The sequence below is a fragment of the Nostoc sp. DSM 114160 genome, from assembly GCF_053470305.1.
In genome coordinates, this window is record NZ_JBPFGO010000004.1 from 980,515 (window position 1) to 1,038,185 (window position 57,671).

Here is a 57,671-nt window from a genome sequence, read left to right on the forward strand (position 1 = left end):
ATTGCTGGTTTGAACCCCTTCAGGCTATTCGACGACAATTATCAACGATTCATTGATTTAGTTGCGGCTCAAATTGCAGCCAGCATCGCTAACGCCCAAGCTTACGAGGAAGAACGCAAACGCGCTGAAGCCTTGGCAGAAATCGATCGCGCCAAAACCGTCTTTTTCAGCAACGTCAGCCACGAGTTCCGTACCCCACTGACTCTGATGTTGGGGCCATTAGAGGACACCTTAACTACTTGTGCTACTCTGCTTCCAGCCAAAGAACGAGAGCAGTTAGAAATGGTGCAACGCAACGGACTTCGGCTGCTGAAACTGGTCAACAGCTTGCTAGATTTTTCACGCATTGAAGCCGGAAGAGTTGAAGCATCTTATGAACCCACCAACCTTGCCACCTTCACCGCAGAATTAGCTAGTGTATTTCGTTCCGCAGTAGAACGGGCAGGGATGCAGTTATCAGTTAATTGTCCTGCCCTGCCAGCACCAGTGTATGTAGATCGAGAGATGTGGGAAAAAATTGTTCTTAACCTGCTCTCGAATGCTTTCAAGTTCACGATGGCTGGAGAAATTGCGGTCAGTTTGCAGTGGTTAAACGACCATGTTGAGTTTGCAGTCAAAGACACAGGAATCGGTATTCCAGCCGCAGAAATCCCCCACCTTTTTGAACGATTCCACCGCGTCAAAGGAGCGCAAGGACGAACTTTTGAAGGGTCAGGAATTGGATTATCACTGGTGCAAGAATTGGTGCAAATGCATGGTGGAACAGTTGATGTTACCAGTCTTCTCGGAGCAGGCAGTTGCTTTACCGTGTCAATTCCAACCGGATATGCTCATTTGCCGCCAGACCGGATTAGTGCCCCGCGAACTTTAGCTTCAACTGCATTAGGTGCAACACCTTATTTAGAAGAAGCCCTGCGATGGCTACCTGGGCAAGGGAATAGGGAACAGGCAATAGGCAATAGGGAACAGGCAATAGGCAATAGGGAACAGGGAACAGGGAATAGGGAAGAATCTTACCTATCACCTCTCACCTATCACCTGTCACCCTCTCCTGCTCGGATTCTCTTGGCCGATGACAACGCAGATATGCGCGATTATGTTAAGCGGCTATTAAGTCAGCAATATGAAGTGGAATCAGTGCCGGATGGTTTAGCTGCTTTGGATTCGGCTCGTGGACGTGTCCCAGATTTAGTACTGACAGATGTGATGATGCCTGGATTAGATGGCTTTGGACTGCTGCAAGCATTACGAGCCGATCCGCTGACGCAAAAAGTTCCCATCATTCTGTTGTCAGCACGGGCGGGGGAAGAGGCACGGGTCGAAGGCTTAGAAGCGGGAGCTGATGATTATCTGATTAAACCTTTCTCTGCCCGTGAATTGTTGGCGCGAGTAGAGGCAGCTTTAAAAATGGCTCGTCTCCGCCAAGAGGCAATGGAACGCGAGCAAGGGTTGCGAATTGAAGCTGAGGTTGCCAAAGCACACCTAGAAACTGTCATCGCTGGCATTCAAGACCAGTTCTTTGTATTGGATCGAGAGTGGCGTTATAGCTTTGTCAATCAACAGGTAGCAGAAGTTGTTGGCATCCCCAAGGAAGAGTTGCTAGGTAAGATCGTTTGGGAAGTATTTCCCGATGTGGTTAAAAGCAAGTTTGATACTGAGGTTCATCGGGCGATCGCCCAAAACACTGTTGTTCAGTTTGAATACTTTTATCCAGCTTGGCAGCGCTGGTTTGAGAACCGCGTCTACCCATTTGCAGAAGGGGTAAGCATTTTTGTTACAGACATTAGCGATCGCAAACAAGCAGAGAAAGCCCTTCAAGAAAGCGAAGAAAAGTTCCGCAACATGGCTGATAATGCCCCCTTCATGGTTTGGGTGACAGACACCAATAGCTACTGCACCTATCTCAGTCAAAGCTGGTACGATTTTACAGGTCAGAGCGAGGAAATGGGTTTGGGATTTGGCTGGTTAAATGCTGTGCATCCAGAGGACTATAATGATGTCAGGAATATTTTTCTAGAAGCTAGTAGCAGTTACTCGGCTTTTCGTTTGGAGTACCGCTTGCGGCGCAAAGATGGCAAATATCGCTCTTGCATCGATGCCGCGAATCCGTGGTTTGGAGTGGACGGTGAGTTTAAAGGTTACATCGGCTCAGTCATTGACATTACCGAACGCAAAGTTGCAGAAGCCGAACGCGATCGCCTCTTAGAACTTGAGCAAGCTGCTAGAACTGAAGCCGAAAGAGCCAACCGGATTAAAGATGAGTTTCTGGCGGTACTTTCCCATGAATTGCGATCGCCTCTGAATCCGATTCTTGGTTGGGCGAGACTCTTGCAGACTCGTGAGTTTGACACAGCAGCCATCAAGAAAGCGATCGCAACTATCGAGCGGAATGCTCAATTACAAGCTCAACTAATTGAAGATTTGCTCGATGTCTCTCGGATCTTACAAGGCAAGCTCAACCTGAAGATGTTACCTGTCAACCTAGTACCGGTGATTGAGGCGGGATTGGAAACAGTCCGTTTGGCAGCAGAAGCTAAAAATATTCAAATTCAGACGATGCTGGATGCTTCTTTTGGGCAAGTTTTAGGTGATTCTGGTCGTTTACAACAAGTTATTTGGAATCTCTTATCGAATGCCGTTAAATTCACTCCGGAAGGAGGAAAAATTGATATTCAACTAGAGTACGTTGACGCTGAAGCTCAGATTACCGTCAGCGACACAGGTAAGGGAATCAGCCCTGAGTTTCTGCCTTATGTGTTTGAATATTTTCGTCAGGCTGATGGCACGACAACCCGAAAATTTGGTGGATTGGGGTTAGGGTTAGCAATTGTGCGTCATTTGACCGAATTACATGGCGGCACGATTCAAGCAGAAAGTTTAGGTGAGGGGCAAGGAGCTATTTTCCGAGTCCGGCTACCACTAATTAAAAAAGATTTAACTCCAAAACCAAATATAGATGTTGCTGCATTAAATCCTTCTCTTCCCACTGAAATCCTGGCAGGCATCCAAATCTTAGTTGTAGATGATGACGATGATACCCGTGACTTCCACACATTTGTACTAGAACAGGCTGGAGCAATGGTGACAGCAGTGACATCAGCAAAAGAAGCATTACAAGTTTTGGCAGAGTCAGAATCAGATATGCTGCTCAGTGATATTGGAATGCCAGAGATGGATGGCTATATGCTAATGCGCCAAGTCAGAGCATTGCAGGCAAACCAAGCCAAACAAATTCCGGCGATCGCTTTAACTGCTTATGCTGGAGAAATCAATCAGCAACAAGCACTTGAATCAGGGTTTCAAAAGCATCTGTCTAAACCCGTCGAACCAGAGGAATTAATCAAGGAAATTGCAACTCTAATTGGTATAAGTGGACATATCTAAGTATAGTGGAGCCAATTTCAAAGTCACTCTCCCACTCCCAATATTGGGAGAGGGATTTAAGATGAGAGCTTTTGATTCATGGCTTAATTTAACGTGAGTTCGATGAACCTCTCCCGGACAACCTCCCTCTCCCACAGAGAAAGGGAGGAGCAACGAGAAATTAGGGTTTTGGCTCTGCTCTCCGTGTCCAAGAGGGGTTGAGGGAGAGGTCAAAAAAGGGCTTGTCGAACTCACGTTAATTTATTAACTTGTTTCAAATGCTTTGTTGTTTATTGAGGTCTATTCATTCTTCAAAAAGATATATTTACTCTGAATTAATCTAGATAAACGCTGTTACTAATCTGGCTAATTTTACCTTTACTTTGTAACTTAAATTGTTAATATAACTCCTGGTTCTGTTGCTTGATTGTACAAAACACATCGGCAATTACTTGGATTTATAGTATAAATTTTGGCATATATTGCAAAGTCATACCAAGCGGGAAAAATGATTGCGACAGATGGAAAACTGAAACATTTATTCAATGGATGTTTCACAATCCAAAATCGTTCGACTGAGCGACTTGCCTTGAGTTTCGACACTTCGACTGCGCTCAGTGCATCGCTGCGCGGTAATCGAGCGACTTGTACTGAGTTTCGACTGCGCTCAACTACCGCGTAGTCGAAGTAAGTCGAGATTCAACTACCGCGAAGTTGAAAGCAGCCGAAGTCTAAAATCTAAAATCCAAAATAGTATCACTTACTCAGCTAAATTATGCAGTTTACTTAACTCATCAAATCTTCATATTTTTGAAGTGTAGTTTATCTTTTGCAGTAAAAATAATGGGAATAATAGAATAAATCGGATTGAGTAAATTATTTTGCTATGAGCCAAATATGTCCTATCTCCAAAACCTGTGCTTGTCGCAATGTTGCACGCTGCCGGAATAAGGAGGCAGGTAGGCTATTTCTCTGGTTTCCCGTTTCACATACCCTGATAAAAGTCACCTCCTACCTACAGCAGTTTGCGCTTAAGTATGAACTGATGCACGAGCGGCCAGGTTTGAGTTTAGAGTGTAGACCCGGACAGTCCCTAGAAATTGCCCATAACTTGGCCAAACTACTTGCACCAAGAGAATTAAAAGAGACGCAAGTCCTTTTCATGCAAGGCACTTTCCAACCTCAACTCCATGATTTTAGTGACATAGCCTCATTACAACGCTTCATTAAGTTAAACCAATCCGATTGGTTGATTGATATGCTGGCAACAGAACGATTCACCAGTTACTTTCAACCAATTGTTTCAATTAACGATACATCGCAAATTTTTGGATATGAATCGCTCTTGCGCGGTCTAGATGAAGAAGGCAATTTAGTACTACCGACATCCATTCTGGAGTTAGCAACTGAAGCCGGACTTCTACCACAACTCGACCAAGTTGCTCGCCTCAGCACAATCACTCAATTCAGCCGCCATCAAGTGAATGGGCACATCTTCATCAATTTTGCACCAACTTCACTTTATGACCCAGCTTTTTGCCTACGTAGTACGGTAAAGGCCATTGATACTGCCGGAATTTCCCACGATCGCGTTGTTTTTGAAGTCGTGGAGTCAGACAATCCTCAAGATTTAGCTCACCTCAAAGCAGTGCTTCAATACTACCGGAATGCTGGGTTTTTAATTGCTCTTGACGATCTTGGTTCTGGTTATTCCAGCCTAAACTTGCTGCATCAGTTACGTCCAGATTTTATCAAGCTGGACATGGAGTTAATTCGAGATGTGCATCAAGACCTTTACAAAGCTTCGATTACCGAGAAGCTTCTAGAGATTACTCAAAAGTTAAATATTCAAACCGTTGCTGAAGGAATTGAGTGCATTGAAGAACTGAACTGGCTGCGAGAACGAGGTGCAAATTTTGCTCAAGGCTATTTGATTGCTAAACCTAGTGCAGCGCCTGTGACTACAACTCCTTACTTTGAGCAAATTGCATCATTAACTGTAGCATCGGCACATTCTCAGCAGGTTGAGCAGCGTGTCCAACACCAAAGCGAGTCTGAGCGAATTGTTGCGGCTGTAACGCAGCGCATTCGCCAATCGTTGGAGTTAGACGAGATTTTGCAAATCACGGTAGCCGAAGTGCGACAACTGTTTGAGGCAGATCGAGTGGTGATTTATCAGTTTAAGCCAGACTGGAGTGGATTAGTCGCTGTAGAATCCTTAGCAGAAGGGTGTATGTCGATTTTGAGATTTCACGTCATGGATACCTGCTTTCAATCCACGCGTGCAGCTTACTATCAACAAGGTAACACCAGAGCGATCGAAGACATTGAAACTGCGGAATTATCACCGTGCCATGTTGACCTCCTGAGAAGTCTGCAAATCCGGGCAAACCTTGTCGTACCAATTTTGCAGCAAGGGCGTTTGTGGGGACTATTGATTGCTCACCAATGCCGTCATTCCAGACAATGGCAGCAATCGGAGATTAACTTGTTTAACCAGTTAGCAGGTCAAACTGCGATCGCTATTCAGCAATCAGAACTTTACCACCAATTACAACAAGCAAACCAAGAATTACAGCGCCTTGCCTGTTCCGATGGTCTAACCCAAGTGGCAAATCGCCGCTGCTTTGATGACACATTAAACACCCAGTGGCAATGGTTGGCACGAGAGCAAAGTTCGCTATCTTTGATTTTGTGTGATGTTGATTACTTTAAGCTTTACAACGATACGCATGGACATCTGGCAGGAGATGATGCACTTAGACAGGTTGCTAAGGCAATCTCTCAGACAGTTAAACATCCCGCTGATTTAGTGGCTCGTTATGGCGGAGAAGAGTTTGCAGTTATTTTGCCGAATACTGATATTGAAGGGGCCATTGCAGTTGCAAAAGATATTCAGATCAATCTTAGTGCATTACAAATGCCTCATCCCCATTCTCAGGTCAGTAAATTCATTACCCTAAGTCTTGGTGTGGCAACCATCACTCCTCATAGCCAATTATCTCCTGCAACCTTAATTGCTGCTGCTGACCAAGGACTTTACCAGGCAAAAGCACAAGGGAGAAATTGTGTGGTGCAGATGGATTGTGAGAACGCTGATATTAAATAAGCTGATACCCTTGTGAGTTGTTCAGACAAAAATAATCATTTTAGCCATACTGTTAGAAAATAAAGCTCCAAACTTACTTTTGGTCTATTGTTTAAAAGTTGCCTGAGATTTTTCTTTGACCAAAGTGATGGCAGAATGTTAAGTAGAGCGGCATAAATAATTACAAGTTTACAGTGAAAACTTTAGCAATCAAGTGAGGGCTAAAGTTTTTACTACAAACTAATCTCAAGATTTTTTACATTATTTAATTTACTTCGTTTTATTCTCACTTACTTAAAATAGGTGAATATAAAACGAAAAGTGAACGTGTGAATAAAACATTAATGGCTTGACAAGTTGTGATTATATGAAATAATAATCATCTATGTATATAAAAGATTGATGTTCTCAATAGATTTGGATATACAAATGTTAAATTCATTTAGTTTTATATTCATATATGAATGTATTAATTATTTTGGCTGAAGTCAGCCTGATAATCTTTGTTTTTTTATTACTAAACTGGATTTTCAGCAAATTATTCAAGCTATTTACTAAAACCTTTATACCTAATAGCGACAATAGAAGTATCAAAACCCTCCGCCGAAATATCACAGGGTTATTGTTACTTGCTTGCGTGGTGTCGTGCATTTTGATTGTGGGTGCTAATAGTTATCTAGTTTATCGGGGCGAAAACCTTCAGCAATACACACTCTTGTTGATTGAGCTTATTCCATCAGGATTTTGGGTGACACTAGGAATTGGTATAGCTCAGAGTATTGGCACTTTGATTTTAGCGGCGATCGCTCTGAAATTTATTAAATATTGGCTGAAGGTAGCCAGCACTCGCGCCAAGAACTTAGAAAAAAATACTGCTGACGATGAAAGTATTGATGCTTTCTTTAAGGCCTTCTATGACAGAATCAGCGGTGGAATCTGGCTTTGGGCTACCATCTTGTGTGCCCAGTTTCTCAAATTACCAACTACGGTTTCGGAATATTTGTATATCGCCCTGCGAATCTATCTAATCATTGCCGTCGGGTTGCTTATACTCAAAGCAGTCGCTGCGATCGTTGATAGCTTAGATGCTCTCAGCATCAGATACTCAAATCCTGATAACCTGCTAAGATTCTACGATCGCCTCCGACACCTAATACCCTTTTTAAAGCGCTGCTTGGAATTTGTGATTTATGTCTGCATGGCAACATTGGTGATTCAGCAGGTGCAGTTAATTGCCAATGTCGCAACTTTTGGCCCGCGAATTATCAAGATAATCGGTATCATCTTCATTAGTCGCGTGTTGTTTGAGGTAGTTTACTTACTTATTGAAGAGGTGCTGTTCAAAGAGCAGAATCTAACTGATATTCAAAGAAGTAGACGCCTAACGCTCGTTCCTCTGTTTCGTAGTTTCTTACAATACTTAATTTACTTTGGTGCTACAGTTTTCATTCTCTATGCCCTGAGTATCGATCCAACTCCCATACTTGCGGGTGCTGGTATTGTCGGCATCGCTGTAGGTTTAGGGGCACAAACACTAATTAACGATATTGTCTGCGGCTTCTTTATTCTATTTGAAAACTACTACTTAGTAGGTGACTATATTGAAGCTGGAAAAGTCGAAGAGAAAGTTGTCGAAGGTATTGTCGAGGCGATTGAACTCAGAACCACTCGTGTCAGACATCCTAATGGTCAATTGCAGATTATTCGCAATGGCGATATTGGCTCAATTACTAATTACTCCAAACAGTATATCTTTGCAGTAGTAGAAGTTGGCGTGCCTTATGATTCTAACTTAGCGCACGTGTACAAAGTCATTGAGGAAGTGGGACAGCAGTTAAAAGCAGACTATCCAGATGTACTCGAAGGCACACAGATAGATGGAGTCGAAAGTCTGGGAGAGTCTAACTTGTTGCTGCGGACTTTAACGAAAGTAAAGCCAGGAAAACATCTTCAGATTCAGCGCGTTCTTCGGAAGATTTTTACGAATGCACTGCTGCGGGAAGGAATTACAATTCCCGTGCGCGCTGAAAGTGCTGAAGGTTAATTTGGCTCTTTTTTTCTACATTAGATTAGGCGGATTTCTAGTCATTAATATGATATAGAAAATAAATTTTAAGCTTAGTTAAAACGTGTTGATTTATACAAAAAATCAGTAGTGACTGTTATAGGCTTGAAAAGCCCTTTACTTTTATACTTTGGCGAAACTTCACCGCCAAAAAAGCACCAGAACGATAGGAAATTACCTATTACCAAATGCGATTGATAGTTATCAAATGCAAATCCGGTTAAGTTGAACAGATTCTTGTCAGCAGAATAGGTGATTTTCTACGCTCTGGTTATTTCTTTTAATTATTTTAGCTCAATGCCTTTAAGCGATATCAATGCTATCTTAAATGCTTTGGCAGTTTGTGTACTTGCCAAAGATGTTATGAACAAAATTTGGTTGTAATTTGCTCAAATTAGCCCCAATACTTGTCGGGTTTTAGGGAAAAGGGGAAGGTGGGGCCCCAAGAAGGGGATAAGGGGCGGGGGAAAAGGGAAAGAAAAAACCTTTAACCCAACCCCAGTAACCTTTTCCCCAAACCAAATTCTGAGTTCAAAATGCACAAAGCGAGTAGTATTGAAATTAGCCCCTTCATTTATTGATTAGGCAAAAAAGTTCTGTTAGCAGTGACGCGGCGTTTAACCCATTCCCAGTTCTGAGTAAAGATGTTAGATTCCCAACTTCTTTACTCAGCACTACTACCCCAGTCTCTAGTCTCTAGTCTCCATCAGTCTAACCAATTAATTTCTGCCAACTAGCAGGGCCGATAATTCCATCGGCATCTAAACCATTTTGCTTTTGAAAGTTTTTAACTACAATCTCTGTTTGCGGCCCGTAGACACCATCATTATCCACACCTAAACGGTATTGCAAGTATTTGACAACTGCATTACCAGCATGGTTTGGTCTAAGTATTCGTTTTGCCAAAATTTGATTTATGGCACTCCATGTAGCTTCGTCAGCAACTCCAGTCGACTGAACCCCAACAATAGTCTGAAATTTTTCTACAGCAGATTTGGTGTTAGCCCCTGTGAAGCCATCTTCCACTAATGTCTTACCATTTTTATCAGTTATTTTTAGTCGATTTAAGGCTTTTTGCAGTCTGAGAATCGTAGTATCTACATTGTCTTCTTCATCTGGTACAGGGTTAACAGGAACACTTGCCACTTTACCAGTTAAGCCTTTGACAATTGCATTAGCCATTGCTTCAGGATTAAAAAGATTCATATCTTTTTGCGAATCGATGAAGCAACCTTCTACCAAGATAGCAGGCATATCTGTATTTTTGAGAACAAACAAGTGGGAACCACTCTTAACGCCACGATTAAAAAATCCTAACTTGACGATTTCATCTAATACAGGTTTAGCGATTTTTCTACCTGTATCGCTAGTTGCAAATACTTCTGTGCCATTAGCTTGTCCGTTAAAAGAGTTAAAATGAATCGAGACGTAAATATCTACTTTACTCGCATTAGCTGTAGAACATCTTTTTGAGAGTGATTCGCGGACTGTACTAGCACTACTTGGTTTACATACTACGACTTCATTTCCTAAAGCTCTTAATTTGGCTATAACTCTATTACCGACATCTAAAGTTAAATTATCCTCGAATTTAATTCCTCTAGCTCCTGTATCTGGTGGACAATTGTGCCCGCTATCGATTCCGAATTTCATTATTTCATCCTCAATTTAATTGTTTTTACACTAATTCAAAACTTTTCTAATTATATAGACAAAGTTTTGTTAATAACTTTGTGAAAATACTTGTTAGCAATGGCTGCATTATTTTCAGCATTCCTACGCTATTAAACCAAATAAGTTTTTGTGCGAACCTGAGCAGTAACTTTGATTTGGTAAAATCCATTAATTACAAGCTATATTGTAACCAAAAACACAACTATTATAAGTTATCAATATCGAGAATAACCAGTAAAATTTTGCAATAAATTGAAATCTAGTAATTGCCTCCATTTTTTAGATAATAACGCTTTGTAAAACTGGAAAGCCATGACAAATGTACTTAGTTAGATGCCCAAATCCCAAAACCGAACGCACCCCTTGATGTGCATCTGGGTTTATAAGGCCGTAAACCTTTGACAGACTCTACCCTTGGCTTCTTGTTAACCCTGAGCAGCTTAACACATAATGCTTTACAGTATTAATGAATACGCCATCGCTTCTAGTAGTTCACCAAGGAAACTTGGCGGGGTAAAGGGTAAGGGGTAAAGGGAAAAGGTTTTAATTCCTTCCCCTTTCCCCTTTACCCTTTTCCCAGTCCAAACATAGCAATTTTGGGTTGGCAGACTACTAGACACACCTGTGCGAGATTAACAAACTAAACTGCTCAAGAAACGAGGCTCAACATGGGATCTTTAAATTTTGTGAAGCTACTGGAGAATTCCATCAATGAACCCGGCTTAGGGTGGACTCTTTGTTTTATAGGGGAAGATCAATCTAGCAAACTTGCAGAACTCACGCAAGAATTGAGAGGGGAATTTTCTGCAACAGGCGATGGAAAAGAGATTTTATCTGGTTTTTCCTATTGGGGAATCGGCCCAACCATCGCCTGGGATCGTGCTTGCAACGATCGCTTCTATCTCGTAATGAAAGAGAGTATAGAATCTTTTAGATATCGATGGAATGAAATTAATACAAATAATATCAAAGATCAAAAATATCATTATGTAAGTTTAGGCGTAGGCACCGGTGAAAAAGACCAACACATTTTAAGTTTATTGATTAACGCAAATCCCGATTTACTCTACTTTCCAGTTGATATGAGTTCGGAAATGTTAAGGCTAGGTGTGCAACAAGCAACGAGAGGATCGCAATTGCAAGGTAGCCATGTATTGCCAATTCAAGTTGACTTCTCAATTGAGAGAAATGTTGACGAGTTACGAAAACTACTAGATAGAGTTATCAATAACAGTCCGGTGCTATTTTCGCTTTTGGGGAACACATTAGCTAACTTTCAGCAAGACACAGAACTTTTGCAAACTATTTCTAAACTAATGCGACCTGAAGATAGACTACTCCTAGAAGTAGCTACCACCGAAGAATTAAGCGAAGAAGCGGCACAAAATGCAGCCAAAGAATACGCAAAAACTAAATCGTTTAAAGAGTTTGTCACCAGTGCGTTGCTGCAAAATACTGATTTACATATCGACTTAAATAGTGTGTTTTTTGAAGGTACTGTAGAAGCCGATCGAGGAATTTTAATAAAAATATTGTATCGCAATCTAACTAAAAACAAAATTGAAGTAATGTTACCCGATCGGTCAGTAATGAATTTTGAAGACCAGGATACGATTCGTTTATATCTGAGTCGGAAATATGCTTCTAATGGCATCCAGAAAACTATATCAGATTGCAACCTGGTGCTTGTCGCTCGGCTACACACAGTATTGGAACCGCGTTTAAAAAATGGATTTGGCATGGATTTAATCTTAATTGCCCCTGACTCTTCAGGAATTAACAATAATCCTTCTGTAGCAAATGATATATGGTCTAAAAGGTAAGATGTGATATGAGTATGAAAAACCTAGTGAGTTTTATCACGTTTTTCCCTCTACTTCTGGGATTTATTTTAGCCGCCGTCTGGTGGACTAGAGATGAAAAAAATTTGGAACCAATACTAACAGGGTCTGGGATTATTAGCCACAATTACCGGGATTTTTGGCGAACGATGGGCATCAGCTAACGAAAAGAGGATAGAATTTCTGCGTGCCTTACTGAATGAGTGCAGATCGAATGACGTAATTTTATCTGATGAACGATTTAATCCAAACTCACACAAGCCAGGACGACCGATAGTTTTTCCGCGATTAATTATATCAGTTACCGAAACAGCGATCGCATCTAATGTCTTTGCAGAACGTCAAGATAGAGAGTTATTTTCGCTTATACATCAATGGCGACATACTGCCAATGAGTTTAACCGGAGATTAGATATTACCGAGTTGCGTACATTCACAAACTTGTCAGCACAAGAAATTCGTTTGCTATACGAAGCGCTACAACAGTCAAAAGAGTTCAATGATGCACTGAATTTAACTCAACATATTACAACTTTTTTGCAATCAAAATATCCTAAAGGTAGTAGTGATAGTGAAGTCCTCATCCCTTCAAGGAACTACTGACCGGAATCTGTGGGTAGATATTTAACAATCAGCCTGAAAGCACGTTTAAAATTTAAGTAAAGAAATATTTCGTAGCTTACAGGCATGAAACGCATCGTCTTGATTGCTGGGTTTGAATCATTCAACGCTGACTTGTACAGAAAAGCAGCCTTTTTGGCTAACTCTCGCTGTCCTGAGTTGGATATTCGGGTATTTAGCGATCGCGATCTTACAACCAAACGCGCCGAGGTAGAAACAGCACTTGATGGCGCTGATGTGTTTTTCGGTAGCCTACTATTTGATTATGACCAAGTTGTGTGGTTGCGCGATCGCATTTCCCAAATTCCCATTCGCCTAGTTTTCGAGTCAGCCTTGGAATTGATAAGTTTAACCAAGTTGGGCGACTTTGCCATTGGCGACAAACCCAAAGGAATGCCCAAACCAGTTAAATTTATCCTCGACAAATTTAGCAATGGACGAGAAGAAGACAAACTTGCTGGTTACATCAGCTTCTTAAAAATTGGCCCCAAACTACTGAAATATGTTCCAGTACAAAAAGTCCAAGACTTACGCAACTGGTTAATTATCTACGGTTACTGGAATGCTGGCGGCCCAGAAAACGTCGCTTCATTATTCTGGACACTGGCAGAAAAATATTTAAATTTAAAAGTCGGCGACATTCCCCCGCTAGTCGAAACCCCCAACATCGGATTACTCCACCCCGACTATCCAGGGTTTTTTGAATCCCCCCGCGAATATTTGGAATGGTATGAAACCCATTGTAGAGACGCGATTCATCGCGTCTATTCTACAGACGCGATAAATCGCGTCTCTACAAAACCCATTATCGGAATTCTCCTCTACCGCAAACACGTCATCACCAAACAACCCTACATTCCCCAACTAATTCGCAGTTTTGAATCAGCTGGGTTAACTCCTTTACCCATCTTCATCAACGGCGTAGAAGGACACGTGGCGGTACGAGATTTGATGACAACCGACTATGAAATTCAGCAACGACAACTAGGTAACATAGAGACTCCCTCACTTTCTAATGAAGCAGTAAAAGTAGATGCGATCGTTTCCACAATTGGCTTTCCTTTGGTAGGTGGCCCGGCTGGTTCAATGGAAGCTGGCCGTCAGGTGGAAGTAGCAAAACGCATCCTCACTGCTAAGAATGTACCTTATATTGTTGCTGCACCACTATTAATTCAAGATATTTACTCGTGGACGCGCCAAGGTATCGGCGGATTGCAAAGTGTCGTGTTGTATGCTTTACCAGAATTAGATGGCGCTATTGATACCGTTCCCCTTGGTGGTTTAGTAGGTGAAAATATTTATCTGGTTCCCGAACGGATGCAGCGATTAATCGATAGGGTTAAAAGTTGGGTAGCTTTGCGGCAAAAACCTGCATCTGAACGCAAGATTGCCATTATATTATATGGCTTTCCTCCTGGTTATGGTGCTGTAGGCACAGCTGCATTATTAAATGTGCCGCGTAGTTTGCTGAAGTTTCTCCACGCACTCAAAAAACAAGGTTACACCGTGGGAGATTTACCTGATGATGGCGAAGAATTGATTCGCCGGGTGAAAGAGGCGGATGAATCTTTAGATGATACAAAAAATATTCCTGCGTCCGTTAGCACCCGTACCCTAGAAAAATGGTTGGGATATCTGCAAACTTCCCGCATCGAAAAACAATGGAAATCTCTGACGGGGACTGGTATAAAAACCTATGGCGATGAATTTCAAATTGGCGGTGTGCAATTAGGAAATGTATGGATAGGTGTACAGCCACCATTAGGGATACAAGGCGATCCCATGCGCTTAATGTTTGAACGAGATTTAACGCCCCATCCCCAATATGCAGCTTATTATAAATGGCTGCAAAATGAGTTTCAAGCTGATGCTATAGTTCACTTTGGGATGCATGGGACGGTGGAATGGTTGCCTGGTTCTCCTTTGGGTAATACGGGTTATTCTTGGTCGGATATTCTGTTAGGAAATTTGCCTAATCTATATATATATGCGGCGAACAATCCGTCTGAGTCAATGTTGGCAAAACGTCGCGGTTATGGTGTGTTAATTTCTCATAATGTACCGCCTTATGGGCGTGCAGGTTTGTATAAGGAATTGGTGGCGTTGCGAGATTTGATTTCGGAGTATCGCGAAGATCCACAAAAGAATTATGTTTTGAAGGAAGGGATTTGTAAAAAAATTGTGGACTCTGGTTTAGATGCAGATTGTCCCTTTGAGGATGCTAAACGGTTGGGAATTGCGTTTACTCCTGAAAATGTGCGGATGTTTAGCAATCATGCTTTTGATGATTATTTGGTGGAGTTGTACGAATATTTACAAGTTTTAGAAAATCGGTTGTTTTCTTCTGGGTTGCATACGTTGGGAGAAGCACCGAATGAGGAAGAATTAGGATCGTATTTGGAAGCTTATTTTGGAGAGGATGAAGGAGAAAAAGAAGAAGAAAAACTAATCAAAGACTTGTTGATGCAATCTACGGATGAGTTAACAAACTTGTTAAGGGGGTTGAATGGAGAGTATATTCCGCCTGCGCCTGGTGGTGATTTGTTGCGAGATGGCGCTGGTGTGTTACCGACTGGGAGAAATATTCATGCTTTAGATCCTTATCGGATGCCTTCACCTGCTGCTTATGAACGGGGACGGGAAATTGCTCAAAAAATTATCGCCCAGCATTTGGATGAACATGGGAAATATCCGGAAACGGTGGCGGTGATGTTATGGGGATTGGATGCAATTAAAACTAAAGGTGAATCTTTGGGAATTCTGTTGGAATTGGTAGGGGCTGAACCTGTTAAGGAAGGAACTGGCAGAATTGTTCGTTATGAATTGAAGCCGTTGGCGGAAGTTGGACATCCCCGCATTGATGTGTTGGGTAATTTGTCTGGGATTTTTCGGGATAGTTTTGTAAATATTATCGAATTGTTGGATGATTTATTTCAACGGGCGGCTGATGTTGATGAACCGGACGATCAAAATTTTATTAGGAAACACGCTTTAGCTTTAAAAGCCCAAGGTGTGGAAAATGCATCGGCGAGATTGTTTTCTAATCCAACGGGTGATTTTGGTTCTTTAGTGAACGATCGCGTGGTTGATGGTAACTGGGAATCTGGCGAGGAGTTGGGGAATACTTGGCAAAGTCGCAATGTATTTAGCTACGGGAGAGAAGATAAAGGTCAAGCTAGACCGGAAGTTTTGAATACTTTGTTAAAAACTAGCGATCGCATTGTTCAAGAAATCGATTCGGTAGAATATGGTTTAACTGATATTCAAGAATATTACGCCAATACCGGCGGTTTGAAAAAGGCAGCAGAAAAACAAGGCGGTAAGAAGGTTACAACCAGTTTTGTAGAAAGTTTCTCGAAGGATACTACACCCCGCAAGTTAGATGATTTGCTCAGAATGGAGTATCGCACTAAGTTGGTAAATCCCAAATGGGCGCAAGCGATGGCGAATCAAGGTTCTGGTGGTGCGTTTGAAATTTCCCAACGGATGACGGCGTTGATTGGTTGGGGTGGTACTGCCGATTTTAGCGATGATTGGGTTTACGACCAAGCGGCAGATACTTATGCCTTAGACGCAGAGATGGCGGAGAAATTACGCAAGGCAAATCCTGAAGCTTTTCGCAATATTTTAGGCAGAATGTTGGAGGCGCATGGGCGGGGTTTCTGGGAAGCTGATGATGATAAGTTAGATAAGTTGCGGCAATTGTATGAGTTGACAGATGAGGAATTGGAAGGGGTTGTGGTTTAATTCAGTATTTATACTGGATTAATATCTAAATTATCTAAATAGAATAATTAAACCAATTTATATGCAGAATACCTTCTTAAAAATAGGCTGTTTCTGTATATATTTTTGGATGACAACAAATATTATTCATAATGATGGTTATCCAAAATTCTCTAAATACATCTACACGTCTTGAAGATGTCTCGCGCGAACTATGGCAATTTATTGGTTCCTATGAATCTTGCATAAATGATCCAGCCAAGTGCAAACATATACACCAGAAGCTCTCACACTTCAACCAGACTCATTCAGACAACTCAGACCATATTTATGATGTTATTCAAGGCTTATCAAAAGGATTTTATTTGATTAAATCTGGTTTAGAATGGCAGGAGCCTGCTGTTGGACATAGCTCAGTTGACAAACCCAATGATACACATAAAGCACGTGGTATTCAGTGGCGACTTGTGATGACCTGGGGTGGATTTGAAACAATTACAAAAACATTGCTATTGAAAAAAAGTAATGGAGGTCTAAAGACAGAAAATATTAAATCTTTCACGGTTAAATGTGATTTACTAAACAATTATAATCCATTAAATCCACCCGATTCAAGAAGAGTCAATCTTGAGAAATGGCTTAATATAAATACATCAATTCCAGGAAAGAGCGCACTTGCAGATTTTCTCAGTCTTGGAAATGGAGATCAAGAAATCATCGAAAATTGGATAGTGAAATCTCAACCTATTTCTAACTGGGTTGAAGCTGTAAGACTCGCAAAAGCACTGCGGAATGCAACGGCTCATGGCGCTCTTTCTGCAACTAAAGTTAAGGAATGGGGACTTCAAAAGCCACTTCTAACTTTATCAGAGAACCTCGCAGAAATTGTTGTGGCTGCAATGCAAAAGCTAGTATAGTTATAGACTCGAAGTGAGGTATTTGGGGTTGAGTATGGAAAACTCTTTTACTGCTGTATATGAAAAGTTAGATGACTGGTATATTGGCTACGTTCAAGAGCTACCTGGTGCAAATGTCCAAGAGAGAACTCTGGAAGAAGCTAGAGAAAGCCTACGGGAAGCGATAGAGTTGATTCTAATCTCAAATCGGGAACTCGCAGAGCAACAACTCTCCGGTAAAGATGTCCTCCGCGAACAGATTACTGTCAAATTATAGTGAAAAGACGTGAATTGATTCGCCATTTGGAAAAGAACGGCTGTTTGTTTCTTCGAGAAGGTGGAAGGCATACGATTTATTACAATCCATCAAACAACAGAACTTCGGCAGTTCCAAGACATACTGAGATTATTGATATTCTAGTTATCAAAATTTGCAAAGATTTAGAGATTTTCCCACCCTAGTGTTGTAAGTATGTTATGGCTTCCGCAGGGTGGGTTAGTTTTGTATTCGTGCAAGATATCTAATCAATTACGAAAAATATAGACTAATACCCTTGGGTTAAGGATAATCATAGGTTGGGTTGTAGCTTGCTTCCCCGTAGGGGTAGGAAGTGAAACCCAACAAACCACCAAAAATGTAGGGTTTCGTTCCTCAATCCAACCTACGCAGTTCGAGAGGCAACTCTTTGGTAGTGACCATGCATTTAGTGATGTTGCTTGAGTACGACCAGATAAATAATAGGCTCTTTGGTGTTCTTATTTTTGATTCGCTTTTACGCTTAAAACTGTAAAAATTTAAACCTTTGCAGCTAAGATTACTTCATGTATAAGAAAGGCTTAAGTTTTTCTAGCAAATGTATAATCCCTTGCTGGAAAGGCTTAATACTTTGCAACAGATGTTCTTCCATGTATAAGAAAGGCTTAAGTTTTTCTGGCAAAGTATAAGCCCTTGCTGGAAAGGCTTAATACTTTGCAACAAATGTTCTTTCATGTATAAGAAAGGCTTAAATCATTGCAGCAATTGTTGTAACCAACTTATGAATCAATTTAATACCTGAAATCAAGTATAGTCTAAGTGAAATTAAGTAAGCTTTTCGAGATGCGAGCGCAACTGATTTGCGATATTTTCCCATGACAATCAGGAATAGCTTGGTATAAAACAGTACTATAAACCTAGTAGCAGAGATGCATTATGGCACGTCGTAAAAGAAATTCCAGCGTTTTAGAACGAGCCGATCGCCGGATTGAAAGTTTACAATCTATCAGTGTAGAACTTGACTTTGGGGAAGGATTGACTATACAAGCTTACACCATGACAATTAACGATCTCCGGTCTAAGCTTGCTGCCTACAACACTGCATTATCTACCATTGACAAACTCACAGATGACGTGAATAACGCCGAACAGGTTGTAATAACCATGTCAGAAAAAATGTTACTAGGAGTTGGCAGCCGTTACGGTAAAAACAGCCCAGAATACGAGATGGCGGGTGGTGCTAGACGAGGTAATACCAAGAAGAAGCGAAGCGTATTAGGCAATTCTAAACCCACCAATTCTTTAGCAGCCGATTCTGTTAAGGTTTCTTCTGCAAATGGATCTATGAATCGGGTGTAGGGTGCGATCGTGAGTTGAGTAAAATCCAATAGGGTTTAGTGTCAACTTAAGCTCAAATACTTAATTTACTGTAGTTTGAGATCCTTCAACTCCATTAAAAAGGGGGCACTAGTTCCCCCTTTTTTAAGGCTACCGTGTATACACAAGTCAAATTACCCCCCTTAATCCCCCCTTGCAAAGGGGGGAAACAAGAATCTAGTTCCCTCCCCTTTGCAAGCTGCGGTGTACACACAAGTCTAATTACCCCCCTTAATCCCCCTTTCTGGGGCAGGTTTTTTTGATTAGACAAATTTTTGGGATTTTAAAACCAAAACCATTGTCTGAGAACTTAAAACTACGTTCAATAATTGAGAACATTCTCAACTATTTATCGAAAGCCTAAAAGCCTGCCCTTGAAAGGAGGGTTAGGGTGGGGTAAAACTAAGGCGAAAACTCAGTGAGTAAACTATTTCAGACTTGTGTATTTCTGCAACTGCTGCACAAACGCATCATGTTCCGGTGATTTCAACCCCGCTTGCACCACCTCCAACACTCGCACCATCTGATTGTTTAACAGCGCCTCCACCGCTAACCACAAACCCGGAAACACCCCAGAGCGAATAATTCCATCTGCACCGGGAGATAGCAATCGATAATCGCCATCAATGAGGCAAAACCATTCAATTTTATTCTCGTAAGATTGCCAGATTACGTACTCTAACACCCCATTACGGCGATAAACCTGCTTTTTGCTACCTGTATCAATGGCTACACTACTTGCGGCAATTTCAACAATCAATTCCGGAGATCCTTCAATGTAACCGTCGCTGCTCAAACGGGTTTGTCCGCCTGCGTCTGGTTCAATAAACAATGCTGCATCTGGCTGGGGTTCATTGTCTAAATCTAGTCTTACCGTTGGTTCAACGCTCAAATCAACGCCAGGAGTCAGTGATTGGTAGACTCCTAACCAAGTTATGACGCGACTGTGAGGTTTGCCATGCTGTTCGTGTCTTACAGGAGATGCGATGTAAACGATTCCTTCAATCAGTTCTGCTTTCTTGATATGGGGTGCAGCCGCATAACGCCGTTCAAATTCAGGGCGAGTTAAACGAGCGCCACTTTCAAGCGGAGGCAGATGTCTCTGGGGTGAGTACTCTCTAACCATTTGCCAATCCTTGGAGTTGCCGGATATTTTTGACTTTAGCAAACCTCAGTTATCAGTTAGAATTTATTGATTTGCTGTTTTCCTCAAATTCCAAAAATCATAAAACGTACTGTTAATTATCATCGTATGTTCTACGTGCGATCGCTTACTGCCCAAGTTAGACATCGCCGATAATTAATGCTGCATAACAGATTCCAACTAGCTATCATTAGCTAAGTGGTATGCCAGATATATTGACGGCAATACCATTTAGTTAGCAGTCTTTCTTGACTGCTTACACTCGCACCCATAAAAATATTAGTTCGATCCACTTTTTATTCCCTGCTCTCTATTGTGATACGCATTGGCTAAAAGTACTCTAAATAAGTACGGGGTGCAAAAAATATAAAAAATTTCTCAAGATTCAAGATTAAGGATAAGGCTATGGCAACCGAACAGTTAACTAGAGACAGCGACAATCTAGATTTAAATCAGCTACTAAGAACGCTGAATGCTGTTAAACAAGGTGACTTCTCTGCTCGGATGCCCATAGACCCATACTGGTGTGGCGGGGAAAATAGCTGATACGCTCAATGATATTATTGACCAGAATGAGCGGATGGCGGCCGAACTACAACGGATTGGTAACGTTGTTGGCAAAGAAGGCAAAATTGCCGAACGTGCCTCTCTCGGAGATGTTCGTGGTTCTTGGTCAGATTGCGTGACTTCTGTCAATAGTCTAATTACAGATTTAGTTCAACCAACAGCTGAAACTACTCGTGTAATTCGCTCAGTTGCTAATGGTGACTTATCGCAAACGATCGCCACAGAAATTGAAGGCAGACCTCTGCAAGGTGAGTTTCTCCAAACTGCAAATATCGTCAACACGATGGTAGAACGGCTCGGTTCTTTTGCATCGGAAGTAACGCGGGTGGCGCGGGAAGTAGGAACCGAAGGTAAATTGGGCGTTCAAGCCGAAGTGCAAGGTGTGGCTGGCACTTGGAAAGATTTGACTGATAACGTTAACTTGATGGCGGGTAATCTCACCGGACAAGTTCGCAACATTGCCGAAGTTGCCACTGCGATCGCCAATGGGGATTTATCGAAAAAAATCACTGTAAATGTCAAAGGCGAAATTCTGGAACTCAAAAACACCGTCAACACGATGGTGGATCAGCTTAATTCTTTTGCATCGGAAGTAACGCGGGTGGCGCGTGAGGTGGGAACTGAAGGGAAGTTGGGCGTACAAGCCGAGGTTAAAGGAGTAGCAGGGACTTGGAAGGATTTAACCGATAACGTTAACTTGATGGCTGGAAATTTAACCGCCCAAGTCCGTAACATTGCCGAAGTTACCACGGCGGTAGCGAATGGCGACTTATCCAAGAAAATCACTGTTGATGTCAAAGGCGAAATTTTAGAGTTGAAAAACACCGTCAATATCATGGTGGATCAACTTAATTCCTTTGCATCAGAAGTAACAAGAGTTGCGCGTGAGGTGGGTGCTGAAGGAAAATTAGGCGGTCAAGCAGAAGTGCGCGGCGTAGCGGGTACGTGGAAAGACTTGACCGATAGTGTGAATTTCATGGCGGGAAGCTTGACGGCACAGGTGCGGAACATTGCGGAAGTGACCACGGCGGTAGCCAATGGCGACTTATCCAAGAAAATCACCGTCGATGTGAAAGGTGAAATTCTGGAGTTGAAAAACACTATCAACACAATGGTGGATCAACTTAATTCTTTTGCATCAGAAGTAACAAGAGTTGCGCGTGAGGTGGGAACTGAAGGGAAGTTGGGCGTACAAGCAGAAGTGCGGGGAGTTGCGGGAACTTGGAAAGATTTAACCGATAACGTTAACTTAATGGCGGGTAATCTCACCGGACAGGTGCGAAATATTGCCGAAGTTGCGACTGCGATCGCCAATGGCGATTTATCCAAAAAAATCACCGTCGATGTTAAAGGTGAAATTCTGGAACTGAAGAACACCATCAATATCATGGTAGATCAACTCAGTTCTTTTGCATCGGAAGTAACACGGGTTGCTCGTGAGGTGGGAAGTGAAGGTAAATTGGGCGTGCAAGCCGATGTGCGTGGTGTGGCGGGAACTTGGAAAGATTTAACCGACAGCGTAAACTTCATGGCGGGAAGTTTAACGGCACAGGTGCGAAATATTGCCGAAGTGACTACGGCGGTGGCAACAGGTGATTTATCCAAGAAAATCACTGTCGATGTCAAAGGTGAAATTCTAGAACTCAAAAACACCATCAACACAATGGTGGATCAACTGAATTCCTTTGCATCAGAAGTAACAAGGGTTGCGCGTGAGGTGGGAAGCGAGGGTAAACTGGGCGTGCAAGCAGAAGTGCGCGGCGTGGCTGGCACTTGGAAAGATTTAACCGACAGCGTGAATTTCATGGCGGGAAGCTTAACGGCGCAGGTGCGGAACATCGCCGAAGTGACTACGGCGGTGGCAACAGGCGACTTATCCAAGAAAATCACCGTTGATGTCAAAGGTGAAATTCTGGAACTTAAAAACACCATTAATACAATGGTGGATCAACTCAGTTCCTTTGCAAGTGAAGTAACGCGGGTGGCGCGTGAGGTGGGAACTGAAGGTAAATTGGGCGTACAAGCGGAAGTAAAAGACGTTGCCGGAACTTGGAAAGATTTAACCGATAGCGTAAACTTCATGGCGGGAAGCTTGACGGCACAAGTGCGGAACATTGCCGAAGTGACAACTGCGATCGCCAATGGTGATTTATCGAAGAAAATTACTGTTGCCGTCAAAGGCGAAATTCTGGAACTCAAGAATACCATCAATATAATGGTGGATCAACTCAACTCCTTTGCCAGTGAAGTAACGCGGGTGGCGCGGGAAGTGGGAAGCGAAGGTAAACTCGGCGTACAAGCAGATGTGCGCGGCGTAGCTGGAACTTGGAAAGATTTAACCGACAGCGTGAACTTCATGGCGGGAAGTTTAACGGCACAGGTACGAAATATTGCTACAGTTACCACGGCGGTGGCAAATGGCGACTTATCCAAAAAAATCTCTGTTGATGTCAAAGGTGAAATTTTGGAACTCAAAAACACCATTAACACAATGGTGGATCAACTCAATTCCTTTGCAAGTGAAGTAACGCGGGTGGCGCGGGAAGTAGGAACCGAGGGTAAATTGGGCGTACAAGCAGAAGTTAAGGGAGTGGCAGGTACTTGGAAAGACTTGACCGAAAGTGTAAACTTCATGGCGGGAAGCTTGACGGCACAGGTGCGGAACATTGCCGAAGTTACCACGGCGGTAGCAAACGGCGATTTATCCAAGAAAATCACCGTTGATGTCAAAGGTGAAATTCAAGAGCTTAAAAACACCATCAACACAATGGTGGATCAACTCAATTCCTTTGCAAGTGAAGTTACCAGAGTTGCCCGTGAGGTGGGAACCGAAGGTAAATTGGGCGTGCAAGCTTACGTCAGAGGCGTAGCTGGAACTTGGAAAGATTTAACAGACAATGTGAACTCGATGGCGGGGAACCTCACCGGACAAGTTCGCAACATCGCCGAAGTTACCAAGGCGGTAGCTAATGGCGACTTATCTAAGAAAATTACCGTCGATGCCAGAGGCGAAATTTTAGACTTGAAGAACACCACCAATACAATGGTGGATCAACTCAGTTCCTTTGCCAGTGAAGTAACGCGGGTGGCGCGGGAAGTGGGGACTGAAGGGAAGTTAGGCGGACAAGCGCAAGTCCAAGGTGTTGCAGGGACTTGGAAGGATTTAACAGATAACGTTAACTCGATGGCGGGTAACTTAACGGCACAAGTGCGCGGTATCGCCAGAGTCGTAACAGCAGTTGCGAACGGTGACTTGAAACGAAAACTGATGTTAGATGCCAAAGGAGAAATCGAAACCTTGGCAGAGACAATCAACGAGATGATTGATACCCTAGCAACATTTGCCAATCAAGTAACTACAGTAGCGCGGGAAGTGGGAATCGAAGGAAAGTTAGGCGGACAAGCGAGAGTACCTGGGGCAGCTGGAACTTGGAAAGATTTGACGGATAATGTAAATGAACTCGCTGCTACACTGACAACTCAGTTGCGAGCGATCGCCGAAGTTGCTACAGCTGTAACTAAAGGCGATTTAACTCGTTCAATCGCCGTCGAAGCACTAGGGGAAGTCGCAATACTCAAAGACAACATCAACCAGATGATTGCTAATCTGCGCGAGACAACGCAGAAAAATACTGAGCAAGACTGGTTGAAAACTAACCTGGCAAAGTTTACCCGAATGCTGCAAGGACAGCGAGATTTGGAAACCGTATCTAAACTAATTCTTTCAGAACTAGCGCCCTTGGTAGGAGCGCAACATGGCGTATTCTTTTTGATGGAATCTGCTGAACATACACCGTATTTGAAATTAATTAGTAGCTACGCTTACCGGGAACGCAGACATCTAGCTAACCGCTTCCACTTGGGTGAAGGTTTAGTGGGGCAATGCGCTTTAGAAAAAGAGCGAATACTGCTAACGGATGTACCAAGCGATTATGTCAGAATTGCCTCTGGTTTAGGAGAAGCCACGCCCTTGAATGCCGTAGTGTTACCTGTACTTTTTGAAGGACAAGTGACAGCAGTCATTGAATTAGCATCCTTCCGCCGCTTTAGCGAAATTCATCTGACATTCTTCGACCAGCTTACCGAAAGTATCGCGATCGTCCTCAACACGATCGCCGCATCGATGCGAACTGAAGAATTACTCAAGCAGTCGCAATCTTTGGCTGAAGAACTCCAAACCCAGCAAAGCGAACTCAGGGAAACTAACAAGCGCTTAGAACAACAAGCCCAATCACTCAAAGCTTCTGAAGATTTACTCAAAGGACAGCAAGAAGAACTGCAACAAACCAACGCCGAGTTAGAAGAAAAGGCAGAGTTGTTGGCGATGCAAAAGAAAGAAGTCGAGCGCAAAAATCGGGAAATTGAACAAGCAAGACTTTCTTTGGAAGACAAAGCCGAACAACTCGCCCTTTCTTCAAAATATAAATCAGAATTTCTCGCCAATATGTCCCATGAACTGCGGACACCGTTGAACAGCTTGTTGATTTTGGCGAAATTGTTGTCAGATAACATCGATCGCAACCTTACCGCCAAACAAGTCGAATACAGCCAAACAATCTACTCAGCCGGGACTGATTTGTTGGCGTTAATCAATGACATTCTCGATCTCGCCAAAATTGAATCTGGAACTATGTCAATTGACATAACTCAAATGCCATTGACAGAATTGGGCGATCAGATTGAGCGCACCTTCCGACAAATCGCTCAGAGCAAAGGACTTGGTTTCACAATTGAATTGGCTCCCGAATTGCCCACAACCATCTATACAGATGTCAAACGTTTACAACAGGTCTTAAAAAATCTCCTCTCCAATGCTTTTAAATTTACAGAAAAAGGAGAGGTACGCTTACAGATTGCGGTGGCGAAGCAGGGATGGAGCAAAGATCAAGAAACTTTGAATCGCGCCCAAAATGTCATCGCCTTCTCAGTCAGCGATACAGGCATTGGTATTGCTCCCGACAAGCAGAAAGTTATTTTCGAGGCATTTCAGCAAGCCGATGGCTCTACCAGTCGGAGATACGGCGGTACTGGATTGGGCTTATCAATTAGCCGTGAAATCGCCCGTCTCTTTGGCGGCGAAATTAAACTAATCAGTCAACCAGGTCAAGGCAGCACCTTTACATTCTACTTCCCCCAATTGAGTCCAGAGTTCCGAGTTTTGAGTCCTGAGTCAACATCAACACAATCCAGCACAGACGCGATTAATCGCGTCTCTACCCACTCCTCACTCTTAACTCCTAACTCAGCACTGATTAATGACGATCGCGCTACTATCGGCGTAGGCGATCGCGTGTTACTAATTGTTGAGGATGACGTTAATTTTGCGCGTATCCTGCTAGATATGGCACAACAGCAAGGATTCAAAGCGATCGCTGCCCAAACAGGCACTACAGGTTTGATGCTAGCGCAGCAATTCCTACCTTCAGCGATTTTGCTAGATATCAGGTTGCCAGAAATGGATGGTTGGACTGTATTAGATCGTTTGAAGCATGACCCAAATACCCGCCACATTCCTGTACATATCATGACCGTTGAGGAAGGAAGACAACGCGGTTTGCAATTAGGTGCGATCGCATATCTGCAAAAACCTTTAACCAGCGAGATCGTATCCGAGGCGTTGACCAAAATTAAAGGTTTTGTTGAGCGCCAAGTGAAAAATTTGTTGGTAGTCGAAGACGACGACGCTCAACGGCTGAGTATTGTGGAGTTGATTGGTAACAGCGATGTTTCGACCACAGCAGTAGGCACTGGTGCAGCAGCTTTAGAAGCTATTCGCTCACAGCATTTTGATTGCCTCGTTCTCGATTTAGGGCTACCCGATATGACTGGGTTTGAACTGATCGAGCAAATAAAGCTTCTACCTCACGGTAAAACTTTACCAATTATTGTCTACACAGGTAGAGATATTAGCAAAGCTCAAGAAACGGAACTCAGACGAATTGCCGAAACAATCATCATTAAAGATGTGCGATCGCCCGAACGTCTCCTCGATGAAACAGCATTATTTTTACACCGAGTCCAAGCAAATTTACCAGCACCCAAACGAGAAATACTTGAACAACTGCATTCCATAGACTACTTACTCGCTGGCAAAAAAGCGCTAATTGTAGACGACGATATGCGTAATATCTTTGCGCTGACAAGTATGCTGGAGCGTTATCAAATACAAGTTTTATATGCTGAAAACGGCAGGGAGGGGATTATCCTGTTAGAAACTACACCAGATATTGATGTGGTTTTGATGGACGTAATGATGCCAGAAATGGACGGTTACGAAACAACACGCTTAATCCGCCAAAACGAGCAATTTAAATCTTTGCCGATTATTGCACTGACCGCTAAAGCCATGCAAGGCGATCGCGAGAAATGTATTGAAGCGGGCGCATCAGATTACATCACCAAACCCGTAGATACTGAACAATTGCTGTCGCTATTGCGTGTTTGGCTATATCGTTAACGGAATAATGTTCTAATGTATTTGAACCACACCCAATACGGTTCGGTTAAAGGGAAAAGGGTAAAGGGGAAAGGGGAATAATAAACCAATACGCTTGGGTTAGCCCCAAAAACCTTAAACTACGTAGGTTGGGGAGCCACTGCGTTGGGCGGGTTCCCCGACTTGAAGCACGTGGCGTTTGAGGAACGAAACCCAACATTTGCAGGACTTTGTTGGGTTGCGCTTTGCTTAACCCAACCTACAATTTTTCTTAACTGAACTGTATTGGAATAATAAACCTTTAACCGCAAACCCATTCCCCTTTTCCCCAAACCCTATTCTGAGTTCAAAATACTTATCCGAACCGTATTGGAACCACACCTATCGTCAGGGTGCGGGTAATGCAATAGATTTCTTGGCATAAGTCGGGAAAAGGTTCTGCAAAAGTCCCTTTCCCCTTTAACCTTTTCCCTTTTCCCCAAGAGTGCAAAAAGCACTTTTGCCAAGAGGTCTATTTCTTTGGGGAGATGAAATTTAGATGATATCAGGTTGCGATAATTTTGGTTATCCTGACTCAAAAACCAAAACTAAGCTACAATTCAAGCAGAGTAAGCATTTCCGCTCAGAGACTCCCCATGTTTGATAACCTGCAAACCCAAATTTACCAACTAGAACAATTCGCCAACAGCCTTGTTTCTAACCAACTAACACACCTTAGCTGGGTAAGCGTTGGCATCATCTTTGTCGCTGGCTTGCTCACCAGTCTTACACCCTGTATGCTTTCGATGCTGCCAATTACCATTGGTTACATCGGTGGTTATGAAGCCAAAAGCCGCTTGCAAGCAGCTGCCCAATCAACTTGGTTTGCTTTAGGTTTAGCAACTACTCTGGCAGGGATGGGAATAATAGCAGGTTTAGTTGGAAAAGTCTACGGTCAAGTGGGAATTGGTTTGCCGATTATCGTCAGCATTATCGCCATTCTCATGGGGCTGAACTTATTAGAAGCGCTGCCTCTACAATTTCCATCCTTGAATGAAACCAATTGGATTTCGCCAGATTTGCCAGCAGGATTGCGTTCTTATTTGCTGGGGCTGACTTTCGGCTTAGTCGCATCCCCTTGTAGCACGCCTGTTTTAGCGAGCTTGTTAAGTTGGATTGCTAGTACACAAGACTTAATTTTAGGTGCTGTTTTGCTACTTTCTTATACAGCCGGTTATGTAGCACCGTTGATTTTGGCGGGTACTTTTACAGCTTCAATTAAAAAATTACTAGAATTGCGTCGCTGGTCTGGCTGGATTAACCCAGTTAGTGGGGCACTATTGGTAGGATTCGGTGTATTTTCCTTAATTTCTCGGATTCCCCTTGGCAGTTTTTAATATCAATACGTTGTATTAGATTTTACACCTAATGATAGAAGATTCAGCGTCCAAAGAAATAAAATGGTGGGCGATACCTGGGCAGTTCTTACGCCAAGAGCTTTTGCCCGTACTGACTAACTTAAAATTAGCGATCGCACTACTGCTATTGATTGCCATCTTTAGCTCTACCGGTACTGTCATTGAGCAAGGTCAATCACCCGCATTTTACCAAGCCAATTACCCAGAACATCCAGCTTTATTTGGTTTCTTAACTTGGAAAGTAATTCAAGTAGTTGGGTTAGACCACGTATATCGTACTTGGTGGTTTCTGGCATTACTGATCTTATTTGGCACTAGCTTAACTGCCTGTTCATTTACCCGTCAGTTACCAGCTTTAAAAGCTGCCCAGCGCTGGAAATATTACGAAGAACCACGACAATTTCAAAAATTAGCTTTGAGTGCAGAACTAGATACTGCTTCTCTAAATTCCCTCAGCGAAATCTTACAAAAACACCACTATAAAATTTTTCCAAATCAAGAAAAAACAAATCTTCTTTACGCCCGCAAGGGAATAGTCGGACGCATCGGCCCAATTATTGTTCATATTGGTATCGTTGCTATTTTGCTAGGGGGAATTTGGGGCGCGATGACTGGGTTTCTGGCTCAGGAAATGGTTGCTAGTGGCGATACATTTCAAGTGACAAATATTGTCGATGCTGGACCTTTAGCCGCAGCGCAAGTCCCGAAAGATTGGTCTGTGCGCGTCAATCGTTTTTGGATTGACTACACACCATCTGGCGGCATCGATCAATTTTATTCCGATATGTCTGTCTTGAATAATCAAGGAGAGGAAGTTGACCATAAGAAGATTTTTGTCAACGAACCTCTGCGCTATCATGGCATAACTTTCTATCAAACTGATTGGGGAATTGCAGGTGTTCGCGTCCAATTTAACAACAGCCCGATATTTCAGCTGCCAATGGCGCAATTGAACACCAACGGTAACGGGCGGATTTGGGGAACCTGGGTTCCGACTAAACCAGATTTGAGTGAGGGTGTCTCTTTGCTAGCGAAAGACTTGCAAGGAATGGTATTAATTTATGATGCCACTGGCAAACTTGTTGATACAGTCCGCGCGGGGATGTTCGCGGAAGTTAATGGCGTGAAGCTGAAAATTTTGGATGTAATTGGTAGCACCGGCTTACAAATTAAAGCCGATCCAGGCATCCCAATTGTTTACACAGGGTTTGGCTTACTCATGCTGGGTGTGGTAATGAGTTACTTTTCACACTCGCAAATTTGGGCATTGCAAAAAGGCGATCGCTTGTATATTGGTGGCAAAACTAATCGCGCCCAAGTTGCTTTTGAACAAGAAGTTTTAGAAATTTTAGATCGGCTAAGTTCACAGCCAAAAGGTGAAGAGAAAGAGGCAGCAATTGAAGTTTAAACACAAAAAGGCGCAAAGTAAATCGCTCCAGGAACGCAGAGAATGACTTTGCGTACCTTTGCGTTAACCTCCGCGTTCCTTTGCGTTTCAAAATTATTTACAACTAATTACACCCACACACCTACAAACATTGAAATTACTAGAGGTATTTATTAAACATTGGAACAAAAAATTTCTATATCTGCTAAACTTCAATCTCAAGGACGGGTTTGCCTTCTACCTTTAATCGCTATCTTGTTGAGTATTGCTTCTTGCACTGCCGAGCAAAAAAACATCAAGCGTGTTTCCCTTGTTGGTACTGGGGCAAGTTTTCCCGCACCTTTGTATGAGCGTTGGCTTTCAGATTACAACCAGCAAAATCCCAATATAGAAATTAACTATCAAGCTATAGGAAGCAGTGCTGGAGTGCAACAGCTCATCGACGGGACTGTAGATTTTGCAGCTAGTGATGTGGGAATTACAAGGGAACAAGCAGCCAAGGTAAAACGGGGAGTAATTGCTTTGCCAATAACTGCCGGTTCTATTGTGTTAGCTTATAACCTGACACCATCTATACGGCAGTCGCCTCAAGTGAATGTGCCACCCCCTCTCAGGCTACCACGCCAAGTTTACGTAGATATCTTTCTCGGAAAAATTAAGAATTGGAATCATCCTAGAATAGGTGCAGCTAATCCAGGTGTAAGTTTGCCCGATTTACCAATTCAAGTTGTAAACCGAACTGATGGTAGTGGAACTACAAGCGTGTTCACGCAACACCTAAGCGCCATAAGTGCGGAATGGAAAAGCAAAGTTGGGGCTGGTAAATCTGTAGCATGGCGAATAGGAATTGGTGGAAAGGGTAACGAAGGTGTTACCGCCCTGATTCAACAGATACCAGGAGCTATTGGCTATGTAGAATACATTTACGCCAAACAAAATAAACTTTCTGTGGCTGCTTTAGAAAATAAATCCGGTAATTATATTACGCCGACACCAGCATCTGTAGCACAAACTTTAGAAGCAGTAAAATTACCAAGTGATAATTTGATTGCTTTTATCACCGATCCTACAAGTACCCAGTCTTATCCCATCGTCACTTACAGCTGGCTTTTAACTTATCACCAATATCCAAACCGAGTTAAAGCTCAAGCACTAAAAAACTTTGTAAATTGGGCTGTGATTGACGGGCAAAAATCCAGTTTGGAACTTGGGTATATTCCTTTATCAAAAAAAGTTGTGCTGCAAGTGCAATCTGCTGTCAAGAAAATTGCTGAATAAATATAGCAGTTCTCCTTTGGATGCAACATAGACTAAATGGTTGAAAAAGAGGCAAGGGAGCAGGGGAGATAGTTCAGATATTGCGTTTAGTTATAAACTTTGTAAAGAATAAGAAATTTTTTAGCAACCCAATAATCATTACAGTTTTATTATGAAATAAGAAACAGCTAATAACTTTATTCCTAGTTGACTGAAGTTTAGTGCTGTTATTTGGTGGAGGGTGCAATGTCCGGTGATTTGGATTTTGCTCCTTAGAGTGCTTTGGCTAGGAATTGTACACTTGCTCAATTAACTTCAGAGCTTCTAACTTAATGGAAGTAACTCCAGACCCTGACCAAATAGTACTTTTTTGATTGATATTCCCATTACTATCTGGAGGCTATTGCTATGTTCAATGAACAAGCTTACTTGCTAGCATACCCTGATGTAGCGGCGGCTGTTAATGCTGGCTCTTTTACCTCAGGACTACAACACTATGAACAGGTTGGACAATTTGAGAACGATCGCTTTGGCTTTTTTTTTGGAACCAACGGAAATGACACCGTAACTGGCTTTGGTGAAGGTAACAAACTCATTGCTGGACTTGGTTTTGACGTTTTATCAAATGGATCGACAGTTGCTGGAGTCGGTCAGATTGATACCCTAATTGGCACCCAAGGACAAGATGTATTCCTCCTTGGCCATCCTACTTTGTCTTCATTAACCTCCACGCCTCAACAATTTTACGTTGGTGGCGGTAATACAGATTATGCTCTAATCCAGAACTTTAAGCGAGGCAGTGACAAGATTGTGCTAGAAGGAGCAGCACAGAACTACACCTCTCAAGTAATAAACGGAAGTTTAAACATCTCTACATCATCGGGAGACTTAGTTGGTATTGTGGAGGGCGTTACTTCTTTAGTGCAGATTCCGGGTAGTTTAATTGACATTACACAATTCAACATTCCATTTAATGCTATTGGACAGTTTTCTGTTTTTTTGTAATGCAATGTACGAACTAGGCGTTGTTGCTTTATGGAGTTAAGTTTACTGAATGTTTATTAACTGGAAAGATTGGAACTGGTTGTTGGCGTTAGGGAGTTTGTTAATTATTGATGGTGCAATCTCAGCCTCTATCAATTGTGCTCTTGCCCAACCCATAGCTGATGATACCTTAGCTAAAAATTCTATTGTTAAACCTAGTATTATTCCGTTAAACAAAGATGTATCTAGTATCCTGATCGATGGTGGAGTCACTAGAGGAGCTAATCTTTTGCATAGTTTTAAGGAATTTAATATTGGAGAAAAAGAAGGAGTCTATTTCATTAATCCTATCGGCATTAAGAACATTTTGAGTCGAGTTACAGGAGATAAAGGCTCTGAAATTCTAGGAACTCTGGGAGTATTGGGCAATGCTAACCTGTTTTTGATTAATCCCAATGGGATCATCTTTGGACCAAATGCCAGCCTGAGTCTCAACGGTTCGTTTGTAGGAACAACAGCAAATGCCATCGGGTTGGCTAATGGTGACATTTTCAGTGCAAATCCGGTTAAAAACCTGCCAACCGGACTGTTGAATGTAAATCCTTCTGCATTTTTGTTCAATCAAATTGCTGCCCCAATTCAAAATAACTCAGCTGGTTTAGGGGTTGACGATAATCGTAGTTTGCTGCTTATAGGTGGCAACGTGAGAATAGATGGTGGCTCCTTGAATGCCTTGGGTGGGCGAGTGGAGTTAGGAGGATTAGCACAAGAGGGGACAGTCGATCTCAATATCAGTGGTGATAATTTCAGCTTAAATTTTCCGGCTAACATAGCGCCAGCAGATGTGTCGCTTACCAATGGCGCTGAAGTTAATGTCGCCTCTGGCGGTAGCGGTAGTATTGCTATCCACGCTCAGAATATAGATATTTTAGACAGAAGTAGCCTGCGTGCTGGCATCAGCCTACTTGCAGGTATCGATGACGCTCAAGCAGGAGATATTATGCTCAGTGCCAAAGGAGCATTAACGGTAAAAAATAGCTTTGTTTACAATGCTGTTTTTGATAGGGGGAATGGCGGTGATTTACTTGTTGACACAGGAAAATTGATTATTCAAGATGGAATAGTAGCGACTGCTACTACTTCTAGTGGTAGTGCTGGGAATCTGGCTGTGAAAGCCTCTGACTCAATAGAACTAACTGGCAGTTCCTCATCAAACGGTACAATTGACATCAATGTTCCGATTAATTCCGCCGATAATTCTTCCAATTTTCCTGTTCCAATTGGCTTGTTTTCCGCTTCCTTGGATGTCAAGAATCTTCTTGCCCAGAATCTTCGTAATGCTCCTCCTTATTTAAAAAATTTTATAATTTCTTCTCTACCTACTGCAAGTGGAAATGCCGGAAACCTGACCATTGAAACTGGGCGGTTAATTGTCTCTAATGGGGCAGTAATATCGGCAGGGAGTACTACCCCAGGGCGAGCCGGAAATTTATTCGTGAACGCAAAAGACTCTATAGAACTTAGTGGCACCTCAGCTAATGATGCTCCCCAAGGACTAGGACTGTTCACCATAGGCGATAGAGTTCCCAGTGGATTGCGTAATGAAACTAGAGGTTTGGGACAAGGAGGCGACTTAACTATTGATACTGACAGATTAATTGTCCGTGATGGGGCCTGGGTGACAGCAGGTACTGGTGGAGAGCAGCCAGGAGGAAAATTAACTGTGAATGCTTCAAAGTTAGTAGAAATAAAAGGCATCGGCACAGACAATAATGTTCCTAGCGTCTTAGCTAGTGGAACACAGGGATCTGGAAAATCGGGCGGTATGGCTATTACTACTAAAAAGTTAATAGTCAGTGATGGGGGAATCATCTCATCGGGTACTTCTAGCTTGGGAAAAGGCGGAGATTTAACTATCAACGCCTCCGAATCTGTAGAACTTCTCGGCACTTCAAAGCAAGGAGTGTCCGCCGATGTCTTAGAGCAACTAATTGGAATTAGTGGAGGCTTAGTCTCTAACGTCGTAAAGGATCGTCCGTTTCCTAGTGGTATAATTACAGGGACTACAGGTCAAGGAAATGCTGGAAACTTAGTAATTAAGACTGGACAGTTGTTTATCCAAGATGGGGCACAAGCATCAGTTTCAACAACCAGTGTAGAGAAAGGGAATGCGGGTTCCTTGACTGTTAATGCCACTTCTATAAAACTGAGTGGAACTTCACTTGAAGGCTCCAACCTCAACGATGTTGTGGGTCGGAGCCTGTTAACGACTGCTACCAGCAAAGACTCAACAGGTAAAGGCGGCGATATTAATTTATACACCAACTCCTTAGAAATCATCGATGGTGCTGCACTGACAGCTAGTACTTCAGGGCAAGGAGATGCAGGTAAAATAACTGTCAACGCTACTGATAAGGTAATAATTAGTGGTAGTGATTTTAATTATGATGACCTAGTTAATAACTTTAGCGATCGGGTAGAAAATATCGGCGTTAGCAGTGGCTTATTTGTCAGTTCTACTGGTTCAGGAATCGCAGGCGACATCGAAATCAATTCACCTAAAATTATTTTAGACAACAAAGGTAAACTCAACGCCGAATCTGCATCCGGTAACGGCGGTAACATCAACGTCAACAGCGACTTACTTTTACTCCGCCGCAACAGTCAAATCTCCACCAATGCAGGTACAGACAAATTAGGTGGCAATGGCGGTAACATCATTATCAATAACCTCCCAAATTACCGAGGCTTTATCGTTGCAGTTCCCAACGAAAATAGCGATATCACTGCCAACGCCTTTGAGGGTAGCGGCGGGAAAGTTATTATCAACTCTGCTGGCATCTTTGGGCTACAGCCGCGCAGTCGGCAAGAGCTCGAACAGCAGTTGCAAACAACCGACCCGAACAAGCTAAATCCTAGTCAGTTGCTAACAAGTGACATCACTGCCATCTCCCAAAGCAAGCCTTCCTTAAATGGTGAGATAAATCTCAACACACCTGATACTGACCCTAGTCGCGGCTTAATTCAACTACCTTCTAACCTGGTCGATGCATCCCAACAAATCGCTCAAGGCTGCACTCCCAGAGGACGACAAACCGCCAGTCGTTTTATTGCCACAGGACGCGGTGGATTACCCCTTAGCCCCAACGAGCCTCTGCGGGGACGAGCAGTAATTACTGGTTGGGTAGATTTGCCCCCACAAGCAACACAGAGAGTCACGGATAAATTATCTACATCTGTTACTAAATCTACTAATCAGATTGTGGAGGCTCAAAGATGGATTGTTGATGGTAGAGGTGATGTTATTCTTGTGGCTCAATATCCCCAAAGTTCTTCTATTCCCTCTGCTATGTCCTGTAGTCGATGATTCATTATCCCAAGAGTAGGGGGAACAATTCCTATGAAACCCAAGAGTCATAAAAGTAACAAGTGGCCAAGAATGTGTAACGGATGCTTTGAACCCACATTCCGCACCCCAACTGTCACACAACATCAACTAAAATGTAAATAAAATAGTACAAGAAAACTAATAAGAACGAATATTTAAATTGAAGCTAAGGGAGAAAAAGGAGATTACAGTACAAAATGTGTAAAATTTAACTTTAATCGCTTTAGTTAACTTTACGTTACATACTTGTAAATTTTGCCGCCCACTTACTTATATATATCCTGTCCGGTTAATCAAACTTCCTTCAAAAATATTTCTAGTCAGGATTTCAGTCCTGATTTTGTATCACTAGCGTCTTGTAAAAAGGACTAAAGTCCTATCTAAAAGCCAAAGGTTTCATTCTGGGTACTTATGATGACGCACTTCAATCACAGTATGTACATTGCCGCGAGGCGTAAAATCTGCTTTCACAATGACTTCCAACGGATCGCAAGCAGCCACAAAATCATCTAAAATTTGATTGGCAGATTCTTCGTGGGAAATGTAGCGATCGCGGTAACTATTAATATAAAGTTTGAGTGCCTTTAATTCCACTACCCGTTCATCAGGCACATAGCTAACATAAATTGTCGCAAAGTCAGGATAACCGGAAAACGGACATTTACAAGTAAATTCCGGCAAAGTAATGTTAATGTCATATCGCCTCCCCACACGGGGATTCGGAAAGGTAATTAGTTTACCTTCGGCAATGTCGCGTTCGCCATACTTCATTTCTTGGTTTGTCATTTGTCATTTGTCACTTGTCATTTGTCATTAGTTATTCTACTTATCTTTACGTCCTTTTAGTAATTTTGTAGCTTGTTAACTCCAAACTCCAAACTCCAAACTCCTAACTCCCCCTCAATACTCTTCCTTCTCCCAGTCTGGACAATTCTCATCTTCGCACCCGTGGGGATGCATAGCACAAACTAATAAATTACCACCATAAACTTGACCGTGGTAATGACTACAACCAATACAGGCAGGATTTTTTTCAGATGTAGGTTCAACTGAATAAGGAAAACCCGGATCTACATCTGCTACCATGTCTTCCAGTTCCCAGTAAGCTTCTAACATCGGTTCAGCCAAATCCTGTAGATACTGATCGACTTCAGTAACAATATTATTATGTACTTGCTCGGTGACTTCTTCTGTTAGCTCAAAAAGTGCGTCTACCACTTCACTCATTCCCAGGAAGAAGCGCTCTACTTCATCAGCCACTGTTTCGACGATTTCTACTAAATCTTTTTGCCACTGTTCCATAAACTTGACACCTTTGCAGGCTCTAAACAGGACGCTTTGTGTTATCTGGCTTGAAGCACTAAAATACACACTAAGCAATGTATCTTATCAAGTTTTTATCCGAAGTGTCATGTCAAAATGCCACTTATTACTTAATATTGCGCTCAAAGAATGCTTTTTTTTAGCGATCGCGTTGCAATCGTTTTAACTCATCTTGCAGTTTTAGCACTTCATCGCGCAATTTATCTACATTCTCATCATTTGACGCCTCTTTCACCGTTGGTTCATCTTCCTCTAAAATTTCAATGCGGCGAGGTTGAGAAGGGGGCGTTTCTGGTGAGGTTTCAACAGATGGTTGGGCTTGTTGGGCTTGCTTCATCATATCCTCAACGAAGCGGCGGGCTTCTTCTGTGTTCATTTCGCCCTTTGCCACCATTTCATCTGCCAGTTTTTGGACTTGCGATCGCACTTCGGCTAATTTTCCCCCTGCTTTCTCACCCGCGTAAGAAGCTAATCCAACACCGAGGTAAAAAGCTTTTTGAACAATATCTCCAAAACCAGGCATTGTTACTGACCGCTCCTAAAAATAGGGCGACCCGGAGACTACGCCTACCACAAGCCTCCCGTGTTGCTGCTACCTTCCGGTTCTGACAAGATTTGGGTGTTGCGATCGCATAGATCCAGGTCTTATATAAACATAACATGAAAATTCAGTAAGTGTGTGTCATTCCATAACAATTCGCCATTCATAAAGCTGATAGTTGACGCAGCCGTGTTTTACCAAGGGGTCATCAGCTACAATCGCTTCTGCTTCCTCCTTTGAGGCAGCCTCAAACAGCAACATTCCGCCTCTTTGCTCTACCCAATAGCCTGTTCGCGCTTTGTGTCCTTTAGTAATTAATTCTCGAATGTAGGCTTTGTGAGCAGGTACATATTGGTCAAAGGTAGGTTTATCGACTTTCCCTTCTTCAATTTTTACAAACCACGGCATTGTTTTCTTAACTCCAGTTACAACAAACAGCCTACGTAAAGTACCCAGTGCTGATTCAGAGTATCAAATACAATAAATTTTAAGTGAAGTGCGTTATAGCTTTAGCCTAACGCACCGCTATATCTGTAATATCCTTTGAGCGTTTGCCGTTCAATACTCAACAGCAATGATTTTATAATCCAAAATCTAAAATCCAAAATCTGAAATTGAATGAGCCGTTTTTTTATCGCCCTCCTACCACCGCAAGATATTCAAGACTACGCCAACGAGATTAAGCAGTACTTTGCCGATCGCTATGCTAGTAGCGGGGCGCTAAAGTCTCCGCCTCATATTACCCTGCAACCGCCCTTTGAATGGGCAGATGCTAACTTGCCACTATTAGAAGCATCTTTGAAGGAGTTTGCCAGTGGACAACAGCCAGTAGCAATTACACTTAAAGGGTTTGATGCCTTTGTACCTCGTGTTATATACATTAATGTCGTCAGAAGTCAAGAGCTTTTAACTTTGCAAGCTGATTTAATGGCTTATACAGAAAGCGACTTGAGAATTGTTGACAAGGTTTCTAAAACCCGCCCTTTTGCACCTCATTTAACGGTTGCATTTCGAGATTTAACAAAGCAGAATTTTAAAGCTGCTTGGCCAGAATTTGAAAATCGCCAGTTGCATTTTGAGTTTACTGCTGACAAATTAACCTTGCTGCTTCACGACGGGAAGCGCTGGAATATTAAACGAGAGTTTGCTTTTTTCTCTGGTAGTAATTGAGCTTTTAACCGATAATTCAGCCATTGCAAGTATTTTCTCAATGCCGATGTGGGTAGAATTTGGGATTCTAATTTATCGAATAGGTAATTCAATCACAAACTCGGTACCCTCACCTGGTGTTGAATGGCAATTTAGCTTACCGTGATGATTGTTAACTACAATTTGGTAAGCAATAGATAAACCTAGTCCTGTTCCTTTACCGATGACTTTTGTAGTATAAAAAGCATCGAATATCTTTGTCTGATTTGCTTCACTGATTCCTGAGCCATTGTCTGCAATTCTGAGAATAACTTGCTCTCCAATTGCTTCCGTTTTAATCCAAATAGTCCCACTATGTCGAAAGTTTTCATCAAAATATTGACTTTTTTGGATTTCTTCAATGGCATCAATTCCATTACTAATCAAATTCATAAAAACCTGATTTAGTTCGCCTAAATAGCACTCAACAAGTGGTAATTCTCCATATTCTTTGATTAATTTAATTGCTGGACGATGACCATTTGCTTTCAGTCGATGTCCAAGAATGAGTAGTGTAGTTTCTAAACCTTCATGCAGGTTAGCTAGTTTTTTACCTGCTTCTCCGTGTCGAGAGAACTTATTCAAGGATGAGACAATTTCTGTAACGCGAGCTGTACCTATCTGCATAGATTGAATAATTTTGGATAAATCATTTAACAAATAATTGATATCTTTTGTTTTAATAGCATTTTGAATTTCATCTGGAGGATCGGGTAGATATTTCTGATATAACTCGAGCAAATTAATAACTTCTTGGAAATACTCTTCAATAAAATTCAAGTTTCCAGCGATAAAATTGATGGGATTATTTACTTCATGGGCAATTCCTGCTGTCATTTGACCCAAGGTTGCGACCTTTTCTGCTTGAATCAGTTGGGTTTGAATCTGTTGTAATTCGGCGTTTTTGTCTATCAAGGTTTTCGTCAAATTTTTCAGCTTCAGTTGATGCTCTATTCGCACCAAGACCTCTTCATACTGAAAAGGTTTAGTAATATAATCTACAGCTCCTAATTGTAATCCTTTAACCTTGTCAGCAGTATCGGAAAGAGCAGTCATAAAAATGATCGGAATATCCCGGACACGAGGATTGCTTTCACTTTTGAGGTATTTACAAGTTTCAAACCCATCGATACCCGGCATCATGATATCAAGCAAGATTAAATCAGGTAAATTATCATTATCTAATCTCTGAATGGCTTTTTCACCACTGCGAGCTGCCCAAACTTCAAAGCTAGACTGATCCAAAAAGCTCGATAAAACTTGTAAGTTGGCAGGGTTATCGTCCACGACTAAAATAATTCCTCTGCTAGGATCGCTATTTAGGGAATTTTTTTGATCGCCTATAGTTACTGTCATAAAATTTCTATCCTATATTGATTCACGTTGCTTATTTGCAAAACGCTAAAGGAGAACACTCCCAATTCAAAATTCACGGCATAAAATCCACATAAATAAATTTAAGGAAATTAATCTTTTGAGTTTTCGTTCAAAAAGTTAAGGATTAAATCTTCGTCAAACTGCCTCGCTAGCTGCCGCAATTGGTTAGCAAAAAGAGCGAATTTTGCGTCTGTTTCCTCTAGTTTATCTGCCCATTTTAAAATGTCATTGAAGTTACCTTTACTGGCTAAATTCATCAGTTCCTGCAATATATCGGGGGAAGGAAGAGTCAATTTATCTGGTGAACTATCAAGTGTTGTAGGCGAAGAATTAATTTTTTGTTCCTCAGATTGCTGGTAAATCCATGTCAAACCTAAATTGCACTCTAATTGATGCAGTAATTCATTTGCCTGTACAGGTTTGCTCAAAAAGGTGTCACCTCCTGCTTGCAGACTGCGATTTTGGTCGGCTTCAAAGACACTAGCAGAAGAGACGATAATCTTGATATCGTGGATATCTGGGGTATGACGCAGGTGTTTAATCAATTCAAACCCATCCATTTCTGGCATCAGCAAATCTGTAATCACTAGGTCTGGTTTCAGGGCGATCGCTTTTTCTAAACCTTCTTTACCGTTGCTGGCTTCAACTACGTTGAAACCCAATGGTTGCAGTAAATTTGTAATTACTGTGCGATTCTCCCAGCGATCGTCCACCATTAAGATGGTGCGGGGTCTACCTGTAAAGCCAATGATTTGTCCCTTGGATACAGCCATCGCAGACTGTACCCATTCGCTGGCTTGGGCGATCGCAATTTCAAACCAGAAAGTACTACCCTGACCAATCTCACTTTTAACCTGGATATCGCTACCCATCATCTGCACCAACTGCCGAGTAATAGCTAAACCCAGCCCTGTCCCTTCTATCTGATGCTTTTTTTCACCTACTTGTTCAAATGGCAAAAAAATGTTGCCCAATTGGGTTGGAGTTATGCCAATTCCTGTGTCTTTTACACTAAAGTGAATGTGATATTTCTCCATCTGCCCATCAGCAGTCACTCGATCGATTACCTCAACCTCGAAGCTAACTTTACCCTCATCAGTAAATTTAATGGCATTTCCCAGCAGATTCAAAAGAACCTGACGTAACCTTTTGACATCGACATGAACCCCTGTGGGTAAGTTGCTTGCGGGTTCATAGACAAACAAAATGCCTTTTTGTTCTGCCCGAATCTGGCAAATTTCTACAATACCCTGTAAAAAAGACGGAAAATGCACATCTTGAGGATTCAGTTCTAGTTTTCGCGCTTCAATTTTGGAAAGATCCAAAATGTCATTAATTAGAGTCAGTAGATGAGAGCCACACTGTTCAATAATATTTACATGATATTGCTCTGACTCTGGCAAAGCTTTGGAACGCAGCAAAATTTGAGCGCAACCCAAAATACCATTCAAGGGCGTTCGCAGTTCATGGCTCATGTTGGCTAAAAATTCGCTCTTAGCCCGGTTTGCGGTATCAGCCGCTGTTTTAGATTTTTTCAGTTGAGCTTGTTCAAAAGCTTGTACCTGCCACAAGACAGCGATCATCGTCACTGTTAATCCGCCCACAATTAGGGCGATCAGATCGAGAAATTGTAGCCGAGATTCAATGTTTTGACGCGGAATTACCAAAGCCACAGACCAATTAGTTTCTCGTAACGGCATATAAGCAACATACTTTTTAGTGCCGTCAATTTCCATCAACTGAATTCCCTGTTGTTTGTTTACCATTCGCTGCGCGATCGCATTTAAATTGCGATCTGGAATTTTCAGCAGGCTGGGTGCGGGTTTTTCTACCGTTGACATTAAGGTTGAGTTGGGATGGACGATCGCTTCTCCTTGGGAATTGAGGGCAAATGCATAGCTGTTGTTGCCGTAGTGCAAAGAGTTGACCACCTTTGCAATGCGATCGACTTTAACATTGCCGTGGAAAACTCCAATCGGTGAACGATTGGTAGGAGAATCAGACCAGATTGGAGTGGCGATCGCAATTAAAGGAATACCTGTGGAACGGCTAATAAAGGGATCGGAAATGTTGCTTTTTCCTGCTAGTGCTTTTTGAAAGTAGTCTCGATCCTTAACATTCTTATTTGACCGACCAATTTTAGTATTAAAATACGAACCATCCGGGGTAACTATTTGGAAAAAGAAAAATTCATCGATCCGCTTAACTTCTGACTTTAAATAAGGTTCTGCTAAAGACCAGTCTAAGGAGCGTACAGTTGAAGTATGAGCAAGGGTTTGCACCTCGACTTTGCGAATATGTAACCACTCCTCAATTTCATCAACTCCTCTCTGTACCTCTAAAAATGCTTTTCCTCTCAAGTCTTGTAGCGTTATTTTTCGAGCAGCCTGATAGCTAAAATAAGCAGAAATACTCACAATAAGAGTAGTGCCGCCAATAATAAATCGGATTGGTAAATTCCGTGAAGAATACATTTTGGTGTCAGATGGGCTGGAGTTGCCTTCGATCGCAGGCTTAACCCTTTAAACAATGGGTTTTGTAAGCAAAAAAAGGGCTATATTTAGATTGCCCAAAAAATTATTAATAATCGCAATTATGATTGTTACCCATAGCTGCGATTGTCAATACCCTAAACTTTGCTAACTATCCTTTAAAGACCTGTATTGTGAAGTATGTATAGGCCGATCGTCGAGTAAGTTCAAAAAATACACTTTATCAAAAATATAATAATCAAATTTCTCGTTATAATTTTCTTGATAAATTAGATAATATTACTGATATTTAAGTATCGGTAAATAGTCAACTTTATTTAGTAAAACAGGTATTTAAAATCAAAAATTTGGATTATTTTGTAACAGGCGAAAGCCAAGAGTCGCCATCTAGGTGACATTGGTAGCGATTAAATGACTGCCGACCCTATGCAAATTGAATGTGAAAGAGGTTATCAAATCTGATTAACAAGCTACAGTATATACCTGTAACATAACAACCAATTAGGTAATACTTGCCTTTTGACTAATGACTCAAGTAGATATTCTGATCCTTTCAAATGGCCCAGGTGAAGTAACAACCTGGGTGCGTCCAGTAGTAAAGGCGTTGCGGCAAGAACTAGGGGATGACCGTTCTATAGTGAGGATTTCTGTGGTATTATCGCCTTGCTCAAATGCCAGTGGTAAAGAAGCAGCGATCGCTCTTTCTTACCCCGAAGTAGATAGAGTTCAGGGAGCAGAACATTTTTGGCAATTTTTGCTTTGGGGTAAAACATTTGAAAATTGGGATTGGAGAAGTCGCGGTGTTATCGTTTTTTTGGGCGGCGATCAAATTTTTCCAGTGATTATAGGCAAAAAGCTCGGATATCGCACAGTTGTTTACGCCGAATGGGAAGCCAGATGGCATAACTGGATTGATCGCTTTGGTGTGATGAAACCCGAAGTAGCAGCCAAAGTCCCAGCAAAATATGCTCAGAAATTCACTGTTGTCGGTGATTTGATGCTAGAAGCTAGTAGTCAAGAGTCATTAGTCATTGGTCATTTGTCCTTAGCAAATGACAAAGGACAAATGACTAATGACATAAACGCGTCAGTGACTTCCCACAGCGTAGGACAAAAGACTGAATTGATTGGTTTACTCCCTGGTTCAAAAGCAGCAAAATTAGCCCAAGGAGTACCATTATGTTTAGCTATTGCCGAATACATTCATGCAAAAAGACCGCAAATCAGATTTGTGATTCCTGTAGCCCCAACTTTGGATTTACCAACTTTAGCTAGTTTTGCCAATCCCCAAAAGAACTCTATTGCTGAAATCTTTGGCTTTGGCGGTGCTTCCTTAATTATCCCAGAGGATGCTCAAGGCAAGGCATTGCTCAAAACAGCAACGGGCTTAACTGTAGAACTGTGGCAAGAAAACCCTGCATATCACTTATTATCCCAGTGCTGCATCTGCTTAACTACGGTGGGGGCAAACACTGCTGAACTTGGTGCTTTAGGAGTGCCAATGATTGTTTTACTACCAACGCAGCAACTTGACGCTATGCGTTCTTGGGATGGTTTACCTGGATTGTTGGCAAATCTGCCAGTAGTCGGTACGCTATGCGCTAAGGCAATCAATTGGTCATTTCTGAGATTTGTGAGACGTAAAGGTTTATTAGCATGGCCAAATATCTGGGCACAAGAAGAGATAGTCCCAGAAATTATGGGTAAAGTTCAACCACAAGATATTGGAGAAATGGTTTTAGATTTTTTGGCGAATCCAGAAAAATTGGATGATATGCGCGCTAAACTCCGTAATATTCGCGGTGAAAACGGTGCAGCGCAGAAGATAGCACAGATTGTTGGTGAGGAGATTGGGAAGTAGGGAAAGATGAGGGAGTAATCAAAGCAACATCCCCCTAATTTTTACTCTGGCTTAACGTGAGTTAGACAAGTATTATTTGACGTCTCCCCCAACCCCTCTCCGACACGGAGAGGGGAGCAAAAGCTGAATTTTTCGCTACTCCTCCCTTTGGGTTTCGGAGAGGTTCATCGAACTCACTCTGGCTTAATCTGAAGATTCTCCATCCCTGCGCCCAAGTTCATAAATGCCAGCACCCATACAGGCTAATATACCTGTACTAATTCCCCAACTCTCGCCTAAACTAATTTCCAGACCCCAGTTACATAAAGTGCCGACTACCAAAAAAGGCACAATGCTAAACAGTGAAGCGTAGAAAGCGTTTTGGGATTCTCTGGCTTTACGAGTCTTTTCAAATTCTGACTGGCTGGTATAAAGCGATCGCTCGGCAAAGTTAAACCAGCGATTGAGTTGCTCGATTACCCATTCATTGACTCTGGAAAAACCTAGATATAGCGCCAATGACCACAAACTCGCTCCAGCGATCGCGATCGTGTCTAACTCAAAACGGAAAGGTAAAATTTCAGTCAGCATTGCTTAGGTGAATCCTGCAAAGGGTTAACTTTAGCTGTCAGTAGATGCTAAATAAACCTCTTGTGCAATTTTAAGCATAAAAGCTCACAAGATTTCAACTACTTAGTAAATATCCAGCTTCTTAGCTTGTTTACACCCGTTTTACACTCATTCTCTATCTAAAGGTATCAAAAAATACCTCACATTTTAGTTTAAGCTACAACAGTTTTCCTATATAAGCTAGTACCTACAAACCACAAACCCCTTGAAATTATTATATTTCAAGGGGTTTAATATAGTGCCAGGAACCGGACTTGAACCGGTGACACGAGGATTTTCAGTCCTCTGCTCTACCAACTGAGCTATCCCGGCTGGGGCTTTTGTGAGCCACGATTAATCAATGTAGCAAAGATAAAAGAATATAGCAAGTCTTTGGAGAAAAATAGTTATGCAGCTTTCAAACTGAACTTAAACCAGACGAAAACGGCTACAAATAGTAGAAACTGGACAAGAACAATACTTGGTCCAGAAGCAAGATTGAAAATACCTGAGACAATGATCCCAGCAATGCTGCTAATGGAACCAACTATTACCGACATGACTAGAAAGCGGCTAAAGTGGTGACTCATCAGTTTGGCGGTGGAGGCGGGAATGACTAAAAAGGCGTTCACTAGTAAAACACCAACAGCTTTAATCGCCACAGCAACGGCGAGTGACAGCAAGACTACAAAAGCGTAGCGGTACAATTGAACGGGAACGCCTTGAACTTGGGCGACATCGGGGTTAAGGGTCAATAAAATTTGCTGTCGCAGAGTTGATAGTAAAAATATGCTTCCTCCCACAAGGACTAGCAGCGTCAAAATCAAATCTGTGGTGTCGATCGCTAGAATATCCCCGAACAGTACAGCCATCAAGTTGCCACGATATCCTTTAATTAGGCTCGTGAGAATTAAACCGATCGCTAATGCCCCAGAGAGCACGATGCTAAGTATGCTATCGCTAGCTAAGTCGGTTTTGTCGATAAAGTAGAGGACAATAACCCCAAAAACTAAGGTAAAAGGTAACAGCATCCAAGTAGGATTTATTTGTAGCAGCACACCTAATGCCACACCTACTAATGCTGCATGACCAACCGCATGGCTGAAAAATGACAACTGGCGCAAGGTGACAAAACTACCCAACATCCCGCCAAGTATTCCCATTAAGGCAGCACCGACGATTGCACGCTGTATCGAAGGAAGTTGTAACAACTGTAGCAAATCATCACTACTAGCGATCGCAAGCCAATTTATCTGACAATCATTGAAGAAATTCATAATTACTGGCATTTTTCATTCTTTAATTACGAATTATTTTAATGTTGGTGCTGGTAGCGACTGAAACCTGGGCCATAGGTTGCTAACAGGTTTTGCGGTGAAAGGGCAATTTCTGGCTTACCAGTACAAACAATGCTTTGGTTCAGGCAAAGCACGCGATCGCAATGCCGATTTACCATATCAATATCGTGAGAAACTTGTAATACTGTCCAACCTTCCTCTCGCTTTAATTCATTTAGCAAAGCGTAAAAATCTGCTGCACCTTGCACATCAACACCAGCAAAAGCTTCATCTAGTACCAAGAGTTTCCGAGGCATTACCAAACAATAAGCCAATAAAACCCGCTTCAGTTGACCGCCGCTAAGAGTACCAATAGCTTGATGCTGCAAATGATAAGCATCAGTTCGCCGTAAAGCTTCTGTTACTGCTGCCGATTTTTCTCGGTCTTTTTTCCACAGCTTGGAAAAAAATGAATTCTTTCTTTTCCCTTGCTTAGTCCATCCCAGTCCAACTAATTCGCTGACAGAAATGGGAAAGTTGCGGTCAAAAATAAAGTTTTGCGGCATATAGCCCAACGTGTGGCGTAAATGCCCCAATCTAGAAATTGGACGACCCAAGATTTCAATCGTCCCAGCACTTCGAGGTATCAAATCTAAAACCGCTTTTACCAGGGTACTTTTACCAGCACCATTGGGGCCAACAATGGCTGTATCTGTTCCTGGTAATAATTCAAAGGAAACATCTCGAACAGCTAGATAGCTGCCTTGATAAACAGTTAATCCTTCTACTTTCAAAATAGGAATGTCATTAGTCATTGGGCATTAGGCATTGGGCATTGGGCATTGGGCATTGGTCATTTGCAAAAGACAAAAGACAACTGACAAATGACAAATCTATTTACACGATGTTTCTAGAGTTTGCAAATTCGCTTTCATTGCCTTGAAATAATGCTGTGGATCTGTTTCGCCAGTTTCTAGAGAATCCAGAGTACGCAAATTTAATTTCAAGTCTTTAGAGAGGCTGTTCAGCAGTTTATTATCTACTCCTGGTTCGCTAAATAAAGCTTTGACTTTGTATTTTTTCACGGCGCTGACGGCATTTTGCACATCTGTTGGTGAAAGTTGATCTTCGGGAATTTGTACCACAGCAACTTGCTTGAGGTTATAGCGTTTAGCTAAATATGGAAACGCATCATGAAAGGTAATAAAGGTGCAAGTGGGATTTTTCTGTAAAGTCTGCTGAAATTCACTGTTTAAACTTTCTAATTCTTTAATATAAGCTGTAGCATTTGCTTCGTAAGTAGCTTTGTTCCTCGGATCGGCAGCAATTAATCCATCTCGAATATTTGTTACTTCCTGTTTTGCTAAAACTGGATCTAACCAAACGTGAGGATTACCCTGACTTTGTTCGTGGTCTTTTTCATCTGGCGTCGTTTTTACGACAGGTGAAATTTCATTTAAGGGTTTAATACCAATACTTGCATCAATTTCAGTTAATTTGGGATTTTGGGCATTTTTGACGGTACCTTCCAGAAATTCTTCTAAGCCTAAACCATTTTTCACTAATACCTTAGCAGTAGCGATCGCTTTGACATTTCCTGGTGTCGCTTGGTATTCATGTACCTCCGTACCAGGTGGCACTAGAATTTCTACATCTGCGACATCCCCAGCTACTGCCTTAGTAAACAAATATATCGGCAAAAATGTCGCTACTACTTTAGTTTTTCCTGACTGCGCCTGTGGGATAGAAGCAGCTTCTTGTGCTTGCGGCAACTGTTCGGAAGTTGTTCCCTGATTTGGATTCGATTGACTACACCCAGTAGCCATCGACAACATTAGCAGAGCAATTATGGGCAAGATGCCGCTTCTGTGCCTACCTGTTCTAACTTCTGTGCAATTCACAATCACGTATTTTGCCTCCAAAACGGATGCTGACTCTGCCTCTGTCAAAATTCCTATTGACAACTTTATACTATAATAATTCTCATTCTCATTTTAAGTACATAATATCATTCTGAGTTTGCTGTGTAATGAGTAACAACAAAACTTTTTCAGACGGTACAGCCCTCTGCAATTTAGTTTTCCCTAAATAATTAGGGTTTGTTGACTTTTTTGTTAAAAAGTTTCCTCTCTTCTGATAAGATTGCTGACAAATATTCTCATAAAATACACGTTTAAAAAACGTGGTTTGGGTGTGAGTTGGAGATCGGTGTGAGGAGAGAAATGCAAAAATTCTGGAAATATCTGCTAGTTAGTCCAGCAGTCTGCGGTGTCATGCTATTTGTGAATACTGCTACATTTGCAGGTGAAACTTCTAGCATGTCTGAAATCAATCAAGTGCAAGTTTTAGCTAATCCAGACACAAAAGTTGAGACAAAAGCGCAAGTTACCTCCGTGTCTCAATTTTCTGATGTACAACCAACCGACTGGGCATTTCAAGCATTGCAATCCTTGGTTGAGCGCTATGGCTGTATTGCAGGATACCCAAATAGCACTTATCGCGGTAATCGGGCATTAACGCGATATGAGTTTGCTGCTGGTTTGAATGCTTGTCTCGATCGCGTTAACGAACTTATTGCGACAGCCACTGGCGATTTAGTTAACAAACAAGATTTAGCCACATTACAAAAGCTGCAAGAAGATTTTTCCGCCGAACTGGCGACACTCCGAGGCCGTGTAGATGCAGTAGAAGCGCGAACTGCTGAATTGGAGGCGAATCAGTTCTCAACCACAACTAAATTGCAAGCAGAAGTTGTCGCAGTCGCTAGCGATGTTTTGTCAGGAAATACAGTTAACGGTGCGGAAATTACAGATAAGAATACAACTTTAGGGTTACGGGCGCGGATACAATTCGTGACCAGCTTTACAGGAAAAGATACGCTGTTCACCAGAATCCAGGCTGATAATATTCTCAGTCCTAACATCGGTACGCCAGAGGGGAACTTATTTTTTGCTGGCGAGGATGGTACCACTAATGCTTTTATAGATGCCTTGTATTACAAATTCCCTCTGGGTGAAAAAACAGAGGTTACTGCTCTTGTCAACGCAGCCGCAGCAGATGATATTACCAGTACTGTCAATCTCTTTGACGGTGATGGCTCCTTTGGTGCTTTGTCCACCTTTGGTACACGCAACCCAATTTATAATCAGATAAATGGCGCGGGGTTGGCAGTAACGCACGAGTTCAGCGATCAATTGGCATTAAGTCTAGGGTATTTGAGTGGTACAGCTAATGACCCCTACGCCCAATAATGGTTTGTTCAATGGTTCTTATGGTGCGTTGGCACAGCTGACAGTTAAACCAAGCGATCGCATTTCTATCGGTTTAACTTACATCAATTCCTACAATCAACCACTACTCACAGGTAGTAATGCTGCCACTTTCCAGGATATAGCAGCTATCCAGGGTTTACCAGAAGATCAAGTAGGATTTTCCAGTAATTCTTACGGTGTCGAAGCATCCATTGGCATCACTGATAACATTGTCTTGGGTGGTTGGGCTGGATACACCAACAGCCAAAGCTTGAGAGGAACTCGTGGAGACGTTGATATTTGGAACTATGCTGTCACCTTGGGCTTTCCTGACCTCGGTAAAAAAGGTAACTTAGCAGGTATCATCGCTGGTGTGGAGCCGAAAGTGACAAGTTCTAACATCGCAGGTTTGGATAGCGATCCTGATACATCCTATCATCTTGAGGCGTTCTACCAGTATAAGCTGAGTGACAATATCACCATTACTCCTGGAGTCATCTGGTTAACATCTCCAGATCATAACGACGCTAATGATGATGTTGTTATTGGTGCATTAAGAACCACATTCAGTTTCTAATTTTTTAAAATTTTAAAAGAAGACGCAAATTTATCTTTTGCGTCTTTTTTTGGGTATAGGTTTAAAAATAGAACTTAGCATTTTTACCCAGCTTGATATCTGAAAACAACGCGAGTTCGACAGTTAGGAAAGGTCAAAAAAGTTGCTAGATATGAATTTGCTCAACTGAACATCCACGCAGCCTGAAAAAAGTCGCGTTCACAAAACATCGCATAACGATAAGTTGAATGCACAACAGAATCAGTAGCGGCATAATTGTCAACCAAATTTTCTAATTGTTGTGTCAGTGGTTGAAAATCTGCGCTGCTATAAGTACGAATCCAGTCTGCATATTGATGATTAGGAATACCGTTACAAGCCAATTTTTCTCCTAAAAAGGCATACAAACGCATACAGGGAGACATTGCCGCAGCAGTTAAACCGACATCTTTGCTCCAAGCAGTTGCTAACAAAAAATCAGTATAGCGGCGAGTAGCAGATGCAGGTTCTACAGCATACAAATTGACTCCCCACTCAGAAGCATAACTACTATGCAGGCGAAGTTCTTCTAAAACTCCACTAGCTAAATTATGAAATGTGGTGAAACCTAACCAGTCTGGTGCTTTGGCTGCGGCGATACTGTAGGCACGGGCAAAAGCTTCTAAGAAAAAAGCATCTTGCCCTACGTAGTAAGCAAATTTAGCTTGCTCAAGAGTACCATCGCCAATGCCTTGAACGAAAGAATGCTCTAAGCAAGCTTGGGCTAAGTCTTGATTTGCTGCCCATAATTCGTTAGATAAAGTCATTTGTTATTTGTCACTTGTACTGAGCGAAGCCGTTGGCGTGGTCACTGAGCGTAGTCGAAGTGCAGCCTCTCCAAGAGTTGTATTTGTCATTTGTCACTTGTACTGAGTTTCGACTGCGCTCAACTACCGCGAAGCCGTTGGCGTGGGTCACTGAGCGTAGTCGAAGTGGAGCCTCTCCAAGAGTTGTATTTGTCATTTGTCAACTATTATCTCCTTTAAAAAGGGAAGAACTGGAGTAAGACTGAGCCAATACTTCCCAAAAAGTCAACGAAGCTGGGTTTACCAGTACTTACCTTCTCATTAACCGGTGTTTGTAGTTCTTTTATAAAAGTTTGGGCTGTTAGGGTTCCAGTGCTGTTGTTTTGGGATGTAAACAATTTTTCTGCAACTTGAGCATCTTGGAATGCACCTTGTCTATCTAGTATTTGGTAACGAGCGACACCACGAGCAAGATAAGCATCTGCATATTCTGGTTTAATTGCGATCGCTTGATTAAAATAACTGATTGCTTGCTGTTGGTTGCCTTTTTGCCCTTCTGCTACACCCAAAGCATAAAAATCTGCTGGTGAAGCAATTTGTGATGGTATCGCAACTGCACCTTGAAAGTTAGTCCCATTCAAGTAAGCGCCAGTTAGTTCTGCATTTGCTAAATAAGTATTTCTCAAATCAGCACCCGTCAAATTTGCCCCATTAAATTTAGCTTCGCTCAGGTTAACGCCAAATAAACTCGCGCCACTTAAGTTTGCACCCCGCAAATCTGCACCGCTCAAATTTGCACGGCTCAAGTTTGCACCTGTGAGATTAGCACCGCTCAAATTGGCTCCAGATAAGTCAGCCATCACTAAACCTGCATTCATCAAATCACAGTTTTGACATTGTTTGGTTGCTAATAACTGTTTAACATGTTCAGAATTAGCTGCTTGTACGGTCGTTGTCAAACTAATCGTGGTTAAAAATGCAACTGCACTTAGAAATTGAATCTTCATATTTATGTAATATTTATTACTCAATAACAGTATAAACTGAGATGGATTTATACCTCAGCATTATGATATGAGCAATCTCAATAATTTGTCCTCTGTAGTTGCCTACATCACTTATAAATTGGTGATACCTTTCCTGTAGAACCTTACGCTAAAGGATTCTAGAAAAGTCGGGAAAGTATAAATTGAGCCGATATTAAGATTGATAACCCCAGTAAGAAGGGTAAATGAGCATCATTCGTCAAGATAAATGATACATTTTACTAGAGGCAAAACTGATGTTACAAAATTAAACTCACTGCAAAATATCGCTTCCAAAAAATCATCTGTAACATCCAAATAATTAGTATTTGTTAAAATCAAGTCAATTAGTAGAGCAGTATCCAAGCCTAAAGTTTGCCCTATAGCTGGACTAGTCATTGTCATCAGGGATGCTTGAACTCAGGAGCAAAATGATAGATTTGCTTTTAGATACCCTGATTTTAAATAAATATGAGACTATAGAAATATTAAGGCAGTCAGAAAAACGTGAGTCAGCAAGACAAACTCTTAGAAAAAATTCTCTCTGGGACTTCTGATACAGATATCCCTTTCGCCCAACTGTGGCAACTTTTATATACACTAGGCTTTGAAGAACGGATTCGTGGCGATCATCGTATTTTTTTCAAAGCCGATGTTGAGGAGATATTGAACCTGCAACATAAAAAAGGAAAAGCCAAAAGCTATCAAATTAAACAAGTTCGGGCAGTGATTCTCAAATATAAGCTAGGAAGTAAAAATGATGTTTCGGTATGAAATTATTCTCTACTGGAGTGAATTAGATCGAGCTTTTATTGCTGAAGTTCCAGAGTTACCAGGCTGTGCTGCTGACGGTGATACTTATCAAGAAGCACTGTATAATGTAGAATTAGTTGTGCAAGAATGGATAGAAACTGCTAAAGATTTGGGGCGTCCAGTTCCTGAGCCTAGACCACGTTTGATGTACATTTAATTGATACACAAAGCAAGTTCAACTTATTTTTTAGCATAATCATACGTGAGTTCGACAAGCCCTTTTTTGACTTCTCCCTCAACCCCTCTTGGACACAAAGAGGAAAGCCAAAACCCTAATTACTCGTTGCTCCTTCCTTGACCCGTGGGAGAGGGAGGTTGTGAGGGAGAGGTTCATCTAACTCACGTTAATCATAAATTTTCAAACATTCTTTAAGTGAAGAACTTAGTTACTGGCAATCTTACAAATCACCATAATATGTGAATTGTATTTGTTAGTAGTATAGTGAATAAGTTGTAGTCCAGAACGTTCTATTTCTTGCAATAGTTTAGGTATTTCATACTTGTGATGCCGCCAAATAGTAATTTCTTCACCTTTAGAGATTTCAATATTTTTCTCTATCCCCATCCGACTAAAATTGATAGTGTAATCATGACGTAGTTTCAGATTAGCAACAATACTATCTGTTTTTAAATCGTATTTTCTCACTAGTTCGCAATCTTCCGATTTTATCCCAATCTTCTTTTTAACCCATCCATATACTTCTTCTACATGATACTTGCAGCCACCTCTAACTATTCCATCCCATGTAGAGTTAGAACCAGTTTCGTTGGTAAATACTAACAGATCATTTTTTCCCATGCTATCTCTAAAGTTTTTGAACACCTCATCTCTATTTTGATGATTTCCAATGGTAACACCTAAGTGTAAAAATATTTTTGCTATGTCGTCAATTTCAAGGATAGCTTGATTTTGGAATAAACTTTTGGGTACACAACTACTTTCTATGTCAATTGTGGAACTGATAAACTCGATTAATGGAAACCATTTTTTAAAATTCCTTTTGGAGACATGAAGCAATTCTTCGCTAATATCTAAAGCAATATATTTGTTAACTTTTTTTAATTTATTTAGTTTGCGAATAAACTTTTTAACAGGATAGGAATTACCTGCGCCAACATCTATAATATTTACTCGATCGCCAGCTTTGATATTACCATTAAGGTATTTAAAATTTTCTTTTAAAAGGTCAATTTCTACATTTGCCCTTCCATACCATCTAGGAATAGCATGTTTCAGATAAAAATCGTTCCAATTTTTTGCACCTCTCCCTTTATAAGAATACTTAAGAGGGATTTCTCGTCTGACTTCTAATGCATGAATTATCCGTGAAATTTCTTCTTCAGAAAAAAGAGAGTAGAACTCAGAACTTGGCTTTGCTGTGCGACTGATAGCAGGTGAAATCTCAAAGGGAAGTTGGGAATTACGATGAAAATTTTGAGCCATTATTCTTGTTCTTTGGTTTTCTTCGGTCTGGAAATTGATTAGCCGTAATGCTTGCTAGAAATATATTCTCCCATACCACTGTCCAAAACCTGGAATCTTCATCACAAACAATTTGCCGCAAGTCATACAGGATTTAATCAAAAACAACATAAACCTTGCTACTCTTCTTTTGGCGGAGATGCTATGCTAACGGGAAAGCTCCGCGAATGTCGCTCCTCTTTGCGATTACATATTAGATTTAATTATAGCTATCTACTTACATTATGGTAGATAATTCCCAAGAGCCAAAAGAGCATGATGTATCTCTGTGCGGTCATTATAAAGTCCCAGCAGATGATGTAGTTTTGGGAGAACTTGAAAGAATTAACCAGTTGATGATGCATGGAAGGATTGAGCAAAAAATTGATGCTCTTCTGGATGCTTTTGAATATGGTCAAGCTGGCTTACAAATAATTATTCATTCGTTGCATGACTCTTCAATAGAAGTGAGAGAAGCTGCCTATTTTCTACTTCAAGAAAGTACAGAATGGTCAGCAAAAGAGGTCTTACAAGAATATATACCTATGAATTTTTTAAATGCCTTCATGCATGGAATGGGCAAACTGTAATGTCTTTGTGTTCTTCAATCAGTTCAGATTGGAAAACTCTAGTAAGTGTTGATAATGGAAAATGCAACCTTTGGGATTTAAGAACAGGTCAGCTAATACGCACTTTGGATATCAATTTACCAAATGATGATATTGATGATGTTACTGATTATGTTAATATCGCTTTCATCCCTGATACGCAAACCCTTATCATTGCATCTGAAGGTATAGTAAGTCTATGGGACATACAAACAGAGGAGATAATTCGCACTTTAAAAGGGAATTACGCTGGCTCTTTCGCTACCAATTTGCTGAATAAAACAACCATCTCTCTCGGTCGTCGCGTTCATGATGACTACTCTGACTCTGAACACCCTGTTAAAGTCTGGAATTTACAGACAGGTCAGCTAGTTAGTACTATATACGGGCATAATACAGCTGAAGAGAACGATCTGATCGTCAACCCCTCAGAGCAGTTTCTCACTATTATGTATTGTCACTTTAAGGATGCACGTGGTTTTTATGACATAGTTCTTAAAATGTGGGATTTACAAACTGGTGAACGACGAATTGCTACATTTAATGTGCCTCTTAGTAAATCGGATAAAACTTTTTTCCCTACCTTAAGCCAAGATGGAAAAACTCTTGTTACTTGCAGTGGGGATGCCAGCATCAAAGTGTGGAATTTCCAAACAAAGAAGATAGTTCATATTTTCCAAGGTCATCGAATTATTCACGGTCATCAACCTATTTTCCTAAGCCCTCAAGCCAATATTCTTGCAAGTGTAGGGGTCGAGAATAGAATAAATACTATCATTTTATGGGATTTAATTAGAGGAGAAAAAATACATATACTTGAAGGCTCCGCACCTGTGGCTTTCAGTACAGATGCTAAAGTTATCGTAAGTGGAGGTGCAGACAATACAATCATTGTGTGGGATTTACAAACGGGTGAAAAACTTTGCATACTGGAAGGTCATTCATCTCGAATTGTAGACATTGCTATCAGCCCAGATGGCCAAACTATTGTCAGTTCCAGTGACATTAGTAGTTACTTTGCTAACGATGCTACTATCAAAGTCTGGGGAGTGTGATAATACTAACACCCTTGATGGACTAGCCAATTGGTTTTTTACAATCAAAAATAGGAGATAATTTTCCAAAGATAGAGGGGTAAATACCATTGGTTCAGCAACCAGAACTCCAAGAAACTTCGTCGATAAAGGCAACCCAGCGCGTGCTTAAAAGTTTAAGCACTTACCGGTGGACTTCACTGGGAGCATTAGTCAGCCTGTTGCTGTTGACGATCGCCAACGCACTCACTCCACAACTATTTCGGTGGGGAATTGATGAGGGAATCGCGCCAAAAAATCTCCAAATTGTGCTATATAGCGCCGCCTGGATGGTAGTTGCCGCGATCGCTCGTGGTGTATTTAACTTTGGACAAAGCTATTTAGCAGAAGCAGCATCTCAGGGTGTTGCTTATGAACTGCGAAACAAAATTTTCAGCAAAATCCAAAATCTCAGTTTCAGCTTTCATGACCAGGCGCAGACTTCCCAACTACTAACCCGTGTCACCAGCGACATTGAACAAATTCGTACCTTTGTTGGTACTAGTTTAATTCAGGTCGTCGGTTCAGTTGTGACATTGGTGAGTATTTCGGTGGTTTTGCTGGTGATGAACTGGCAATTAGCACTGATTAGCCTAACAGCAGTGCCCATAACCGCATGGTTAATGGCACTATTCGTCAGCCGAAATAACAAACTTTTTCGGCAAGTACAAGAGCAACTGAGCAACCTCAATGCTATATTGCAAGAGAACTTGCTAGGAATCCGCGTAGTAAAAGCCTTTGTGCGGGAGTCAACCGAAAGGTCGCGTTACACAACTCTGAATGATGGCCTAGTCAAGGCAAACATGAAGACCATTAGCGCCATCCGTGATACCTTTCCCTTGATATTCTTGCTGAGTAATTTGGTAACACTGGCAGTTTTCGCCTATGGGGGAGCGCAGGTGATTGGGCGCAGATTTTCCATTGGCGAGCTGGTGGCGTTTAACTCCTACCTAGCGTTGATTCTCCAACCAATTTTGTTGATTGGATTTGCCGCACCCGCGATCGCTCAAGCAGCTGCTTCCGCCGAACGTGTCTACGAAGTTGTGGATGCAGAGGTAGAAATTCGCGATTGCCCTGGTGCTGTCCCCTTTGACACCTGCGGTGGTAGAATTACCTTTGAAAATGTTTCCTTTCGCTATCCCGGAGCGACAACCGAAACTCTCAAAGAAGTATCCTTTGAAACCAAGCCTAACGAGCTAATCGCCGTTCTCGGAATGACTGGTTCGGGAAAAAGCACAATCATGAACCTGATTCCTCGCTTTTACGATGTCACCAAGGGAGCAGTTCGCATTGACGGACGAGATATAAAAAGTTTCACACTCAAAAGCCTCAGATCGCATATTGGGATTGTCTTTCAGGAAACCACCCTCTTTTCTGGCACAATCCGCGAAAATATTGCCTACGCCAAACCTGATGCCACCTTAGAAGAGGTGATTGAAGTTGCGAAAACCGCCCAAATGCACGATTTTATTAGCGGTCTAGCTGATGGCTACGAGACGATTGTGGGCGAACGGGGCGTAGGCTTATCTGGTGGACAAAAGCAGCGAATTGCGATCGCTCGTACCTTACTAACCGATTACAGCATTCTGATACTTGACGATAGTACCTCGGCTATAGATGCCAAAACTGCCGCCCAAATTCAAGCCGAACTAGATGGTTTAATGCGCCAAAAAGCTTGTACAACCTTTGTAGTAGCTCAACGTATTAGCACTGTTAAAAATGCCGATCGCATTTTTCTCATGGATAAAGGACGATTGGTAGCACAAGGCACTCACGAAGAATTGATGCAAACCAGTCCACTCTACGGTGTAATTTTGGAATCTCAGGTAAAACCAAAGGAGAAAAAATGATCTCCAATTAGCATAATTAATTTTGCTTACAGCCTAGTAATAAAGACTTTTAATCTAAAATCGTTCGACTGAGCGACTTGCCTTGAGCGGAGCCGAAAGGAGCCGAAGTCCAAAATCCAAAATCTAAAATTTTT

The 57,671-nt window shown here is 41.8% G+C and carries 41 protein-coding genes, 1 tRNA gene, 1 other RNA gene and 1 pseudogene (1 of these 44 running past the window's edge); 26 read left to right on the forward strand and 18 right to left on the reverse strand.

Annotated features, from left to right (window positions below):
• From NSTCB13_RS36025 to NSTCB13_RS36040, 4 genes are all read left to right on the forward strand, one after another.
• Nucleotides 1–3,384, forward strand: partial view of an ATP-binding protein gene (locus tag NSTCB13_RS36025; RefSeq protein ID WP_448275776.1) — the 3' portion only. The gene continues 900 nt to the left of window position 1, outside the view; only the last 3,384 of its 4,284 coding nucleotides appear in the window; its start codon lies beyond the left edge, outside the window; its stop codon occupies nt 3,382–3,384.
• Nucleotides 3,385–3,871: 487 nt separating this feature from the next.
• Nucleotides 3,872–4,045 carry a hypothetical protein gene (locus NSTCB13_RS36030; protein ID WP_448266607.1) on the forward strand — a complete coding sequence of 58 codons (174 nt, stop codon included), beginning with the start codon at nt 3,872–3,874 and terminating at the stop codon, nt 4,043–4,045.
• 204 nt (nt 4,046–4,249) lie between these two features.
• Nucleotides 4,250–6,472, forward strand: coding sequence for an EAL domain-containing protein (locus NSTCB13_RS36035; RefSeq protein WP_448266606.1), 2,223 nt, complete (start codon nt 4,250–4,252; stop codon nt 6,470–6,472).
• Between the two features lie 439 nt (nt 6,473–6,911).
• Entirely contained in the window at nt 6,912–8,495 is a 1,584-nt protein-coding gene (locus tag NSTCB13_RS36040; protein ID WP_448275778.1) for a mechanosensitive ion channel family protein, read from the forward strand.
• 732 nt (nt 8,496–9,227) lie between these two features.
• On the opposite strand, the gene NSTCB13_RS36045 is transcribed toward NSTCB13_RS36040, so the two are convergent.
• Nucleotides 9,228–10,169, reverse strand: coding sequence for an N-acetylmuramoyl-L-alanine amidase (locus NSTCB13_RS36045; protein ID WP_448275779.1), 942 nt, complete (start codon nt 10,167–10,169; stop codon nt 9,228–9,230).
• Nucleotides 10,170–10,858: 689 nt separating this feature from the next.
• On the opposite strand from NSTCB13_RS36045, the gene NSTCB13_RS36050 reads away from it, so the two are divergent.
• The 7 genes from NSTCB13_RS36050 (at nt 10,859) to NSTCB13_RS36080 (ending at nt 18,889) form a co-directional block, all read left to right on the forward strand.
• A complete protein-coding gene (locus NSTCB13_RS36050) occupies nt 10,859–12,013 on the forward strand; it encodes an L-histidine N(alpha)-methyltransferase (RefSeq protein WP_445626419.1) in 1,155 nt (384 codons plus the stop codon).
• A gap of 8 nt (nt 12,014–12,021) precedes the next feature.
• A complete protein-coding gene (locus NSTCB13_RS36055; RefSeq protein WP_448275782.1) occupies nt 12,022–12,195 on the forward strand; it encodes a hypothetical protein in 174 nt (57 codons plus the stop codon).
• Nucleotides 12,196–12,718: 523 nt separating this feature from the next.
• Nucleotides 12,719–16,399: a magnesium chelatase subunit H gene (gene bchH / locus NSTCB13_RS36060; RefSeq protein ID WP_448275784.1), complete on the forward strand. Its 3,681-nt coding sequence runs from the start codon at nt 12,719–12,721 to the stop codon at nt 16,397–16,399.
• A 131-nt stretch (nt 16,400–16,530) separates the two neighbouring features.
• Entirely contained in the window at nt 16,531–17,295 is a 765-nt protein-coding gene (locus NSTCB13_RS36065; protein WP_445626422.1) for a hypothetical protein, read from the forward strand.
• A 34-nt stretch (nt 17,296–17,329) separates the two neighbouring features.
• Nucleotides 17,330–17,551, forward strand: a complete 222-nt coding sequence (locus NSTCB13_RS36070) for a type II toxin-antitoxin system HicB family antitoxin (RefSeq protein ID WP_445626423.1) — start codon at nt 17,330–17,332, stop codon at nt 17,549–17,551.
• Entirely contained in the window at nt 17,551–17,736 is a 186-nt protein-coding gene (locus tag NSTCB13_RS36075; RefSeq protein ID WP_445626424.1) for a type II toxin-antitoxin system HicA family toxin, read from the forward strand. Before NSTCB13_RS36070 ends, NSTCB13_RS36075 begins: the two co-directional genes overlap by 1 nt.
• 730 nt (nt 17,737–18,466) lie before the next feature.
• A complete protein-coding gene (locus tag NSTCB13_RS36080) occupies nt 18,467–18,889 on the forward strand; it encodes a hypothetical protein (protein ID WP_445626425.1) in 423 nt (140 codons plus the stop codon).
• A gap of 445 nt (nt 18,890–19,334) precedes the next feature.
• Here NSTCB13_RS36080 and NSTCB13_RS36085 read toward each other — a convergent pair whose 3' ends face one another.
• The gene (locus NSTCB13_RS36085; RefSeq protein ID WP_448275787.1) at nt 19,335–20,033 is read right to left on the reverse strand and encodes a Uma2 family endonuclease; all 699 of its coding nucleotides are present in this window, start codon (nt 20,031–20,033) and stop codon (nt 19,335–19,337) included.
• A 423-nt stretch (nt 20,034–20,456) separates the two neighbouring features.
• On the opposite strand from NSTCB13_RS36085, the gene NSTCB13_RS36090 reads away from it, so the two are divergent.
• The 7 genes from NSTCB13_RS36090 (at nt 20,457) to NSTCB13_RS36120 (ending at nt 35,446) form a co-directional block, all read left to right on the forward strand.
• Complete coding sequence (locus NSTCB13_RS36090; RefSeq protein WP_448275789.1) at nt 20,457–20,597, forward strand: hypothetical protein; 141 nt, start codon at nt 20,457–20,459, stop codon at nt 20,595–20,597.
• Nucleotides 20,598–20,631: 34 nt separating this feature from the next.
• On the forward strand, nt 20,632–27,075 hold the full coding sequence (locus tag NSTCB13_RS36095; RefSeq protein WP_448275893.1) for a HAMP domain-containing protein: 6,444 nt from the start codon (nt 20,632–20,634) through the stop codon (nt 27,073–27,075).
• 614 nt (nt 27,076–27,689) lie between these two features.
• Complete coding sequence (locus NSTCB13_RS36100; RefSeq protein WP_448275791.1) at nt 27,690–28,430, forward strand: cytochrome c biogenesis protein CcdA; 741 nt, start codon at nt 27,690–27,692, stop codon at nt 28,428–28,430.
• Between the two features lie 31 nt (nt 28,431–28,461).
• Nucleotides 28,462–29,859: a cytochrome c biogenesis protein gene (locus NSTCB13_RS36105; RefSeq protein WP_448266596.1), complete on the forward strand. Its 1,398-nt coding sequence runs from the start codon at nt 28,462–28,464 to the stop codon at nt 29,857–29,859.
• 159 nt (nt 29,860–30,018) lie between these two features.
• Nucleotides 30,019–31,116: a phosphate ABC transporter substrate-binding protein PstS gene (pstS, locus tag NSTCB13_RS36110; protein ID WP_448275793.1), complete on the forward strand. Its 1,098-nt coding sequence runs from the start codon at nt 30,019–30,021 to the stop codon at nt 31,114–31,116.
• Nucleotides 31,117–31,503: 387 nt separating this feature from the next.
• Nucleotides 31,504–32,100: a hypothetical protein gene (locus NSTCB13_RS36115; protein ID WP_445626431.1), complete on the forward strand. Its 597-nt coding sequence runs from the start codon at nt 31,504–31,506 to the stop codon at nt 32,098–32,100.
• Between the two features lie 49 nt (nt 32,101–32,149).
• Nucleotides 32,150–35,446 (forward strand): two-partner secretion domain-containing protein, encoded by a 3,297-nt coding sequence (locus NSTCB13_RS36120; RefSeq protein ID WP_448275794.1) that lies wholly within the window; start codon nt 32,150–32,152, stop codon nt 35,444–35,446.
• A gap of 417 nt (nt 35,447–35,863) precedes the next feature.
• Here NSTCB13_RS36120 and queF read toward each other — a convergent pair whose 3' ends face one another.
• The 5 genes from queF to NSTCB13_RS36145 form a co-directional block, all read right to left on the reverse strand.
• Nucleotides 35,864–36,253, reverse strand: coding sequence for a preQ(1) synthase (gene queF, locus NSTCB13_RS36125; RefSeq protein WP_445626433.1), 390 nt, complete (start codon nt 36,251–36,253; stop codon nt 35,864–35,866).
• 114 nt (nt 36,254–36,367) lie between these two features.
• Complete coding sequence (locus NSTCB13_RS36130; protein ID WP_445626434.1) at nt 36,368–36,769, reverse strand: hypothetical protein; 402 nt, start codon at nt 36,767–36,769, stop codon at nt 36,368–36,370.
• A 160-nt stretch (nt 36,770–36,929) separates the two neighbouring features.
• Entirely contained in the window at nt 36,930–37,313 is a 384-nt protein-coding gene (locus NSTCB13_RS36135) for a phasin family protein (RefSeq protein ID WP_445626435.1), read from the reverse strand.
• 25 nt (nt 37,314–37,338) lie between these two features.
• Nucleotides 37,339–37,435, reverse strand: an RNA gene (gene ffs, locus NSTCB13_RS36140) — signal recognition particle sRNA small type.
• A 37-nt stretch (nt 37,436–37,472) separates the two neighbouring features.
• Nucleotides 37,473–37,739: a YciI family protein gene (locus NSTCB13_RS36145; protein ID WP_289795594.1), complete on the reverse strand. Its 267-nt coding sequence runs from the start codon at nt 37,737–37,739 to the stop codon at nt 37,473–37,475.
• A 210-nt stretch (nt 37,740–37,949) separates the two neighbouring features.
• On the opposite strand from NSTCB13_RS36145, the gene NSTCB13_RS36150 reads away from it, so the two are divergent.
• Nucleotides 37,950–38,501 (forward strand): 2'-5' RNA ligase family protein, encoded by a 552-nt coding sequence (locus NSTCB13_RS36150; protein ID WP_448275795.1) that lies wholly within the window; start codon nt 37,950–37,952, stop codon nt 38,499–38,501.
• 72 nt (nt 38,502–38,573) lie between these two features.
• On the opposite strand, the gene NSTCB13_RS36155 is transcribed toward NSTCB13_RS36150, so the two are convergent.
• Both NSTCB13_RS36155 and NSTCB13_RS36160 read right to left on the reverse strand, forming a co-directional pair.
• Nucleotides 38,574–39,875 (reverse strand): hybrid sensor histidine kinase/response regulator, encoded by a 1,302-nt coding sequence (locus tag NSTCB13_RS36155; RefSeq protein WP_448275797.1) that lies wholly within the window; start codon nt 39,873–39,875, stop codon nt 38,574–38,576.
• Nucleotides 39,876–39,985: 110 nt separating this feature from the next.
• Nucleotides 39,986–42,370, reverse strand: coding sequence for an ATP-binding protein (locus NSTCB13_RS36160; protein ID WP_448275799.1), 2,385 nt, complete (start codon nt 42,368–42,370; stop codon nt 39,986–39,988).
• Nucleotides 42,371–42,914: 544 nt separating this feature from the next.
• Between NSTCB13_RS36160 and NSTCB13_RS36165 the strand changes: the two genes are divergently transcribed.
• Nucleotides 42,915–44,249 carry a lipid-A-disaccharide synthase gene (locus tag NSTCB13_RS36165; RefSeq protein ID WP_445626468.1) on the forward strand — a complete coding sequence of 445 codons (1,335 nt, stop codon included), beginning with the start codon at nt 42,915–42,917 and terminating at the stop codon, nt 44,247–44,249.
• A gap of 183 nt (nt 44,250–44,432) precedes the next feature.
• On the opposite strand, the gene NSTCB13_RS36170 is transcribed toward NSTCB13_RS36165, so the two are convergent.
• The 5 genes from NSTCB13_RS36170 to NSTCB13_RS36190 form a co-directional block, all read right to left on the reverse strand.
• On the reverse strand, nt 44,433–44,819 hold the full coding sequence (locus NSTCB13_RS36170) for a hypothetical protein (protein ID WP_334866878.1): 387 nt from the start codon (nt 44,817–44,819) through the stop codon (nt 44,433–44,435).
• Nucleotides 44,820–45,097: 278 nt separating this feature from the next.
• Nucleotides 45,098–45,170, reverse strand: a tRNA-Phe gene (locus NSTCB13_RS36175).
• Between the two features lie 74 nt (nt 45,171–45,244).
• Entirely contained in the window at nt 45,245–46,114 is an 870-nt protein-coding gene (locus NSTCB13_RS36180) for a metal ABC transporter permease (RefSeq protein WP_448275895.1), read from the reverse strand.
• Between the two features lie 38 nt (nt 46,115–46,152).
• The gene (locus NSTCB13_RS36185; RefSeq protein ID WP_448275801.1) at nt 46,153–46,929 is read right to left on the reverse strand and encodes a metal ABC transporter ATP-binding protein; all 777 of its coding nucleotides are present in this window, start codon (nt 46,927–46,929) and stop codon (nt 46,153–46,155) included.
• A 78-nt stretch (nt 46,930–47,007) separates the two neighbouring features.
• The gene (locus tag NSTCB13_RS36190; RefSeq protein ID WP_448275897.1) at nt 47,008–47,949 is read right to left on the reverse strand and encodes a metal ABC transporter substrate-binding protein; all 942 of its coding nucleotides are present in this window, start codon (nt 47,947–47,949) and stop codon (nt 47,008–47,010) included.
• 387 nt (nt 47,950–48,336) lie between these two features.
• On the opposite strand from NSTCB13_RS36190, the pseudogene NSTCB13_RS36195 reads away from it, so the two are divergent.
• Nucleotides 48,337–49,942: pseudogene (locus NSTCB13_RS36195) on the forward strand (iron uptake porin).
• Nucleotides 49,943–50,103: 161 nt separating this feature from the next.
• On the opposite strand, the gene NSTCB13_RS36200 reads toward NSTCB13_RS36195, so the two are convergent.
• From NSTCB13_RS36200 to NSTCB13_RS36210, 3 genes are all read right to left on the reverse strand, one after another.
• On the reverse strand, nt 50,104–50,727 hold the full coding sequence (locus NSTCB13_RS36200; protein WP_448266585.1) for a TenA family protein: 624 nt from the start codon (nt 50,725–50,727) through the stop codon (nt 50,104–50,106).
• A 215-nt stretch (nt 50,728–50,942) separates the two neighbouring features.
• On the reverse strand, nt 50,943–51,713 hold the full coding sequence (locus NSTCB13_RS36205) for a pentapeptide repeat-containing protein (protein ID WP_448266584.1): 771 nt from the start codon (nt 51,711–51,713) through the stop codon (nt 50,943–50,945).
• A 231-nt stretch (nt 51,714–51,944) separates the two neighbouring features.
• Nucleotides 51,945–52,130: a hypothetical protein gene (locus tag NSTCB13_RS36210; RefSeq protein ID WP_448266583.1), complete on the reverse strand. Its 186-nt coding sequence runs from the start codon at nt 52,128–52,130 to the stop codon at nt 51,945–51,947.
• Nucleotides 52,131–52,238: 108 nt separating this feature from the next.
• Here NSTCB13_RS36210 and NSTCB13_RS36215 point away from each other — a divergent pair, with 108 nt between their 5' ends.
• Together NSTCB13_RS36215 and NSTCB13_RS36220 are read left to right on the forward strand one after the other, a co-directional pair.
• Nucleotides 52,239–52,505, forward strand: coding sequence for a type II toxin-antitoxin system HicA family toxin (locus NSTCB13_RS36215; protein ID WP_448266582.1), 267 nt, complete (start codon nt 52,239–52,241; stop codon nt 52,503–52,505).
• A complete protein-coding gene (locus tag NSTCB13_RS36220; RefSeq protein ID WP_448266581.1) occupies nt 52,489–52,701 on the forward strand; it encodes a type II toxin-antitoxin system HicB family antitoxin in 213 nt (70 codons plus the stop codon). The genes NSTCB13_RS36215 and NSTCB13_RS36220 overlap by 17 nt, the downstream gene beginning before the upstream one ends.
• Nucleotides 52,702–52,926: 225 nt before the next feature.
• Here the strand turns inward: NSTCB13_RS36220 and NSTCB13_RS36225 are convergent, their stop codons facing one another.
• The gene (locus NSTCB13_RS36225) at nt 52,927–53,988 is read right to left on the reverse strand and encodes an L-histidine N(alpha)-methyltransferase (RefSeq protein ID WP_448275803.1); all 1,062 of its coding nucleotides are present in this window, start codon (nt 53,986–53,988) and stop codon (nt 52,927–52,929) included.
• A gap of 263 nt (nt 53,989–54,251) precedes the next feature.
• On the opposite strand from NSTCB13_RS36225, the gene NSTCB13_RS36230 reads away from it, so the two are divergent.
• The 3 genes from NSTCB13_RS36230 to NSTCB13_RS36240 all read left to right on the forward strand — a co-directional run bounded on the left by NSTCB13_RS36230 (nt 54,252) and on the right by NSTCB13_RS36240 (nt 57,537).
• Nucleotides 54,252–54,596: a hypothetical protein gene (locus tag NSTCB13_RS36230; protein ID WP_445626475.1), complete on the forward strand. Its 345-nt coding sequence runs from the start codon at nt 54,252–54,254 to the stop codon at nt 54,594–54,596.
• Nucleotides 54,596–55,669 carry a WD40 repeat domain-containing protein gene (locus tag NSTCB13_RS36235; RefSeq protein WP_445626476.1) on the forward strand — a complete coding sequence of 358 codons (1,074 nt, stop codon included), beginning with the start codon at nt 54,596–54,598 and terminating at the stop codon, nt 55,667–55,669. Before NSTCB13_RS36230 ends, NSTCB13_RS36235 begins: the two co-directional genes overlap by 1 nt.
• A gap of 89 nt (nt 55,670–55,758) precedes the next feature.
• A complete protein-coding gene (locus tag NSTCB13_RS36240) occupies nt 55,759–57,537 on the forward strand; it encodes an ABC transporter ATP-binding protein (RefSeq protein WP_445626477.1) in 1,779 nt (592 codons plus the stop codon).
• Nucleotides 57,538–57,671: the final 134 nt, after the last annotated feature.

Excerpts from the sequence above, each read along its gene's own strand:
- NSTCB13_RS36130 (WP_445626434.1), bottom strand. The coding sequence starts at position 36,769 with ATGGAACAGTGGCAAAAAGATTTAGTAGAAATCGTCGAAACAGTGGCT.
- bchH (WP_448275784.1), top strand. The coding sequence starts at position 12,719 with ATGAAACGCATCGTCTTGATTGCTGGGTTTGAATCATTCAACGCTGAC.
- NSTCB13_RS36115 (WP_445626431.1), top strand. The coding sequence starts at position 31,504 with ATGTTCAATGAACAAGCTTACTTGCTAGCATACCCTGATGTAGCGGCG.
- NSTCB13_RS36040 (WP_448275778.1), top strand. The coding sequence starts at position 6,912 with ATGAATGTATTAATTATTTTGGCTGAAGTCAGCCTGATAATCTTTGTT.
- NSTCB13_RS36080 (WP_445626425.1), top strand. The coding sequence starts at position 18,467 with ATGGCACGTCGTAAAAGAAATTCCAGCGTTTTAGAACGAGCCGATCGC.
- queF (WP_445626433.1), bottom strand. The coding sequence starts at position 36,253 with ATGACAAACCAAGAAATGAAGTATGGCGAACGCGACATTGCCGAAGGT.
- NSTCB13_RS36030 (WP_448266607.1), top strand. The coding sequence starts at position 3,872 with ATGATTGCGACAGATGGAAAACTGAAACATTTATTCAATGGATGTTTC.
- NSTCB13_RS36100 (WP_448275791.1), top strand. The coding sequence starts at position 27,690 with ATGTTTGATAACCTGCAAACCCAAATTTACCAACTAGAACAATTCGCC.
- NSTCB13_RS36205 (WP_448266584.1), bottom strand. The coding sequence starts at position 51,713 with ATGAAGATTCAATTTCTAAGTGCAGTTGCATTTTTAACCACGATTAGT.
- NSTCB13_RS36180 (WP_448275895.1), bottom strand. The coding sequence starts at position 46,114 with ATGAATTTCTTCAATGATTGTCAGATAAATTGGCTTGCGATCGCTAGT.
- NSTCB13_RS36120 (WP_448275794.1), top strand. The coding sequence starts at position 32,150 with ATGTTTATTAACTGGAAAGATTGGAACTGGTTGTTGGCGTTAGGGAGT.
- NSTCB13_RS36190 (WP_448275897.1), bottom strand. The coding sequence starts at position 47,949 with ATGTTGTCGATGGCTACTGGGTGTAGTCAATCGAATCCAAATCAGGGA.
- NSTCB13_RS36070 (WP_445626423.1), top strand. The coding sequence starts at position 17,330 with ATGGAAAACTCTTTTACTGCTGTATATGAAAAGTTAGATGACTGGTAT.
- NSTCB13_RS36165 (WP_445626468.1), top strand. The coding sequence starts at position 42,915 with ATGACTCAAGTAGATATTCTGATCCTTTCAAATGGCCCAGGTGAAGTA.
- NSTCB13_RS36105 (WP_448266596.1), top strand. The coding sequence starts at position 28,462 with ATGATAGAAGATTCAGCGTCCAAAGAAATAAAATGGTGGGCGATACCT.
- NSTCB13_RS36155 (WP_448275797.1), bottom strand. The coding sequence starts at position 39,875 with ATGACAGTAACTATAGGCGATCAAAAAAATTCCCTAAATAGCGATCCT.
- NSTCB13_RS36035 (WP_448266606.1), top strand. The coding sequence starts at position 4,250 with ATGAGCCAAATATGTCCTATCTCCAAAACCTGTGCTTGTCGCAATGTT.
- NSTCB13_RS36135 (WP_445626435.1), bottom strand. The coding sequence starts at position 37,313 with ATGCCTGGTTTTGGAGATATTGTTCAAAAAGCTTTTTACCTCGGTGTT.
- NSTCB13_RS36210 (WP_448266583.1), bottom strand. The coding sequence starts at position 52,130 with ATGACTAGTCCAGCTATAGGGCAAACTTTAGGCTTGGATACTGCTCTA.
- NSTCB13_RS36090 (WP_448275789.1), top strand. The coding sequence starts at position 20,457 with ATGGCAACCGAACAGTTAACTAGAGACAGCGACAATCTAGATTTAAAT.
- NSTCB13_RS36225 (WP_448275803.1), bottom strand. The coding sequence starts at position 53,988 with ATGGCTCAAAATTTTCATCGTAATTCCCAACTTCCCTTTGAGATTTCA.
- NSTCB13_RS36095 (WP_448275893.1), top strand. The coding sequence starts at position 20,632 with ATGGCGGCCGAACTACAACGGATTGGTAACGTTGTTGGCAAAGAAGGC.
- NSTCB13_RS36185 (WP_448275801.1), bottom strand. The coding sequence starts at position 46,929 with ATGACTAATGACATTCCTATTTTGAAAGTAGAAGGATTAACTGTTTAT.
- NSTCB13_RS36085 (WP_448275787.1), bottom strand. The coding sequence starts at position 20,033 with ATGGTTAGAGAGTACTCACCCCAGAGACATCTGCCTCCGCTTGAAAGT.
- NSTCB13_RS36145 (WP_289795594.1), bottom strand. The coding sequence starts at position 37,739 with ATGCCGTGGTTTGTAAAAATTGAAGAAGGGAAAGTCGATAAACCTACC.
- NSTCB13_RS36065 (WP_445626422.1), top strand. The coding sequence starts at position 16,531 with ATGATGGTTATCCAAAATTCTCTAAATACATCTACACGTCTTGAAGAT.
- NSTCB13_RS36045 (WP_448275779.1), bottom strand. The coding sequence starts at position 10,169 with ATGAAATTCGGAATCGATAGCGGGCACAATTGTCCACCAGATACAGGA.
- NSTCB13_RS36200 (WP_448266585.1), bottom strand. The coding sequence starts at position 50,727 with ATGACTTTATCTAACGAATTATGGGCAGCAAATCAAGACTTAGCCCAA.
- NSTCB13_RS36055 (WP_448275782.1), top strand. The coding sequence starts at position 12,022 with ATGAGTATGAAAAACCTAGTGAGTTTTATCACGTTTTTCCCTCTACTT.
- NSTCB13_RS36230 (WP_445626475.1), top strand. The coding sequence starts at position 54,252 with ATGGTAGATAATTCCCAAGAGCCAAAAGAGCATGATGTATCTCTGTGC.
- NSTCB13_RS36235 (WP_445626476.1), top strand. The coding sequence starts at position 54,596 with ATGTCTTTGTGTTCTTCAATCAGTTCAGATTGGAAAACTCTAGTAAGT.
- NSTCB13_RS36050 (WP_445626419.1), top strand. The coding sequence starts at position 10,859 with ATGGGATCTTTAAATTTTGTGAAGCTACTGGAGAATTCCATCAATGAA.
- NSTCB13_RS36160 (WP_448275799.1), bottom strand. The coding sequence starts at position 42,370 with ATGTATTCTTCACGGAATTTACCAATCCGATTTATTATTGGCGGCACT.
- NSTCB13_RS36150 (WP_448275795.1), top strand. The coding sequence starts at position 37,950 with ATGAGCCGTTTTTTTATCGCCCTCCTACCACCGCAAGATATTCAAGAC.
- NSTCB13_RS36170 (WP_334866878.1), bottom strand. The coding sequence starts at position 44,819 with ATGCTGACTGAAATTTTACCTTTCCGTTTTGAGTTAGACACGATCGCG.
- NSTCB13_RS36220 (WP_448266581.1), top strand. The coding sequence starts at position 52,489 with ATGATGTTTCGGTATGAAATTATTCTCTACTGGAGTGAATTAGATCGA.